The following is a 54,766-nucleotide window of genomic DNA, read 5'->3' on the forward strand; positions in this document are numbered from 1 at the left end:
TCAACGACATCTGGAAGTCGCTCCAGGCGTCCGGCGTTCCCGGCCTGCTCATCGTGAACGGCCATGGGGGCAACTACGTCCTCTCCAACGTCGTCCAGGAGGCCAACACCTCCGGCCCGCGCGTCGCCCTCTTCCCGGTCCGCGAGGACTGGCACCAGGCCCGCGAGGCGGCGGGCCTGGTGAGCAGCGGCGCGGAGGACATGCACGGCGGCGAGTTGGAGGTGTCGCTCCTCCTTCACGGCGCCCCGGAGCTCATCCGCGACGGCATCGAGCAGGACGACCACTCCGCCCCCGAGCGCCCGCACCTGCTCACGCTCGGCATGGCCGGGTACACGAAGAACGGCATCATCGGGCAGCCCTCCCTCGGAACGGCGGCGAAGGGCCGAGCCCTCCTCGACAGCCTGTCCCAATCTGCCGCCGCGCATCTCTCGATCCTCGTGGGCGGCTGAGAGGCACTTCGGGCCCTGCCCCGGCTGGGGAAGGGCCCGAAGGGAAAAGCGAACAACCGCGAAGTGAGGCGTCAGGCCTTGGGGCCGGCGGACTGGACGACCTCGAAGGACCAGAGGGTGGAGCCGGAGGCGGCGGGGCGCTTGGGGGCCTCGCCCTCCGGGGCGGCGGGGCGGTGGGCGGCCCGCATGGGGCCCTCCATCCACGCCTTGAAGTCCTCCTCGCTGTGCCAGCGGGTGTAGACGAGGTACTGGTCGGTGCCCTCGACGGGGCGGAGGAGCTCGAACCACTCGAAGCCGTCCGAGTTCTCCACCGCGCCGGCGCGGGAGGCGAAGCGCTGCTCCAGGACCTCCCGCTGCTCGGCGGGAACCGTCAGTACGTTGATCTTGACGACGGACATGCCGCACCTCTCCTCGTCCGCCGGGGCCCACGGGGAGCCTCCGGCCCGGTTGCTGTCAGCAGTCTCCTACACCTCACACGGGCCGGGTCACGCGATCCACGGCGGGAGGAGGCGCTCGGCGTCGCGGGGGGCGAGACCGCAAGCCCCTTCGGGGGTGACGGCGTCGGGGTTGTAGGCGTGGGCGGGGGACGGGCCGGCGACGATGGCGGTGAAGCCGTCGACGGTGGTGATCTGGCGCGCGAGGTCGGCGGGGAGGACGAGGGTGTCGCCGGCGGCGAGGGGCACGGCGCCGTCGGGCAGGGTGACGGTGGCGGTGCCGGTGAGGAGCGTCCAGATCTGTTCGACGTCCATGGCGTGGAGCGGACCGCTCTTTCCGGCCGTCATGTCGACCTGCCACAGGGCGAGGGCGGTTGAGCCCTGGGTGGGTGAGGCGTAGGTGGTCATGACGGCGTTCGGCGTCTCGGTGCGGCGGGCGTCGGCGTGGCGGATCACGGGCATGGCGAGGAAACCCCTTAAGATGGTCAATGGCGTTGTCTATATGGTCAATGAGGTTGTCTATCCGTGTCAAACGAACCCGTGAGCACACCCGCCCCACCCGCGAGCGAACCCGCCCCGCCCGCGAGCGAACCCGCCCCGCCCGGCTTCGAGTTGCCGCTGCGTCTGCTGCTCGCCTTCCGGACGATCATCGACGAGCTGCACGAGCGCATCGCCCGCGAGGGCCACCCCGACCTGCGCCCGATGCACGGCTTCGTCTTCCAGGCGATCGGGCCGCAGGGCACCACCGCCGTCGAACTCGGCCGCCGGCTCGGCGTCTCCAAGCAGGCCGCCGGCAAGACCATCGAGAACCTGGAGCAACTCGGTTACGTCGAGCGCGGCGGCGACCCGGCCGACGCCCGCCGCAAGGTGGTCCGGCTGACCGCCCGCGGGGTGGACTGCCTGGTCCGGTCGGCCCGGATCTTCGACGAGCTGCGCGCCGAGTGGTCCGCCACCCTGGGCGAGGAACGCCTGCGCGAGGTGGAGGCGGCCCTGCGCCTGCTCGCCCCCGGCGACCCGTTCCGCCTGGACACCCCTCGCTGGTTCGGGAGTCCGTGAGGGAGGATCGGCAACGACACGAACCACAGGGAGGGGAAGCGGATGAGGCTGGGGCGGGTGGTCGCGGCGGCGGCCGTACTGGTGCTCGCGGCGTGCTCCTCGCCGACTCCCTCAACTCCCGAAACTCCCTCAGCCCCCGAACGCATCTCCCCGGAGGCCCGCGGCTACCTCTCGGAGGCCCTGGACCTCATCCAGCAGAAGTCCCTCAACACCGCGAAGGTGGACTGGCCGAAGCTCCGCACCCAGGCCTTCGCCCAGGCGGCCACGGCCCGTACGCCGGCCGACACCCACGCCGCGATCAGGGCCGCCGTCACAGCCCTCGACGACCACCACAGCCGTTTCTACCCGCCCGACCAGGCGGCGAAGGTCGACGCCGACCCGGAGGCCGTGAACACCCCGACCGCCCGCCAACTCCCCCACCGCATGGCCCAGGTGACCCTCCCGGCGGTGAACGGATCGGAGCGCGCCTACGCCGAGTACGTCACCCGCGGCCGCGCCGCCGTCGCCGAAGTGAGCGCCTGCGGCTGGGTGGTGGACCTGCGCAACGAGACCGGGGGCGGAATGTGGGCCCCGCTGGCCGTCGCGGCGCCGATCCTCGGCGACGGCCCGCTGGGCGCGTTCGTCACCGCGGACGGCACCCGCAGCACCTGGTCGGTCCGCGACGGCGTGCCGTACCTGGACGGCGCCCCGCAGGCTTCCCCCGCCACCCAGCACGACAAGGCGCCCACCCACCACGACAAGACGCCCGAAACGCCCGTCGCCGTCCTCACCGGCCGCGCGACCGGCAGCGCGGGCGAGGCGGTCGCCATCGCCTTCATCGGCCGCCCGGCCACCCGCAGCTTCGGCCAGCCCACCTACGGGGTGCCCACCGGCAACGCCGCCCACCGACTGTCGGACGGCGCCGTCCTGCTGCTCACCGGCGCCGCCGAGGCCGACCGCACCGGCAAGGTCCACGAGGGCCCGATCGAGCCGGACGAGGCGGTCGAAACGGCCGACCCCCGCAAGGACGACGATCCCGCGCTCGCCGCCGCCGTCGCCTGGCTCTCCGGTCAAACCCCCTGCGAGGCGGGCTAGACACGCGCTAGAACGACCGCCCCTCCCCCCGGTACGGCGGCTCGTGGGCGGCCCGGTCGGGGCGGTCGCGCTGGTCGGCGCAGAGGGTGGAGCTGAGGCGGGTGAGCAGGTCGGCGAGGTCGGCGTACTGCTTCTCGTCCCAGTCGCCGAGCAGTTCGGCGAGTTGCGAGCGCCGGGCGGCGACGAGTTTGAGCGCCGCGTCCTGCCCGGGTTCGGTGAGCCGCAGCGGCAGGCCGCCGCTGCGGGCGGCGAGGCCGCTGCCCTCGACCTCCCGGACGGCACTCTCGATGACGGCGATCGGGACGATCCGCCGCTCGGCGAGTTCCGCCGGTTCCACCGAGCCGTGGTGGTGCATCTGCAACAGGAGCCAGCTGGAGGCGGGTTGGAGGTCCAGCCCGGCGCCCTCGGTGATCCGCCGGAAGAGGTCGCGCCGGGCCTCGCGGGTGCTCAGCACCGAGAGCGCGCGGGCGATCTCGTCCAGCGACGAGCGTTCGACGGGGTTGAGGCCGATGGAGGTCCCCAGATCGGGCGCGGTGACGGTGGAGCGCAGCTTCTGCTCGCGCAGGAACAGCGACAGCACGAAGCCGACCACCGCGACGGGCACCGCGTAGAGGAACACCCGGGTGATCGACTCGGCGTACGCGTGGTGGACGGCCTGCTGGACGGCGGCCGGCAGCCGGGTGATCACCCGCGGATCGGAGCCGATGGTCTCGGGATGGAAGCCGGGCGGCAGCGGCAGCCCGGTGAGGGCGTCGGCGAGCCGGTCGCGCAGTCCGCTGGCGAAGAGGGTGCCGAAGATGGAGACGCCGAAGGAGGCGCCGATGGAACGGAAGAAGGTGGCGCCGGCGGTGGCGACGCCGAGGTCCTGGTAGCCGACGGAGTTCTGCACGATCAGCACCAGCACCTGCATGACCAGGCCCAGCCCGAGGCCGAAGACCAGGAAGTAGAGGCTCATCTCCGTGGTGCTGCTGTGCTCGTCGAGCCGGGAGAGCAGCAGCAGGCCGACGGTGGTGACGGCCGTCCCGGCGATCGGGAAGATCCGGTAGTGGCCGGTGCGGGAGACGATCTGACCGGAGCCGATCGAGGTGAGCAGCATGCCGAGCACCATCGGCAGCATGTGGATGCCGGACATGGTGGGCGTGACCTGCATGACGACCTGGAGGAAGGTCGGCAGGTAGGTGAGGGCTCCGAACATCGCGAACCCGACCACGAAGGAGATCACCGCGACCAGGCTGAACGTCCGGGAGCGGAACAGCCGCAGGGGCAGCACCGGTTCGCTGGCCGTCCGCTCGACCAGGACGAAGGCGATCAGCAGCACCAGACCGAGCACTCCGAGCCCGACGATCTGCCAGGAGCTCCAGCCCCAAGTGGTGCCGCCGAGGGAGGTCATCAGCACCAGGCAGGTGGCGACGGCGGCGATCAGCGCGGTGCCGAGGTAGTCGATCCGGTGCTGGCGCCTGACCTCCCGCCCGTGCAGCACGGCGGCGATCACCACCAGGGCGACGACGCCGATCGGCAGGTTGATGTAGAAGACCCAGCGCCAGCTGAGGTTGTCGACGAACAGCCCGCCGAGCAGCGGCCCGAGGACGCTGGTCACGCCGAAGACGGCACCGAAGAGGCCCTGGTACTTGCCGCGGTCCCGGGGGGAGACGAGGTCGCCGACGATGGCCTGGGAGAGCACGATCAGGCCGCCGCCGCCCAGGCCCTGGAGAGCGCGGAAGGCGATGAGTTCGCCCATGTTCTGGGCGATGCCGCAGAGCACGGAACCGAGCAGGAAGATCACGATGGAGGCCTGGAAGAAGCGCTTCCGGCCGTACATGTCGCCGAGCTTGCCCCAGAGCGGGGTGGCGGCGGTGGAGGCCAGCAGGTAGGCGGTGACCACCCAGGAGAGGTGGTCCAGGCCGCCGAGGTCGCTGACGATGGTGGGCAGCGCGGTGGAGACGATGGTCTGGTCGAGGGCGGCGAGCAGCATCGCCAGCAGCAGGGCGCCGATCGGCACCCAGAGGTTGGGGACGGTGACCTCCGGCGGACCGGGTTCGTGCACCGGGCTGCGGTCGGACGCGGCGCGCGGGTCCGTCATGGCGGCTCCGTAGGGTCGCGGGCCCCGGCCGAGGCGGCGGGCCCGTGCGGATGATCACTCCCAGCTCACCATGCTGTCAGAAATGCCCCGGTTTGCTCCCTCGGGTTGAGCCGAACGTAGCCGCCGGGCCTGCTCGACCGCACCCACCGGGCCGACCCGCCCGCAGCCGCCCGGGTCGGCCCGACCACCGGCACCGGGGACATCCGCCGTTCCCCGGCCGTTCCTCAGGAAACAACCGCCACCAACCGGCACAACACCCCCGCCCGGCCCCGAACGCCCCTGTCCCCCCTCCGGGACGTCCTGCATAATCAGGCGCGATCGTGAGCCCGGGAACCGCCCAGGGGCACGGAGACCGCCCGAGAACCGAGGAGGACCGGCCGATGCCGGACCAGCACTGCCCGACGTGCGGCACCGCACGCTCCACCGGGTGCGGCTGCGTCCCGGACCCGAGCCTCACCGAGACGGCCGTCCTCCCGCACCTCGAAGGCCCGCCGCTGGTCCGCCCGTACGTGCCGCAGGCGGCCGGCCAGGTCGCCGAGGAGCCGGTGGCGGACGCCCCGGTCGTCGACCCCTTCGCGACCGCCGTCCTGCCGCCGGTCGCCCCGGGGCGGCCCGCCCCCGCCCCGTCCGTCGCTCCCCCGTCCGTCGCTCCCCCGCCCGTCGTTCCCCCGCTCGGGCCGGACGCCGACGCCTACGCCACCACCGTGCTGCCGCCGGTGCCCGCCTCCGGGCCTGGCGCGTACGCGGCGGCGACGACCCCGCAGGCCCCGCCCGGCGGCGACCTCGGGTTCTTCCCCTTCGACCACGCGACGCCCGCGCCCGCGCCCGAGCCGGAGCCCGTCGGCGGCCGGGCCGCACGCAGAGCCGCCGAGCAGGCCGCACAGAACCCGCTGGCCCGGCACAAGCTGCTACTGGCCGGGGTGGGCGCCGGCCTGGTCGCACTCACCATCGGCATCGCGTACGCGGTGACGCCCTCGCCCGGGCCGGCCACCCGGCAGGCGCAGCCGCTGCCCACCACGCTGGCGCCCGCGCCGGTGGAGCCGAGCACCCCGGCGCCGACGGACCCGGCCACGCCGCCGCCGACCAGTGAGGCGCCGAGCCCGGCGCCGTCCCCCACCCGCAAGCCGAGCCCGACGAGGACGGCCACCCCGGCGCCGGCGCCGACCACCCAGGCCCCGGTCGCCGCTCCCCCGGCCCCGGCTCCCGTCCCGACCCCGACGCCCACCCCCACCACCGCGACGCCCGCACCGACCCCGACCCCCACCCCGACGCCGACCCCGACGACCACCCGGGTGCTCCAGTTCGGGATGACCGGCGCCGACGTCAAGGACATGCAGCAGCGGCTGTGGTCGGCCGAGTGCGGATACGTCGACAAGTCGATGATCACCGGCACCTTCGACTACTGGACCGGGACGGTGCTCTACGACTACCAGACCAGCAACCGGATCAAGGGCGAGAACCGCGTCTACGGCCCGAAGACCCGGGCCGCCCTGGAGGCCGACCCGGGCTGCTGAGCCTCGGCGGAGCGGGGTCAGCCGGTGATCGCCCCGACGATGCTGATGCCCGCCAGCACCACCATGATCGCCGCCGCGACCCGGATGATCAGCTTCATCGGCACGTGCTTGAGCAGCTTCTGCCCGCCCACGATGGCGAGCCCGCCGACGGCGCACAGCGCCAGCCAGGCGCCGAGGCCGACGGCCAGCGGATCGGCGTACTTGGCGGCCAGGTTGGCGGTCATGATCTGGGTCAGGTCGCCGAACTCGGCGACCGCGACGACCACGAAGCTGGCCCCGGCCACCTTCCAGAAGCTGTTCGAGGACGGCTCCTTGGCGGCGTGCCCGTCCTCGTCGTCGCCCCCGCCGTGGAACAGCAGCATGGCCGCACCGGCCAGGAACAGCACGCCGGTGACGCCTTCGACCCAACGGTGCGGCAGCAGCGAGAGCAGGTGTCCGGCGGCGAGCGCGAGGACGACCTGGACGGCCATCGCGGCGGCGACGCCCGCGAAGACGTAGCTGGCACGGTACTTGGTGCCGAGTACGAGGCTGGCCAGCGCGGTCTTGTCCGGCAGTTCGGCCAGGAAGATGATGCCGAACGTCAACGCGGCCACGGTCAAACTCATCAGAAAGAGTCCCTCGGTCGGGCTGCCCGGCCTCCGCAGCTCCGTCAGGGGACGCTTCGGCCCGACAGCACTGGTCATGGTCACAGCACTGCGGCCGAAGGTCTCGCCGGCACCGACCCGGAGGATCGGGTGCCCCGGGCGCCGGGCCCCTGGGGGCCAGTATGTCGACGGTCCGGTGGAGGGCTACTCCCCTTCAACGTGCTCAAGGGTACCCGACGCGGTCCGGTGCCCCCGCGGTCACCAGCCCGCGGCCGACCAGCTCCAGCACCACCACGATCGCCACCGACTCCACCGCGAGCAGCCCGACCAGCACGAACAGCTGCACCGCCCCCGCCTGGACGGGCGAGGCGCCGCCGAGCAGCATGCCGACGAAGGCGCCGGGGAGGGTCACCAGGCCGACCGTCCGGGTCTGGTCGAGGGCGGGCACCAGCGAGGTCGCGGCGGCGGTGCGGCAGATCTCCAGCCGGGCGTCGCGGTCCTCGAAGCCGAGCGCCAGGGCCGCCTCCACCTCCCCGCGGCGCTGCCGCAGCTCGTCGAGGGCGCGCCGCCCGGCCAGCGAGGTCGCGGTGAGCGCGCCGCCGATCAGGATGCCGGCGACGGGGATGACGGACAGGCCCTCGGGCGGCAGCAGTCCGACGGCCAGCAGCAGGGCGAGCACCGGCAGCACGCCGGCGCCGATCGGGGCGGCCGCCCAGACCCAGCCGGGGCCGGGGGTCATCCGCCGCCCGGCGGTCCGCACCGCGACGGTGAACATCAGCAGCACGAACAGCGCCGACCACCAGAGCGAGCCGACCACCCAGCTGATCACCGCGGCGACGGCGGCCAGTTGCACCACCGCGCGCAGTCCGGCCCGCAGCACCGCGTGCCCGTGGCCGAGCAGGCCCCGGCCGGCGACCGCGACGGCGGCCAGCAGCAGGACGGCGGTGACCACCCCGAGCACCGGGGTGACGGGCAGCAGCTGACCGCCCGTGGCGGACAGGGGCACCGGCGTCAGATCCAGCTGGTGAACCACATCCGGTCCTGCCAGGACGTCATCGGGATCACCTCCGCCGTGTACAGCGGGTAGAAGAAGGCGAAGCAGGCGACGACGGCGAGCACGATCAACCCGGCGCCGGCCGCGCCGATCCGGCGGCGCTCGGGGCTGCATCCGGCCGGACCGAGGATCGCGCCGAGCATCTGGGCGACGGCCAGGCACAGGAACGGCACCAGGACGACCATGTAGAAGGAGAAGACGGTCCGCTCCTGGTACTGGAACCAGGGCAGGTAGATCCCGGCGACCGCGCACAGCACGGCGCCCGAGCGCCAGTCCCGGCGGAAGAACCAGCGCCACAGCAGGTAGACCAGGGCGAAGCAGCCCGTCCACCAGAGCAGCGGGGTGCCGAGGCCGAGGATCTGGGACGCGCAGCCGCCGGTGGCGGTGCAGCCGTGCTGCCCGTTCGGGACCTGCTCCCAGTACATGGAGACGGGGCGGCCGACGACCAGCCAGCTGAAGGGGTTGGACTGGTAGGTGTGCGGGGTGCTCAGTCCGGTGTTGAAGTCGTACATCTGCGCGTGGTAGTGCCACAGGCTGCGCAGCGACGCGGGCACCCAGCTCATCGGCACCTGCGGCAGCGGGATGCCGAGGAAGGTGTCCGGGGACAGCCCGGCGCGGCCGTCGGCCCAGTGCCGGTCGTACCCGCCCTCGCCGTTGCCGCCGCTGGCGAGCCAGCCGGCCCAGGCGCCGACGTACACCACCAGGGCGGAGCCGACCATGGCGAGGAAGGCGGGGACGGCGTCCCGGCGCAGCATCGAGCGCCAGGGGCGGCGGGCGCCGGCCCCGCGGCGGCCGGACTGGTCCCACAGGACGGTCAGCAGGCCGAAGGCGGCGAGGATCATCGCGCCGTTCCACTTGACCGCGCAGGCGGCGCCGACGAACACCCCGGCGGCGATCCGCCAGGGGCGCAGGCCGAGCCGGACGCGGTCGCCGTCGGTGACACCGGCCAGCCGGGTGCGGACGTGGTCGCGGTCGATCAGCAGGCTGCCGAAGGAGGCGAGCACGAAGAACATCTGGATGCCGTCGAGCAGCCCGACCCGGCTCATCACCAGTTGGAGGCCGTCGACGGCCATCAGCAGGGCCGCGGTGCAGCCGATCAGGGTGGAGCCGAAGAGCCGGCGGCCGATCCGGGCGAGCATCAGCACGGTGACGGTGCCGAGCAGGGCGGTCATGAACCGCCAGCCGAAGGGGTGCAGGCCGAACAGCTGTTCGCCGATCGCCATCACCCATTTGCCGAGCGGCGGGTGGGCGATGAACTCGGGCGCGGAGGTGAGCGGGATGTGCTGCGGGACGGCCAGGATGTCGGCGTTGGCGTGGTCCGGCCAGCTGCCCTCGTAGCCCTGCCGGAGCAGCGACCAGGCGTCCTTGGGGTAGTACGTCTCGTCGAAGACGAAGGCGTTGGGGTAGCCGAGGTTCCAGAACCTCAGCAGGCCGGCGAAGACCGCGACGCCGATCGGCCCGAGCCAGCCGGACCAGTCGGCCGCCAGGCGGAGCAGCCGGCCCCGGGCCGGTGCCGGGGCGGCGGGGGACGGGGCCGGGGCCGCCGGGGGGTGCGTGAGCGCCGCTTGCGTCATTGCCTCGCCGATTCGCCTGTCTCCTGTGCCGGCCGGGTCTCCTGTACCGACCGGGCCGGGCGGCCAACAGCCACTGACACTATGTGGCGGTGGTCGCGAAGCCAAGCGCGACGGGCGCCGACCAGGTGACCCGGTCGGCGCCCGTCGGCACGCCCGTTCGATCGGCGGTCACGCCGCCGTCTGCAGCTCCCGGACGACCGTGGCGCGGACCACGGCCGGGGCGGCGTTGTCCTGCTCCGGCGTGAGGTGCGGGCGCAGCCGCAGCGCCAGCGCGACGATCAGCAGCGTGGAGCCCGCCATGGCCGCGAGGTAGAGCGGCCAGGTGCCGGAGCCGACCAGCAGCACGCCGACGGCCGGGCCGACCGCGATGGCGATCTGCTTCACCAGGGAGTACCCGGCGTTGTAGGTGCCGAGCAGCCGGGCCGGGGCGAGGTCGGCGACGATCGGGCCCATGGTGGGCGCGAGCAGCGACTCGCCGACGCCGAACAGGGCGTAGATCGAGACGATCGCGACGGTGGCGGCCATGGCCTCGGTCCGGATCAGGCCGGCCACCAGGGCCATCGCCCAGGCGCCGAGCCAGACCACGCCGGCCGCGGCCATCGCGGTGGTGCGGCGGCGGCGCGCGGTGATCCGCACCATGAACATCTGCAGGACGACGATGGTCAGCGCGTTGGCGCCGATCGCGAAGCCCAGGGTGGAGGGCGCGGTGCCGACGGTGTCGGTGGCGAAGGCCGCGACGCCGGACTCGAACTGGCCGTAGCAGGTGAAGAAGATCAGCCCGGCGAGCAGGCAGAGCCGCAGCATCGCCTTGTCGGCGACCAGCGCGCGCAGGCCGGTGGGGCCGTCGCTCTTCTCCTGGAGGAGGGTCAGCGGGGTGGCCGGCATCCGGGCGGTGCCGGTGACCAGGGCCAGGCCGAGGAAGGTCGCCGCCTCGATGGTGAACAGCCGGGTGAGGCTGGCCGGGTCGGCGACGTTCACGATCTGGCCGCCGACCAGGGCGCCGATGCCCATGCCCAGGTTGACCAGGGTGAACTGGAGCGCGAAGGCGTGCGAGCGGGTCGCGGCCGTCGAGCAGCGGACGATCATCGTGGCGAGCGCCGGCTGGCAGGTGGTGACACCCGCACCGAACAGGAAGGAGGAGACCAGCAGGGCCGGGGTGCCGGTGGCGTGGCCGAAGGCGAACGCGCCGGTGGCGGCGAGCGCCGAGCCGGCCAGCAGGACCGGGCGGGGACCGTACTTGTCGATGCCGCGGCCGATGAACGGGAGGACGGCGAGCGCCGCGAGCGCGAAGACGGTGAACACCATCCCGGCCGCCAGCGAGCCCAGCCCGCGCACCTGGTCCACGTACACGAACATGTACGGCATCGTGAACCCGCTGCCGAACGCGCTGAGCGCGTTGCCGATCTGGACGCGGCGCAGCGGGCCGCCCGCCCCGCGTCGCTGCTGCCTCTGCTGCTTCACCGTGCCGGTCACCGTGCACATCCCTTCCTGGATTCAACTGGATACTCTTAAGTCCAGAAGATTTCAGAGCTAAAGTTTGACAAGATAAATTCTTAGCACTGGAAGAGTGTGGAGTCAAAGGCTTAAGAGATGCACGCCCCCCGTGCGACACTGGTCCGCATGACTACGGACAAGCCCCCGCCGGCCACTGCCAGGGAGCTCGGCATCACCGAGCAGGTGGCCGTCTACCAGCGGGAATTCCCCACCGTCGACCCCCAGGTGGAGACCATCGTGCAGACCCTGTCCCGGGTCGCCCGGCGGATGGGCGTGGCCTACGACCGGCAGCTGACTGTGCTGGGAATCACGGCCGCCGAGTGGGAGGTCCTCAAGGCGCTGGTGGTCTCCGGCAGCCCGTACCGGCTCGGGCCGGGCGAGCTGGCCAAGCGGCTCGGACTCACCCCGGCCGCGATGACGCACCGGATCGACCGGATGGTGACCGAGGACCTCGTCACCCGGGAGCGCGACGAGACCAACCGGGTGCGGGTGATCATCGAGCTGACCGAGAACGGCCGCGACAAGTGGCTGGAGTCGATGCGGATGGCGGCGGTGTTCGAGGAGGAACTGCTCCAGGACGTCACGGGCGAGGAGCGCGCCGTGCTGTCCGCGATGCTGGCGCGGATGCTGCGGCGGATCGAGGAGAGCCAGCCGGACGCGCTCGGGCGCACCGCCGACCTGGCCTGAGACGCGCCCTGCGGCACTGCCCCGCGGCGCGCCCTTGAGACGCGCCGTTGAGACACAACAGGTCCGGCCCGCCGGGGGTGCTCCCCCGGCGGGCCGGACCGTTTGGTTCAGGTGCTGCGAGGGTCCGTCAGGCCCTCAGCTCGTGCTGCCCGAGGGGTCAGCAGGGGCCGTTGTCGGTCCAGACGCCCCACTGGCCGCTCTGGCTCGGGTCATCGCCCTTGGTCCACCACTTGTTGGTGTAGTAGTGGCCCTTCCACGAGACCTTGGTGCCGCCGGCCGCGTAGGTGGTGTTGGTGTCCCAGCTCGGGGCGGCCGGGCAGCCGGCCGGCGAGGTCGGGGTCTGGGTCGGGGTGCCGGTCGGGGTGCCGGTCGGGGTGCCGGTCGGGGTGCCCGTGGGGGTGCCCGTCGGCGTGCCGGTCGGGGTCTGGGTCGGGGTCGCCGTGCTGCTCGGGGTGCCGGTCGGCGGGGCCGGGCAGCCGGCGGCGGAGCCGTTGGTGGCGTTCACCATCGTGTCGAACAGGCCGGTCTTGGTGCCCAGGTCGTACAGCGAGAAGGCGAAGGAGCCGCCGAGGCCGTTGCAGTGCGCGTAATCGAGCTTGGCCTGGATCGACCGGGCGTCCTCACCGCTCCAGAAGGTGTTGCCGTCGTAGAAGTACGTGGCCTTGGCGTCGTCGTCCCAGAAGGTCTTGGACGGGTTGTCGACGAAGCCCGCGAGCTCCTTGAACATCTGGATGCCGGGGACGTTGCCGGACATCGCCGCGCCGGCCGCCGGGCTGGCGGCGGGCTGGAACAGGCCGTTCTTGCCGTTGTTCTGGACGCCGGTCCAGCCGCGGTAGTAGAACGGCACACCCATGTTGATCTTGCTGGCGGGGAAGCCGCCGGGGATCCCGTAGTCCGCGTCGCCGACCGTCCACGCCTTGATGGCGTTGTCGATCGAGTACTTGCCGTTGCCCGGCTTGGCCGGGGTCGACGGGTCGTTCGGGGCGGAGTAGAGCGGGGCCTGGTGGTTGGTCGGACCCTGCGGGTCCCAACCGCCGTGCATGTCATAGGTCATGACGTCGAGGAAGGTGAGGTACTGACCGATCTTGTCGGTCTCGACGTTCATGATCTTGTCCTGGCCGGCGCCGACCGCCGCCGACAGGGCGTAGGTCTTGTTGTCGGCCTTGCCCTGCGCGTCCAGCTGGGTGCGGAACTCCTTCAGCAGCGCCGTGAAGTTCTGCTTGTCGGCCGGGCTGGAGATGTTGCCGGTGTGGCCGCCGCCGCCCGGGTACTCCCAGTCGATGTCGATGCCGTCGAAGATGCCCGCGCCGGTGCCCGGACCGCCGTAGCCGCCGTCGGCGGGCAGGTTGCCCTTGATGAACATGTCGATGCAGGACGAGACCAGGTGCTTGCGCGAGGCGTCCGTGGCGGAGGCCGGCGAGAAGTACTTGGAGTAGGTCCAACCACCGATCGAGAGCAGGATCTTGAGGTTGGGGTTCTTCGCCTTCAGCTTCTTCAGCTGGTTGAAGTTGCCGGTGATCGGCTGGTTCCAGGTGTCGCCGACGCCGTCGACCGAGATGTCCGCGCCGAAGCTCTTCTGGTAGTCGGCGAACGCGTCGGCCGCGCCGTCACCCGCGTTGGGGTTGTTGTCGTTCGTGTCGGCGGCCTTGGTGGCCTCGAAACAGCCCAGGTCGGTCGGGTGGATGTTCGCGAAGTCGTAGATCAGGTAGTCGAGCTTCCCGGCCACGCCGGTGTCCTGGATCGTCTTCGGGTAGTACGCGTTGGCGTAGACCGACCACTGGTCGTAGTAGGCGACCTTGATGCCGCCGCTGGTGGCGGGCGCGCCGGTGGTGTTGGTGGTCGCGGCGTTGGCCGCGCCGCCGCCGGTCAGCGCGAGACCCGCGCCGAGCAGGACGGAGGCGGCGGTGCCGGCCGCGACGGCGGCCAGGCTCTTCGGGCGGCGTCGACGGCCGCCCGTCGGAGCCGGGGTCCCGGCCCTTTCAATGCGTGAACGCAGCATGGGTGCGTGACTCCTGGTTGTGGGGGTTTTCCGTCGTCCCGGGGTGGGGTGCGCCCGAGGTGGGGTCGGGCGACCGGGACATGACAGCTCAGAGCAGGGAATCGAGCGGGGAATCGAGCAGGATCAGCGGGATCGGACCTGGACGGACACCGGGATGTGCCGAACCGGCGCCCGCGGCACGAGGCCGTTGACGCCGATTCAGGGGCTCCCTGCACCTGGGCAATAAAAATGGACTAGACCAACTCCCCCGTCAAGGGGTCCCGTTGGGCCTTGAGCCGCGCTTAAGGTTCGCCCCCCGGTCGGGCACCCGCGCTGACCTGGGAGTCAGTAGCGCACCGCGTTCGCCACCACGGCCTTCAAGCCGCCCGACAGATCCCGGTGGCTGCGCGCGATGGCCTGGGCGCTCCGGCCGGCCGCCACGTCCTGGACCGTCACCGCGGTCGCGTCCTGCACCGCGCCGGAGTCGTCGGTGAAGTCGACCTGGATCACGTACCGGTACGACTGCTGCCCGTGGTTGGTGACGGTCAGCTCCACCTGCGCCTTGCCGTCCGAACCGGCGCTCACCGCCCCGACGGCCACGTCCCCCTTGGCGTCCAGCCCGCCCTTGATCCCGGAGACCGCCGAGGAGGCCGCCGACACCGCCGCCGAGGCCCGCGCCTCCGCCGAGGCGATCACCGCCCCCGCCCCGCCCGCCGCCGAGGCCAGCGCCGAGGCGGCGGAGGCCGCGGCCGAGGCGCCCTTCTCGACCGCGGCGGCGGCCGAGGAGGCCACGCTGCCCGCGCTCGTGCCGGAGGAGCAGCCCGCCAGCGCCGCCGCGCCGACCGCGGCTGCGGCCAACACCCCTGCCACCGCCCGACGTTGGCGGCGCACCGGCGGCGCGTCCGGGTGCCGCGCGGTGATCCGCGGGCTCGAACCGGTCCGGGTGAGCGGCTGGCGGTCCATGCGGTCCCTCGTTTCTGCCCCGGCGCCGGGCTGCCCGGCACGCCTCCCCGCCCACCCTCCGGGGGCCGCCCGGGGGCCGCCAGCAGGACTGGTACCTCCGGGTGACCGGGCCCCACCGGCGCCCCACCGGCGCCCCACCGCCAGGAACGCGAGGACGTCAGGACAACCCCGAGCCCTCCTGCGCGTCCGCCTCCATCGCGGCCCGCTCCTCGCGCAGCCGCACCACGTGCCGGCGCCGCGCCACCACGCCGTACGCCCCGGCGACGGACGCCCCGAAGGCCGCCAGTCCCATCCACGGCCGGTCGAGGACGTGGCAGGTCAGGTGGTCCAGCGAGTACCGCCCCGGACCGGCCAGGCCGAGCGCCAGCCCGGCCGTGCCGAGGAAGGCCGGGTACTCGTAGCCGCCGGAGGTCGCGAAGAAGCCCGCCGGGGCGTGCACCGCCACCGCGCCCGCCATCGTCCCGGCCACCACCGCGCCGGCCGCCCCGGTGGCCAGCCCGGCGACCAGCAGCACGCCGCCGCCCGCCTCCCCGGCGCCCGCCGCGATGGCGCTCTGCCGGCCGGGGTGGAAGCCCATGTGCTCCATCGCCTGGGCGGTGCCCTCCAGACCGCCGCCGCCGAACCAGCCGAACAGCTTCTGGGCGCCGTGCACGATCAGCACCCCGCCGACCGCGCCGCGCAGGGCCAGCAGGCCCAGGTCCTTACGGTTCAGACACATGTCGCACCCTCGTTCCCGGGGAGGTGATCCGACTTCCATGGGAGCCGAGAGCGCGCACCCGTTCGAGTCGGGACGGCCATCCGGGCGAATTCGTCGGCGACCAGGAATGGACCGCCCGTCCGCGGGATTCACGCCATGCCGCGCCACGCCCGACCGCGTGGCGTGGCGTGGCGGAGCGGCCGCACCGGGCGCCGCGGTCATGCTTGGCGCATGTTCGTCTTCAACCTGAGCAGCGCCTTCATCACCTTCTTCGCCGTGGTCGGCCCGCCCAAGACCCTGCTGGCCTTCGCCCGGCTCGCCTCCACCCGGAGCACCCGGGAGCTGCGGCGGCTGGCGGCGTGGAGCACGATCATCTCGGCGGTGATCGGCCTGGTGCTCGGCTTCACCGCGGACGAGGTGACCACGCTCTTCCACATCAGCGACCAGTCGCTACAGCTCGCCGGCGGGACGATCTTCTTCATCTACGCGGTCGCCCTGGTCTTCGGCGTCCACCTCGGCGGCGAGAGCGAGGACGACGACCACCTGCCGAACCCGATGGTGGACGGCATCCGCGAGCTGCTGCTGCCCTACATCGCCAGCCCGCTCGCGATCACCGCCGTCCTGGTCGGCTCGCTCGCCAGGAACGACTGGGGCTGGAAGGCCACCGTCGCCGGCGCCTACCTCGCGGTCGTGGTGATCAACTACGTCTGCGTGGCCCTGCTCGCGCCGCTGATGCAGCGCACCCACCGCACCTCGCTGGAGGTGCTCTCCCGGCTGCTCGGGCTGCTGCTGGCGGCGGTCGGCGTGGAACTGTTCCTGACCGGCCTGGCCGGGCTCGGGGTGCACCTGCCCGAGGCGCACTGAGCCCGGCCGCCGCCCGTCAGGCCACGGCCGCCGCCAGCCGGGCCAGCACCCCGCCGATCCGCTCCCGCACCAGCGGGTCGGCGACCAGCCCGTCCGGGCCGACCGCCCCGCGCTCCAGCGGGATCCGGACGCAGGCCTCGTCCACCACGGCCGCGCCGGTGTAGCCGAGCACGGTGCGCAGGGTGGCCTCGGCGCCCCGGCCCCGGCCCGGCCCCGCCGCGTTGATCCAGCCGGCGGGCTTGTCCGAGATCTCCGTCCCGCCGACCGTCCAGTCCAGCAGGTTCTTGAAGGAGCCGGGCAGCGTCCCGGCGTACTCGGGGGTGCAGACCAGCAGCGCGTCGGCGGCCTCGACGGCGGCACGCAGGGCGGCCACCGGCCCGGGCAGCGGGTCGGTGTCGTGGTCCGGGTTGAAGTGCGGCAGATCGGCCAGCCCGGCGTAGTAGGTGGCCCGCAGGCCCGGGGTGGCGGCGGCCACGGCGGCGGCGGTGCGCAGCACGGTCTCGTCGGTGGAGCCGGCCCGCAGGCTCCCGGGCAGCAGCAGGATGTGACGCTCGTTCGGCATGCGGAGGAACCTACCGTTCCGGCCTCGGGCCGTTCGGTCGTGACGGCGGTAGGGCGTTATGACGTCATGGCACTACGGCACTACGGCACTACGGTGTTGCGGCGTTGCGGTGTTGCGGTGTTGCGGCGCTATGACGTCATGGCGTTGCGGCGCTACGCCCCTGCGGGCGCGACCACCGGCCGCCAGGGCACCGGGCTGGAGAGGATCATCGAGCTGGACGGCTGGCCGTAGCCGCCGAGCCGGTCGCACAGGGCCTCGAAATCGGCCATCGTGGGCACCGCGACCAGCAGCGCGCAGCAGGCCCCGCCGGTGACCCGGTGCAACTGGAGCACCTCCGGCCAGGCGGCCACCTGGGGGTCGCGCAGCACGCAGCGCGGGCCGTAGCACTGGATCTGGACCAGCGCGGTGATCGGCAGCCCGGCCCGGCTGAGGTCCACGTGGGCGTGGTAGCCGGTGATCACGCCGTCGGCCTCCAGACGGCGGACCCGTTCGGCCACCGCAGGTGCGGACAGGCTCACCCGGCGGGAGAGTTCGTTGTAGGAGAGCCTGGCGTCGGTCTGCAACTCGGCCAGCAGGCGGCGGTCGACGGCGTCCATGGCGGCTCCCGGAGTGACTGGAACGGGTGGTTTCGCGATCGTAAAGCGAATCGGCCGAACGCCTCGCGAACGACAGCCCGGAACGCGGTTGCGGTGTCCATCGACCATTCAACCGGGGGGTCGCACCGCCGCACAATGGGCACCCCGGTGGAACCAGGCCGTCCGTCTGGTCGCCGGTCCGGGCGACGGGCCCGGGTTGATCAGGAGGAATCGGGATGGGGCACGACACGGTGGAGACGCCCAACCTGTCGTTCGGCCGGCGCGGGCAGCCGGATCGAGGCACCCCGTACGCCCGCTACGTGTGCCTGGACGAGCTGCACAGCCTGCAGCACCCGCAGACCAAGGCGCCGGCCGAGCTGTCGTTCATCGTCACCACGCAGGTGATGGAGCTGCTGTTCGACCTGCTGCGGCACGAGTGGACGCTCGCCCAGCGGGCACTGCGCGAGGACGACCTGCCCGCCGCGCTGGCCGCACTGCGGCGCGGCACCCACGCGCAGGACGTACTGGTGGAGTCCTGGGACCTGCTGGCCACCATGACGCCGCAGGAGTTCAACGGCTTCCGCGCGGCGTTCGGCGAGGCCTCCGGCTTCCAGTCCGCGGCCTTCCTGCACCTGGAGTTCCTGCTCGGCAACAAGAACGCCGCGCTGCTGGCGATGTACGACGGGATGCCGCAGACCCAGGCCGAGCTGACCGGGGCGCTGCGCTCCCCCGGCCTGTACGACGACGCACTGGCCCTGCTGGCCCGGCGCGGCCTGCCGCTGCGCCCGGAGCCCTCCGAGCAGCGCTACCGCGCCGACGACACGGTCGCCGCGGCCTGGCGCCTGGTCTACACCGACCCGCAGTACGCCGCCCTGCGGCCGCTCGGTGAGGCGCTGCTGGACGTCGCCGAGCGGGTCACCCGCTGGCGCCAGCGCCACCTGTCCGCGGTCAAGCGGACCATGGGCGGCAAGCCCGGCTCGGGCGGCTCCAGCGGGCTGAGCTGGCTGCGCAGATCCGCCGAGCAGGACGTGTTCCCGGAACTGTGGACGATCCGGGACGAGCTGTGAACGAGGGGATGCGCATGGTCACGCGCGAGGAGTGCGCGGCGCTGGACGCCGTCGACCCGCTGGCGGCGTTCCGCAAGGAGTTCGCCCTGCCGGACGGGGTGGTCTACCTGGACGGGAACTCGCTCGGCGCGCTGCCGGTGCGCACCGCGGAGCGGGTGCGGCAGGTGGTCGAGGAGGAGTGGGGCCGGGAGCTGATCCGCAGCTGGAACGACGCCGGCTGGTTCGAGCAGCCGTACCGGCTGGGGCGGCGGATCGCCCCGCTGGTCGGGGCCGGGCCGGAGGAGGTGGTGGTCTGCGACACCACCTCGGTGAACCTGTTCAAGGTGCTGGTCGCCGCGCTGCGGCTGCGCCCCGGGCGGCGCACGGTGCTGGGCGACGGCGAGGCGTTCCCGACCGACCTGTACATCGCCGAGGGCGCCACCGGCCTGGTCGAGGGCGCGCGCAGCGTGCTGGTCCGGCCGGAGGAGCTGGACCGGCACCTGGACGGCGACGTCGCCGCGGTCGTCCTCTCGCACGTGGACTACCGCACCGGGGAACTGCTGGACCTGCCGGGGATCACCGCCCGGGTGCAGGCCGCGGGCGCGCTGATGATCTGGGACGTCTGCCACTCGGTGGGTGCGCTGCCGGTCGAACTCGGCGCGGCGGGCGCGGACTTCGCGGTCGGCTGCACCTACAAGTACCTGAACGGCGGCCCCGGTTCGCCGGCCTTCCTGTACGTCGCCGGGCGGCACCTGGCGGCCGGCCCGCGGCAACCGCTGAGCGGCTGGTTCGGGCACGCCCGCCCGTTCGCCTTCGAGCCCGGGTACGACCCCAAGCCGGGCATCGGGCGCTTCCTGACCAGTTCGCCGTCGCTGCTCGGGCAGGCCGCGCTGGGTGCCAGCCTGGACGTCTGGGAGCGCGCCGACCTGGCCGCCGTCCGGGCGAAGAGCCTGGCGCTGACCGACCTGTTCATCGGCCTGGTCGAGGGTCTGAACGGGATCGAGGTGGCGACCCCGCGCGAGCACGCCCGGCGGGGCAGCCAGGTCGCGCTGCGGCACGCCGACGGCTACCCGGTGGTGCAGGCGCTGATCGAGCGCGGCGTGATCGGGGACTTCCGCGCGCCGGACCTCATGCGGTTCGGCTTCACCCCGCTGTACCTGTCGTACACCGACGTCTGGGACGCGGCCCGGGAGCTGGCCGAGGTGCTGACGAGCGGGGAGTGGCGGGCGGAGCGGTTCTCCCGCCGGGGCGAGGTGACCTGAGGCGCGTCGTCGGCGAGGGGCCTCAGGTCACCTCACCCCGGCGGACCCGGCCGCTCCTTGCCGTTAATAATGCCCAGCATTAAACTCGGGCGCATGGCAAGGACGACGGCGGGCCACGAGACCCGCGAGAGGCTGCTGCGAGCGGCGGAGGAACTCTTCGCCACCCGGGGCGTGGAAGCCGCCCTGACCAGGGACATCACCCGGCTGGCCGGACAGAGCAACCCGTCCGCCGTGCAGTACCACTTCGGCTCCCGCGAGGGCCTGCTCGACGCGATCATGGCGGGACGCCAGGAACGCACCGAGCAGGCCCTCGCGCCGCGTCTGCCCGCGCTCGTGGGCGCGGACCTGCCCGGACTGCTCGGCGCCCTGGTCTCGGCCGAGGCCACCGAACTGCGCACCGACCGGGGCCGGCACTGCCTGCGGATCTCCGCCCAGGTCAGCCACAGCAGCGGGGTCCGCACCCGGACCCCGCACCCCACCCTGGCGGGCGGCGGCTACTGGCGGCTGATCGAGCTGGTCGAGGACCGGATCGCCGCGCTGCCGGAGCCGATCCGGCTGGAGCGGATCGACCTGGTCCTCACCCTGATCGGCGCGGCCCTGGCCGACCGGGCGCAGCAGTACCTCGCCGGGTCCACCCCGCTGACCGACGAGGAGACCTTCCTCGCCGACCTGGTGACGGTGTCCGCCGCCATGCTCTCCGCCCCCACCCCCCAGAGGAGCACGTCATGAACGACCTGACCGGCAAGACCGTCATCATCACCGGCGGCGCCCGCGGCCTGGGCGTCGAGGCCGCCCGGCTCGCCGTCGCGGCCGGCGGCAACGTGGTGATCACCGATGTCCTGGAGGACGACGGCACCACCACCGCCGCCGAACTCGGCGACCGCGCACGGTTCGTACGGCACGACGTGGCCTCGGAGGAGGACTGGCGGCGCGTGGTGGACTTCGCCGTGGCGGAGTTCGGCGCGGTGCACGGCCTGGTCAACAACGCCGGCATCTCCACCGGCTCGCTGCTGGCGGACGAGAGCGTCGAGCACTTCCGCAGGGTCGTGGAGGTCAACCTGACCGGTGTGTTCATCGGCATGAAGACCGTCGTCCCGGCGATGCGCGCGGCCGGCGGCGGGTCGATCGTCAACATCTCCTCGGCGGCCGGCCTGATGGGCCTGGCACTGACCGCCGGCTACGGCGCCTCCAAGTGGGGCGTGCGCGGCCTCAGCAAGATCGGCGCGGTCGAGCTGGGCACCGAGCGGATCCGGGTCAACTCGGTGCACCCGGGCATGACCTACACCCCGATGACCGCCTCGGTCGGCATCCAGCGCGGCGAGGGCAACTACCCCAACACCCCGATGGGCCGGGTCGGCGAGGCCCCCGAGATCGCCACCGCCGTGGTCTACCTGCTCTCCGACGACGCCTCCTACGTCACCGGCGCCGAACTCGCGGTGGACGGCGGCTGGACCACCGGCCCGACCGTCAAGTACGTCATGGGCCAGTGACGAAGGTCATGCCCGGGTAGAAGTTCGATCCTCATCATCCTTGGAAAACCTCCCCATTGACTCACCGTCAGCCACAAAGGGGGGTTTGCATGACCATCGAACTCGGACCGCTTGAGCCCGAACCCTTCATGCTGGCCCTCGGGTTGACCCTGCTCTTCCTGATCACGTGGACCCTGGGCTGCAGCCTCCTCCCCCGCATCGAGCGGGTGAAGGCCGAGCGGTGGGACGCGACCGAGGGCCGCACCGAACGCGCCGACGCCATCCGCGCCGAAGCCGAGGCCGCCCACGACGCCGGCCGGCAGGAACTGGCGCAGGCCCGGCACGAGGCGGCCCGGATCCGGCAGGAGTACGCCGAGCAGGGCGCGGCGGCCGTCGCCACGGCCCGCGCGGAGGGCGTCCACGACCGGGACCGGCTGGTCACCGCCACCCAGGTGCGGATCGCCGCCGACCAGGCCGAGGCGGCCGGACAACTCCGGCAGGACATAGGGGAGTTGGCCGTCGCGCTGGCCGGCCGGGTGGTCGGCGAACCGGTGCACACCGTCGCCACCGACCGTCGCACGGTGGACCGCTTCTTCGGCTCCCGCTGAGCCGTCGTCGGCCCCTCGCCCAGCACGGGCGAGGGGCCGACGCATGCCTGCGGCGGGCTGCCGACAACGGCCCAGGCCGCCCGGTCGGGGTCGACCCGGGCGGCCTGGGCCGTAGTTGGCATTGTTGGCATTGTTGGCGCTCTTGGCGCTCTTGGCGCTGTTCAGGCCTTCCTTGCGGCGCTAGCTGTGGCGGCCGCGACGGCGGGCGGCCAGGACGGCGAGGCCGCCCAGGCCGAGCAGGCCCACGCCGGCCAGGCCGAAGACCACCGGGGCGTTGCCCGCGCCCGTGGAGGGCAGCTCACCGCCGCCACCGGGGTGGTGGCTGGACGGGTGCTCGGACGGGTGGTGGCTGGTCGGGGCCGGCCCGGAGCTGGAGCTCGACGAACTGGCCGAGGGCGAGGTCGGGCTCGTGCTCGGGGACGACGAGGGGGAGGAGGACGGCGAAGAGGACGGGGACGACGACGGGGACGACGACGGCGAGGAAGAGGGCGAGGAGGACGGGGACGACGACGGCGACGAGGAGGGCGACGACGACGGCGAGGTCGACGGCGACGGGCTCGGCGTCACCTGGCAGTCCGGCAGGTCCCCGTCGAACGGGTAACTGTGGATCTCGTAGCCGCCGGTGCCGGTGTGGATCAGGTTGCCCGCGAGATACACCCGGCCGTTGATCCCGGGCTCGGAGATGGTCATGGTGCCGCCCGGGTTGCCGGCCAGGATCGAGCCCTGGAACTGGGCGCTGCCGAGGATCTGCGCCGAGGTCGCGGTCGGGAAGTTGTACATCAGCTTCGACCGCATGTCGGTGGTCTGGTCCCCCGCCAGACCGGTGCCCGTGTAGGTGTTGATGATCGGGCTGTCCCCGAGCATGTTCACCACGACGGTGGCCCCGGCCGGGATGTTGTCGAAGACCAGTCCGATCTGACCGCCGCTCGGCGAAGCGAGGTTCTGGGTGACGTTGAAGACCTGCTTCGCGCTGGTCCCGTCGCCGGTGAAGGTCGCCTGGCTGGAGGAGACGTCGACGGTGCCGGTCGCCGCGGCCTTCCCCACGCAGTCGGAGATCTCCTCGATCTGGGACAGCACCGTCTGGTACGGCGCGGCGGCGTTCGGGTCCTGGATCGCCTGGCCGGTGGGGTCGATGTTGACGGTGCCGGAGAGACTTCCGGCGTGCCGCAGGTTGCCGAAGGCCGGGCCCCCGGAGTCGCTGCCGCCGATCAGGATGCGGTCACCGGTCCTGACGTCGACGTTGCCGCCGGTGGTCACGAAGTCGCTGCCGTTGGGCGGCACGACGCGCGAACCGACGCCGACGACGCCCATGTTGTAGACGCCGCCGCCGTTCTTGTCGACGGTCAGGTTCCCCAGCACGACGATCTTGCCCTCGGCCTCGGCGGCGCGGCCGGTCACCGTGTAGTCGCCGCCGGTGAAGACGTTGATGGTGGAGTCCCGGCCGGTGAAGTCGCCGTTGTTCGGCGGCGGCCAGGTGGCGGGGCAGTCGGGGCCCGTACAGGCGCCCAGCGGCGGGGCGAGCGGCGCGGCCGAACCGACCGTCAGCACGGCCGCCATCGGCAGCGCCGCGACGGCGGTCGCCACGGCGACCCGGACGGTCCGGCGCCTGCGGGTGGCGGGTGCTCTTCTCACGGCGGTCGTTCTGTGATCCGGCGTACCGGTGCCCTGACCCATCGACACATTCCTCCGCGCATAGGACAAAGAGCAGGCGCACATGACCTGCCCTGTTCGTACTATCTGCTGGCGATCCCACAGATCCGGGACATCCAACCTCAAATCGGATGATTCATACCCTACAGATCCTCAGATCCGGTCCGAAGATCCACCGAACGGCGCAGTGGTCGCCACCCCCCGCCCCGACTCCGGACGACCTCCGCGCCGACCCCGTCCGGGGTCCGCGCCCGTTAGGTTGGAGGAATGACCTCCGAGGCCCAGGACCAGAGCACGCCGCTCGTCGCCGTCGCGTCCGCCGACGCCGTACTGCGGCACCCCGAAGCGGGCGAGCACCTGCTCACCCCCCTTGAGCACGAGCGCGCCGCGCGCTTCCGGCACGAGTCCGGGCGGATCGACTTCACCGCCGGCCACGTGCTGGTCCGGCTCTGCGCCGCCCGGCTGCTCGGCGTCCCGGCCGCCTCGCTCACGCTCGCCCAGCAGTGCCCGGACTGCGGCCTGGCCGACCACGGCAAGCCGTACCTGCCGGACCACCCCGGGGTGCACGTGAGCCTGTCGCACACCCGGGGCGTGGTCGCGGCCGGAGCCGGCCACCAGCCGGTCGGGGTGGACGTCGAGCTGGCCGCGCGCGGCGGATCGCTGGGCGCGGTCGCCCGCCGGGTGCTCGCCCCCGCCGAGCTGCGCCTGGTCGAGGCGGCGCCGGAGCCGGACCGGGCGTTCCTGCGGCTGTGGGTGCGCAAGGAGGCGCTGATCAAGATCGGCCGGGCCACCCTGGACACCCTGGCCTCCGTCGACCTGTCCGACCTGCCGCTGGACGTCCCGCCCGGCACCCCGCTGCGCAGCCGTCACCAGGACCTGCACCTGCTCGACTGGGCCGACCCGGAGCACGGCGCCGCCGTCGCGGCGGTCAGCACCGCCGCGCCGCGGATCGTCCAGCTGACGGTGGCGGACTGACCGGTGCGCACCGAGCAGGGCGGACCGAGCAGGGCGGACCGAGCAGGGCCGGCTGAGCGCGGCGGAACCGCGCCGCCCGGCGGAGCGGGCACGCCCACCCGAGCGACGGACCGCCGGATAAGCGGTGTTAGCGTGCCTGATCGCGGGCGCGTCGCCACCGGACGCCCGCCGCACCAGCTGCCCACCGCCGGATTAAGGGTGTCCCCGCCATGGCCAAGTTCCTGCTGAGCCTGCACGTCCTCGCGTCGGTCCTGTTCATAGGCCCCGTCGCGGTGGCCGTCAGCATGTTCCCGCGCCGGGCCAAGGCCGCGCTGGCCGGCGGGCCGGACCAGGCCTCGGACGCGGGCGTGCTGCGGATCCTGCACCGGATCACCCAGGTCTACGCGCTGCTGGGGGTCGCGGTGCCGGTGCTGGGCATCGGCCTGGCCCAGGTGATGGACGTGCTCGGGCAGTCCTGGATCATCGTCTCGATGGTGCTCACCGCGATCGCCGCGCTCTCGCTGCTGCTCTTCGTGCTGCCCGGGCAGCAGGCCGCGGTGGACGCGCTCGGCGCCGACACCGCCCAGGAGGAGCGCACCAAGGCCGTCCAGAGCCTGCGGCTGCTGCCGATGACGGCCGGGGTGTTCAACCTGCTGTGGGCGGTGGTCGTGGTGCTGATGGTCATCCGGCCGGGGTCGAGCACCGGCGTCTGAGCCGGATCCCCCGAAGCCGTACCGAGCGGGGCCGCACCGAACGAGAAGCCCTACCGGGCGAAGCCGTGCCAGGCGAAGCCGTGCCGACCGGAGCCGTGCCGGGCGAACCTGAAGGCCCTCTCCCGCCGGGCGGGCCCGGTCCAGTACCGTCCTGGCCATGACGATCATGGCGGGCATGGGCAGCCCGACGGGTACCGGAGTCGGTCCGCTGCTGCGCGGCTGGCGCGAACGGCGGCAGCTCAGCCAACTGCAACTGGCCCTGCGGGCGGACTCCTCGGCCCGGCACCTCAGCTTCGTCGAGAACGGCCGGTCCCGCCCGAGCCGGGAGCTGGTGCTGCGGCTCGCCGCGCACCTGGACGTCCCGGTGCGCGAGCGCAACACCCTGCTGCTCGCGGCCGGCTACGCCCCGCACTTCCCCGAGACGCCGCTGGACGACCCCTCGATGGACGCGCTGCGCGGCGGCCTGGAGCGGCTGCTCGCCGCCCACGACCCGTACCCGGCGCTGGTCGTCGACGGGTCCTTCCGGGTGCTGGCGGCCAACCGCTCGCTCGGGCTGCTCCTCGACGGCGTCGCCCCGCACCTGCTGGAACCGCCGCTCAACGCGATGCGGATCGCCCTGCACCCCGAGGGGCTGGCGCCGCGCATCGTGAACCTGCCGCAGTGGCGCCGGCACCTGCTGGAGCGGGTGGAGCACCGGATCGAGCTGGTCCGCGGCGAGCCGCTGCGGCGGTTGTACGAGGAGGTCACCGGCTACCCGGCACCGGCGGACGACCCGAGCCCGGGCGGGGAACAGGCGGACGGCACCGGGCGGTTCCCCTTCGCGCTGCCGATGCGGATCCGGCACGAGGGGCGCGTGCTGTCGTTCCTCTCCACCATCACGACCTTCAACACGCCGCTGGACGTGACCGTCTCCGAGCTGGCCATGGAGACCCTCCTCCCGGCCGACCCGGAGACGGTGCGGTTCCTGCAGTCCGCGGTCGGTCCGGAACGCTGACCCCGAATCAGGTGCGGCGGTCGACGCGGCCCTCGGCGCGGCCCTCGGCGCGGCCGTCGCGCCGGCGCAGCGCGGTGAACTGCAGGGCCGCGAACAGGGCCACCACCGCCGCCTGCACCGGGATCCAGACGGCGCCCGCGGTGGTCGGCTCCAACCAGGCCGCCATCGCCACCAGGCTGAGCACCACCCAGACGGCGTTGAGGTCGATCACCGCCTGCACCGCGAGCCGCGGCGGCCGCCGACGGGCGGCCAGGGCGCCGACCCCGAGGGCGTAGACGGTGAGGAAGACCCCGAGGTCGAGCAGGATGCTCCGGCCGACCCCCAGCAGGTCGCCGACCGGGCCGGCGAAGGCCAGGTAGACGAGGCCGTTGCCACCGGTGACCAGTGCGTCCAGGACGAGTACGCCGCGCACCGTCCACAGCGAGGAGGCGGAACCGGGGCGGGCGGGCGTGAGGGTGTTCGCGGACATGGCGGATCAGCCTCCTGACGGGGATGGGGACCACGGCGGCGGTGACACCGGCCGGGTTCCCCCACCCTGCCCGCCCGGCCGCCGGGCGTCGATTACCCCGCAGGTAAGGGCGCCCGGGGCCGAGGGCTCTCGGGGCTTCGGGCCCGGAGCTCACGGCGTGCCGGGGCGCACGGTGTGCCGGGGCGGCGGAGCAGGACGCCCGCCCGCTTCACCGCGCGGGCGGTGATCGTGGTCTCGGCCCGGGCCACCCCGAGCGGGCCGAGGGTGTCGGTGAGGAAACGGTAGAGCCCGCCGTGGTCCGCGCAGAACAGGGTGGCCAGCAGGTTGGCCGGGCCGCTGGTGGCGAACACCCCGTGCACCTGCGGGTGGCGGGCCAGCGCCGTACCGACCTCGGCGAGCCGGCCGGGCAGCACGTCCAGCCAGAGGTTGGCGTCCACGGCCATGCCGAGCAGTCTCGGGTCGACGGTGGCGTGGGTGCGCAGCAGCCCCGTCTCGTCGAACCGCTGCAACCGGCGGCGGACGGTCGACTCGGGGGCGCCGACCGCCACGGCCAGCGCGGCGTGGGACTGCCGGGCGTCCTCGCCCAGCCGGGCCAGCAGCGCCCGGTCGAGCCCGTCCAGCGGCAGGGGCACGGCGCGCGGGGCGGCGGGCCGGGCGAGCGCGGCGGCCTCCTCCTCGGTCAGGTGTCCGGCCCGCCACTGCCCGGCGTCCGCGAAGGCGTGCAGCACGGCGTGGGTGGTGGTCTCGGTGACGGCGGTGGTCGCGGGCAACTGCCCGTACAGCAGCCGGTCGCGGGCCCCGGCGTCGCTCAGCATCACGGCGCCGATCTCGTGCCCGCCGAGCATCACATCGACGAACGGCACGTCGGGGCGGTCGGCCAGCGCCTGCGCGATGGCGTCCACCGTGCCGCGCAGCACCCGGACCCGCAGCAGCAGCGCGCCCACCGCGGCGTCCTCGACGTCGGGCAGCCGGACCACGCGCAGCACGCCCGCCCGCCGCATCCGGGTCAGGCGGCGGGTGACCGTCCGGACGGAGACGCCCAGCACCTCGGCGATCCGGCCCGACTCGGCCCGCCCGTCCACCTGGAGGGCGCAGACCAGACGGCGGTCGAGGACGTCCAGCACGGTGTCCGGATCGGCAGTGGAGAGGTCCATGGTGTCCGATCTCCGCCGTTCGACGGGGATTGAGCGTCCTGATGCGGCGGCCCGACGGTACTCCTTGTCCCGAGCGGCCGGGGAGTCCGGCCCGGAGTGGAAGGGACTGCTGCGATGGAGGCTGTGGCCATGGACGCCGTGCCGATGCCCGCCGTGCCGATGGACGCCGCGGCGATGGAGCTGTGGACGCTGGCGGACGGGGTGGTGGCGGCGGCGCACGCGGTCGGCGCGGAGCTGGCGGCGCGACGGCCCGCCGAACCGACCCCGGCGCGGACCGCCGGGGAGGCGCTGGCCCGCTTCGCGGAGGTGGACGGCCCGGCCGCCGCCGAACTGCGGGAACGGCTGACCGCGCTGCGCCCGCAGGCCGGGTGGGCGGCGGAGGAACTCGACGGCACGGTGCCCGCCGAGGGCGAGTGGTGGCTGGGCGATGCCACCGACGGCGCGGTGCAGTACCTGCTCGGGCAGCCGCACTGGGCGGTCACCGCGACGCTGGTCCGGGACGGCGCGGCGGTGCTGGCCGTCGTGCACGCCCCCGAGTCGGGCGGCGGGGCAGCAGCTGGCGGGGCACCGGCTGGCGGGCGGACGTACCGGGCGGTGCTCGGCGGCGGGGCGCAGTTGGACGGGCGGGCCATCGCGCCGCTGCCGCGCGAGCTCACGGCCGCCGTCGCCGCCACCAGCCAGCCGCCGCACGTCGCCGCCGACCCGGTGGCGCTGCGCCGGGCGGGCGAGTCGCTGTCGGCGATGGCCGGCGCGGTACTGGCGGTGCGCAACCTCGGCCCGACCGCGCTCCAGGTGGCGCAGGTCGGCTCCGGGCACCTGGCGCTGTTCTGGGAGTACGGCTGGGACGCGGGCAACCTGCTGCCCGGCGCGCTGATCGCGAGCGAGGCGGGCGCGGCGGTGACGGGCGCCACCGGGGCGGCCTGGACGGCCGGCTCCGACGGCTTCCTCACCGCCGCGCCCGGACTGCACGCGGACGCGCTGGAGGTGCTGCGCGCGGTGCGGTGACCCCGATCCGGTGGGCCCCCGTGCCACGACCCCTGGTGCCACGCCCCCCGGTGCCGCAATCCCCGGTACCGCGGCCCTCGGTACCACGACCCTCGGCGCCGCGATCAGCCCGCCGGGGCGAGCCCGAAGAGCGCGGCGGCGTTGTCGTGGCAGACGGCCCGCAGCCACTCCTCCCCCAGGCCCAGCCCGGCCAGCGCCTCCAACTGGTGCACGTACCGGTACGGGATGTTGGGGAAGTCGCTGCCGAGCAGGACGCGGTCCTGGAGGCCGCGCAGGCGCGGCAGTTCGGCGCGCGGGAACGGGTCGTCGGCCTCGACGAAGTCGGTGAACGCCATGGTGGTGTCCAGCCGGACGGCCGGGTGGCGCTCGGCGAGGTCGAGGAAGTCGCGGTACTCGGACATGCCGAGGTGGGCGACCACCAGGACCAGCCCCGGGTGCCGGTCCAGCACCTCGCCGATCGGGCCGGGGCCGGTGAACTTGCCCGCCACCGGCCCGGATCCGCAGTGGCTGACCACCGGGGTGCCGGTCTCGGCGAGCAGCCCCCACACCTCGTCCAGCCGGCGGTCCGTCGGGTCGTAGCCGCCGACCTGTAGGTGCGCCTTGAACACCCGGGCGCCGTCCTCGATCGCCCGCGCCACGTAGCCGGGCGCCTCGGGCTCGGCGAAGAAGGTCGCGGTGTGCAGGCAGTCCGGGGTGCGGGCGGCGAAGTCGGCGGCCCAGGCGTTCAGCCAGGCGGCCATGCCGGGCTTGTGCGGGTAGAGCATCGACGTGAACGCCCGGACGCCGAACTCCCGCAGCCGCTCGACGCGTTCGGCCTCGGCCTGGCGGTAGGTGATCGGCCAGGGGCGGTTGACGAGCGGGCCGGCCGCGTCGAAGTACGCCCACACCTTGTCGAGGACGCTCTTCGGCATGAAGTGGGTGTGCACGTCGATGAGGCCGGGGAGGCCGAGGGCCCGCCAGAACGCGCGGACCTCCTGGGATTCGCTCATGCCGGCACCGGGCGGGCCCGGTCGATGATCCCGCCGGTGTCGACGCCCGACGGCAGGGTGCCGAAGGCGCCACCGTGGTCGCCGGCGAGGCGGGTGGCGCAGAACGCGTCGGCCACCGCCGGGCTGCCGTGGCGGACCAGCAACGAGCCCTGCAAGGCCAGCGCCATCGACTCGACCAGCCGGCGCGTCCGGTACTCCAGGTCGGCCTGGTCGGTGAGCTGCTTGCGCAGGTCGGCGACGGCGGCGTCCAGTCGGCGGTCCGCCCCGGAAGCGGCGTCGAGTTCACCGAGGAAGGCCTCGACCGTCTCCGGGTGCTTCGCCATGGCCCGCAGCGCGTCCAGGGCGGCGACGTTGCCGGAGCCCTCCCAGATCGACACCAGCGGCGCCTCCCGGTAGAGCCGGGGCATCCCGGACTCCTCGACGTAGCCGTTGCCGCCCAGGCACTCCAGCGCCTCGGCGGCGTGCGCCGGGCCGCGCTTGCAGACCCAGTACTTGGCCACCGCCAGGCCCAACCGCCGGACCAGCGCCTCGGTTTCGTCCCCGGCCAGGGCCAGGTCGGTGCTCCGGGCGAGCCGCATCGCGACGACGGTGGCCGCCTCGGACTCCACCACCAGGTCGGCGAGCACGTTGCGCATCAGCGGCTGGTCCACCAGCGGCCGCCCGAACACCCGCCGGTGCAGGGCGTGGTGAACGGCCCGGGTGGCGCCGTAGCGCATGCCGGAGGCGGCGCCGATGGTGCAGTCCAGGCGGGTCATGTTGACCATCTCGATGATGGTCGCCACCCCGCGCCCCTCCTCGCCGACCAGCCAGCCGACCGCGCCGTCGTACTCCAGCTCGGCGGAGGCGTTGGACTTGTTGCCGAGCTTGTCCTTGAGCCGCATCAACTGGAGGCGGTTGCGGCCGCCGTCCGGGAGGACGCGCGGCAGCATGAAGCAGCTGAGACCGCCCGGCGCCTGGGCGAGCGTCAGGAACAGGTCGGACATCGGCGCCGAGGTGAACCACTTGTGGCCGGTCAGCCGGTAGGTGCCGTCCGCGTGCGGGGTCGCGGTGGTGGTGTTGGTGCGGACGTCCGAGCCGCCCTGCTTCTCGGTCATCGACATGCCGGCGATCAGCCCGCGCTTGGTGCGCGGCTCGCGCAGCCCGAAGTCGTACGTGGTGGCGGCCAGCAGCGGCTCCAGCTCGCCCGCCAGCGAGGGGTTCGCGCGCAGGGCCGGGACGGCGGCGTAGGTCATCGAGATCGGGCAGGTGTGGCCGGCCTCGACCTGCCCCCAGACGAAGAACTTGGCGGCGCGGGCGGAGTGGGCGCCGGGCCGCTCGTCCCGCCAGGGCGCGGCGTGCAGGCCGTGGGAGACGGCGGTACGCATCAGCTCGTGCCAGGCCGGATGGAACTCGACCTCGTCGACGCGGTGGCCGAAGCGGTCGTGGGTGCGCAGGACGGGCGGGTTCTCATTGGCCAGCCGGCCCCACTCGGCGGCCTGCTCGGAGCCGGCCAGGCGGCCGAGTTCGTGCAGTTCGGACTCGGCCCAGCCGGCTCCGGCCCGGTGCAGGGCGGCGAGCAGGGTCGGATCGGCGGCGGTGTCGTGTCCGTACGGCAGGGGCACCTGGTTGGTGACCTCATGCGTCGCTGTCATCGCGTCCTCCCAGGGCACGCAGGGTGAAGGAGACCAGGGCGGGGACCACGTCGGTGGTGCCCGCCGTCTTCGTGGGTGCGGCCGTTTCCGTCGGCGCGGCCGTTTCGGTCAGCGCGGCCGTTTCCGTCGACGCGGCCGATCCCGTGGGTGCGGCCGATCCCGTGGGCGGCGCGGCCGCGAGCGGGCCTGCCAGTGCCTCGCCGACCGCGCCGACCAGCGCGGCGGCGGTCAGCACCGGGTCCTGCTCGGGGAGTTCGCCGCTCGCCACGGCGGCGGCGATCTCGGTGGCGATCACGTCCCGGAACGCCCGGCGGAACACCAGGCGCTCGCCGTCCACGACCGCGTCGGCCGGCTCGACCAGCAGCGCGTACGCCAGCCGGGGCGCGCGCAGGGCGCGGGCGGCGAAGGTCTCGACGACCGCGGCGATCCGCTGCCGCGGGGTCTCCCGGAGGGCGACGGCCGCGTGGACGGCGGTCATCTCGCGGGTGACCACCCGGCGGAACAGGTGCACGGACAGCTCGGCCTTGTTGGCGAAGTGCTGGTAGAGGCTTCCGGTGGCGATCCCGGCGCGGTCCGCCACGGCGGCCATCGTGCAGCCGCCGTAGCCGCGTTCGGCGAGCAGCAGGACGGCGGCCTGCAGCACGGCCTCGCGCTGGGCGTCCAGCCGGGCCTGGACGGCGGGCGTGCGTCGATAGGCCATACAAGCATTGAAGCACTGATTCAGTACTTCGGGGAGGGGGTCGGGCCGGCCCGCCACGGTCGGACCGGTGCCGCCGGATCGGACCGGTGCTGCCGGATCGGGCCTGTGCCGCCGGATGCACGAGGAGGCCGCCCCCGGCTGGGGACGGCCTCCTCCGAAGCGTCACACGGCGTTACGGCCTGCCGGTTACAGCGGGTGGCGCTGCGACTCCAGCTTCAGGCCCTCCTCGTCGAGCGGGCCGAACGGCGGGATCTGCTGCTTCTTGGCGAGCGAGCGGGCGGTGTCCTGGTCGCCCAGGCCGGCCCACTCCAGCACCTTGGCGGTCGCCTCCGTGGACTCCCCGGCCGGCAGCTGGCCGATGTTGGAGCCGTGGTTGCCGCCCGGCACGGTGTAGACGTAGCTGTCGTCACTGCCCCGGCCGAGCTTGAACGGCTTGGCGCCCCACGGGTCGTTGCCGCCGTAGACGTACATGATCCGCTCGGCGTCGCGCTTCACCCAGCGGTCGATGTCCCGCATCGTGTTCGGGTTGAAGGTGGTCGGGATCTCCTTCGGCACGTAGGAGCGGGCCGAGTACAGCTCCTTGTAGTCGTAGTGCAGCACGCCCTTGAGGTGCGAGACGTCGAAGAACGGCGCGCCCAGCTCGGTCGCGGCCTGGTAGTAGTACGCGGTGTACTTCGCCAGCGACTGGTCGCTGTTGCCGGTGATGCCGGACTGCGCGTCGAACCACGCGTACAGCTCGTCGTCGGTCGCGGTGGCCGCGGCCGGGACCTTGGCGCAGTCCGCCTCCAGGCTGTACTGCCAGAACGCCCAGACCACGTCGAGCACGCCCGCCTCGTACGCCCGGTCCGGCGTGCCGAGGGTGTTGAAGGTGGAGCCGGCGGCCTTGTTGTCGGCCGCGTAGCGGGTCTCCAGGCGGTCGCGGCGCACCAGCAGCTCGCGCTGGGCGGCGTTCAGCGCGGCCCGGCACTCGGGGGTGCCGACGGTGCGGAAGAAGTCGGTGTAGGCGGCGTAGTCGTTGACGTCGGTGTTGTTCGGCGCCACGTACGCGATCGTGCCCGCGACGTCGTCCGGGTAGAAGCGGCGGAAGTAGGTGGAGGACATGCCGCCCTTGCTGGCGCCGGTGGAGAGCCACTCCTGCTGGTAGATCCGCTTGAGCGCGGTCACCAGCCGGTGCGAGTCGGCGGCCTGCTGGCGGATGCCGGCCTTGGACCAGTCCGCCGGCTCGGGGCGCGACGGGGTGAAGTAGCGGTACTCGATGGACACCTGGTTGCCGTCCACCAGCCGGGTCGGCTCGGTGCGGGACGGGTTGGTGCCCAGCGTGTAGCCGTTGGTGTAGAAGACGGTCGGGCGGTCGTAGCCGCGGTGCAGCACGCTGAAGCGCTGCTGGAAGGTGCCCAGCCAGGGGCGGAAGTGGTCGATCGGCTGGGTGTAGGTGAGCAGGAAGTAACGGTGGCCGGTGGTGGTGGGCTTCTCCTCGGTGATCGTCACCCCGGGGATCGCCGCCAGGCGGTCCTTGATGTCGGCGTTGGGGTCGTCGGCGGGGCTCCGGCCGTGGGCGGCCCCGGCGGCCCCGGCGCCCTGGGCACCGGCGGCCAGCGCCGGGGTCGCCAGGCCGCCGAGCGCGAGCAGCGGTATCAGCAGGACGGAAACCAGCAGCCTTCGCAGCGTGGTGGTCATCAACTCTCCATTGGTCAAACGGATATGACTGCCGCCGTGTCGGGACAACTCTGCGGCGTGGGTGGTGCGGCGGCCGCCTGGTAGACGGCCGAATGGGCCACCCGCCGTTCGCGGGTGGCCCATCGGGGATCGGTGCTGGTCAGCGGGGTCGCCCCGGTTCCGTCACGGAGTGGCGGTCGGGGGCGGGGTGGCGGTCGGGAACGGTGTGACTGCCGGGAGTGGGGTGCCGGTCAGGGGTGAAACGGCGGTCAGGCGTGGGACTGCGGCCGGGGGTGGGGCGGCCGGTACGACCATGACGACGGTCAGGGCCGGACCAGGGTGCAGCCGGGCAGGGTGAGGTCGAACCGGTTGCCCGCGGCGAAACAGGCCGGGATGCCGTAGGTCTCCTGGGCGTAGCCGATGCCCTGGTGCACCGTCACCGAACCGTTCTCGTCGACCTCACACGGGTTGTCGAGGGTGCAGGACTCGCCGCTCTCGTTGATCGTGTTGTTGACGGCGACCACCTGCCCGGTGTTCGCGTCCACCACCGGCGAGCCGGAGGTACCGCCGATCACGTTGCAGCCGGAGGTGTAGCGGACCGAGTCCTTGAAGGTCCAGTCGGCCTCGTTCAGCTGGTAGGCGAAGCCGTCGATCGAGCAGGAGTAGATCTTCTTCCAGTAGCCCGAGACGACCTTGATCGAGGTGCCCTGTGTGGGGTGGGCGGCGGAGATGGTCAGCGGGGCGATCCCGTACCGGGACTGGATCGAGGCGTAGCTGGTGTTCAGCTGGTAGATCGACACGTCGGTGTCGGTCATGGCGCCGTATACCACCTTGGTGGCGCGCAGGGTGCCGAGCCCGCTGCCGCTGGAGCTGAGGAGGGTGAAGGTCCGGCTGGAGGGCTGGTTGAGGACCACCTCGCCGGGGCCGGGCATACCGGACTCCAGGCAGTGGCCGTTGGACAGGACGAGGGCCGGGTCGCTCGCGGCCGAGCCTGGCATCCGGACCAGCGAACCGGAACAGTTGTTGAGCGCCACCGTCCCGGCAAAGTTGACGGCGCGGGGGGCCGCCTTGGTGTCCGCGGCCTGGGCCTGGGCGCTCAGGGACTGGCCGTCCTGGGCCGCGGCGGACACGGCGGCGGGGGCCTCCGGTGCGGCGGCCTGGGCCGGGAGGGCACCGGCGAGGGCGGTTGCCCCGGCGACCAGGACGGTGGCGAGCATGCCTATGAGCGGCTTCTTCATGAGAGACCTCTCGGTGTGGGGGTTCACCAAAGCTGTCGCGGACATGACCCACTGTCAAGAGTCAAGACACCACCAAGAGAGCACTTCGGCCGCAATGGCTCGTTCCAGCCCTCACCCGGATCCGGCCCCGGTCAACCCCCGGTCAGCCCCCGGCCAACCCCCGCTCAACCCCCCTGCCAGTGGCGCCGACCGAGGCTGATCAGGCGCAGTTGCAGGCGTGCGGTGGCGGCGATCCGCCGCTCCCGGTCCGGGTCCGACTCCCGCGCCTCCAGCAGGGCCGAAGCCGTCGACACCATGTGGTCCACGTACAACTCGGCGAGCATCCGCAGGTCCTGCCCGCTCCACCCGCGCGAAACCGGCTGGAGCGCCAGCGCCTCCCCCACCTCGGCGGCGAACCGGCCGAGTTCGGCGTCGATCGCCTCGCGCACCTGCCGGACCCCGCCGTGCCGCTCGCGCGCCAGGAAGCGGACGTGCGCCCGGTGCTCGCGCACGTGCCGCTCGATGACGTCCACCGCGCGGTCGATCAACTCCTCGGCGCCGCCCGCCTCGGCGAGCACCGCCCGGATCATGACGTGCAGGCTCGCCAGCGACTCCTCGACCAGCGCCACGCCGAGCGCGGCGAGGTCGGGGAAGTGCCGGTAGAACGCGGCCGGGGACAGCCCGGCCTCCCTGGTCACCTCACGCACGCCCAGGCTCGCCAGGTTCTGATCGGCCAGCAGGTGCAGACCCGCGTCCAGCAACGCCCGCCGACTCTGCTGCTTCTGGGCCTGTCTGACCCCAACGGTGTGACTCACGCCATTCAGTAAACAAGTGTTTGCCGAGATTGGCCAGCCAGGCGTAGAGTGAGGCCAAGTCAGTGAACACTTGTCAACCGAAACTGGACACTGAGCCGGTACCGCTACGGCCGGAGGGGCCCGCCATGATCCTGTTCTCCGCCCTGGTCGCCATGGGCATCCTGATCGGCACCGCCGCACACACCTCGCTCCCCGTCTTCCTCGCCGCCTCCGCCGCCATCACCGCCTGGCTGCTCGCCTTCGGCGCCCGCGAGGGCCGCGCCCGCCTACGGCAGCGCTGACCCGGCCGCTCCCCCGGACCGGCTGCTCCCCCCGACCGTCTGTTCCCACCGGACCGGCCGCTCCCACCAGAGAGGACCCGCCACCGCCATGAGCACCGTCACGAACCGTCAGAGCGCCACGCCCGAAGTCGACGACGCCGAAAGCGCCGACAGCCTGGCCGTCGCCTCCTTCCTGCTCGGCCTCCCCGGCCTGCTGCTCTTCAACGTCATCCTGGGGCCGCTCGCCATCACCCTCGCCACGCTGGCCCTCGTCCGCGGCACCCGGCGGCGCGGGCGCGCCACCCTCGGCCTGGCCCTCGGCATCGCCTCGCTGGCGATCCTGGCCGTCACCACCGCCACCTCCCACGGTGTGCTCATGGACTTCAGCTCCTGAGGCCGGGCTCCCCGGTCCGGCCGCACGGGGGCCCGGCGACCCGTCAACCATCCACGCCGGCCCCTCCCTTCGAACGGCTGATCCCGTCAACCCGCCCCACTGCCCCCGTCCGCCACGTACTGTGGCGACATCGGACGGGTGACCACAGGGGGCAGGAGTGACTACCGAGTACCGCAGCGACGCGCCGTCGGAGCCCACGGGGGCGGGTGGGCGGCTGCTCGCCGTGAGCGACCTGCACATCTCCTACCAGGAGAACCGCGACCTGGTGGAGAAGCTTCGGCCCACCACCCCCGACGACTGGCTGCTCGTCGCCGGAGACGTCGCCGAGCTCACCACCAGCATCGAGTGGGCGCTCGGGCTGCTCGCCGAACGCTTCGCCCGCGTGGTGTGGGCCCCCGGCAACCACGAGCTGTGGACCCACCCCGAGGACCCGGTGCAGCTGCGCGGCGTCGCCCGCTACGACCACCTGGTCGACCTCTGCCGGAGCCTCGGCGTGCTGACCCCCGAGGACCCGTACCCGCTCTGGCAGGGCATCGGCGGACCGGTCCGCATCGCCCCGCTCTTCCTCCTGTACGACTACTCCTTCCGTGCGCCGGGCACGACCACCAAGGAGGAGTCCCTGGCGGCCGCCTACGAGAGCGGCATCGTCTGCGCGGACGAGCGGATGCTCCACCCGGACCCGTTCCCGGACCGCGACTCCTGGTGCCGCGAGCGCGTCCGGCTGACCGAGCAGCGACTGGCAGCCTGCGACCCGGACGTGCCGCTCGTCCTGGTCAACCACTACCCGCTGGTCCGCCACCCCACCGAGATCCTCTGGTACCCCGAGTTCGCCCAGTGGTGCGGCACGGAACTGACCGCGGACTGGCACCGCCGCTTCAACACCGCGGCGATGATCTACGGCCATCTGCACATCCCCCGCAAGACCAGCTACGACGGCGTCCCGTTCGAGGAGGTCTCGCTCGGTTACCCGCGCGAGTGGCGCAAGCGCGGGCTGCCGGACCCGCTGCTGCACGAGGTCTTCCCGCAGGCATAGGTACGCACTGCCCCGCCGCCCGACCGTCCGGCGGCGGGGCAGATCTCCGACGGATCAGGCCCCCCGCGCCTCCTCCCCTGCCTTCTCCTGTGCCTTCTCCTGCGCCTCCTCGAAGGTCGCCGACGCCTCCGGCCTGGCCAGTGTGACCACCAGGTCGCCGTCGCTCACCTCCGCGATCAGCGTGTCGCCCTCCTGCACCGTGCCGTCCAGCAGCAGGTTGGACACCCGGTTGTCCAGCTCCGACTGGATCGTCCGGCGCAGCGGCCGGGCCCCGAACTCCGGCTGGTACCCGCGGTTGACCAGCCACTCCTTGGCCGCCTCGGTGACCTCCAGCTGCACGTCCTGCGCCTTGAGCCGGCGCCGACTGCGCTCCAGCAGCAGGTCGACCACCGACGTCAGGTCCTGCCGGGTGAGCGCGTGGAAGACGATCACCTCGTCGATCCGGTTCAGGAACTCCGGCCGGAACTGCTGGCGCAGGTCGCGCATCAACTCGTCACGCAGTGCCTGATCAGGAGCTCCGCTCCGGGCATCCACGGTCCCGACGCGGTCGAGGATGCGCTGCGAGCCGATGTTGCTGGTCATGATCACCACGGTGTTGCGGAAGTCGACCGTACGCCCCTGGGAGTCGGTCAGCCGCCCGTCGTCCAGCACCTGGAGCAGCAGGTTGAAGACGTCCGGGTGCGCCTTCTCCACCTCGTCGAAGAGCAGCACGCTGTACGGCTTGCGGCGGACGGCCTCGGTCAGCTGCCCGGCCTCGTCGTAGCCGACGTACCCGGGCGGGGAGCCGACCAGCCGGGAGACGGTGTGCTTCTCCTGGAACTCGCTCATGTCGAAGCGGATCATCCGGTCCGCGTCGCCGAACAGCAGCGCCGCCAGCGCCTTCGCCAGCTCGGTCTTGCCCACGCCGGTCGGCCCGAGGAAGAGGAAGGAGCCGGTCGGCCGGTCCGGGTCGCCCATCCCGGCCCGGCCGCGGCGCACCGCCTGGGCGACCGCGGTGACCGCCTCGTCCTGGCCGATCACCTTCTCGTGCAGGTGCTCCTCCAGCTTGAGCAGCCGCTCCCGCTCGGTCGCGTTCAGCTCCGCGACCGGGATGCCGGTCCGGGACGACAGCACCTGCGCGATGTCGTCGGCGGTCACGTCGACGACCTCCTCGCGGGACTCGGCGACGGACGCCAGCTCGTCCTCGGTCTGCCGCAGTTCGGCCTTCAGGTTGGCCGCCCGGACGAACTCCTCGTCCACGACGGCCTCGTCCAACTCCCGCTTCAGCTTGGTGATCCGGTCCTGCACCCCGGTCGCCTCGGTCGACCCGCTCAGGCTGCGCAGCCGCACCCGGGCGCCGGCCTGGTCCAGCAGGTCGATCGCCTTGTCCGGCAGGAAGCGGTCGCTGACGTACCGGTCGGACAGCGTCGCCGCCGCGTCCAGCGCCTCGTCGGTGAACCGCACCTGGTGGTGCGCCTCGTACGCGTCCCGCAGCCCCCGCAGGATCTCGACCGTCTCCTCGACGCTCGGTTCGGGCACCAGCACCGGCTGGAAGCGGCGCTCCAGCGCGGCGTCCTTCTCCACGTGCTTGCGGTACTCGTCCAGCGTCGTCGCGCCGACCACGCTCAGTTCGCCGCGCGCCAGCGCCGGCTTGAGGATGTTGCCGGCGTCCATCGAGCCCTCGCCGCCGGAGCCCGCGCCGACCACGGTGTGCAACTCGTCCAGGAACAGGATCACGCTCTTCTCGGCCGCCGTGACCTCGTCGATCACCTTCTTCAGCCGCTCCTCGAACTCGCCCCGGTACTTGGAGCCGGCCACCAGGGCGGTCAGGTCGAGGGTGACGACCCGCTTGTCCCGCAGGCTCTGCGGCACGTCCCCGGAGACGATCCGCTGCGCCAGCCCCTCCACGATCGCGGTCTTGCCGACGCCCGGCTCGCCGATCAGCACCGGGTTGTTCTTGGTCCGCCGAGAGAGGATCTCGACGGTCTGCTCGATCTCCTCGGCCCGCCCGACCACCGGGTCCAGCCGGCCCGAGCGCGCCGCCTCGGTGAGGTCCAGCCCGTACTCGTCCAGCGTCGGCGTCTCGCTCGGGTGCGTGCCGGTGCTGCTGCGCTCCCCGCCGACGCCGCGCCCCTCCAGCACCGTCTTCAGCGCCTCCTGCGAGGGCGCCGCGTTGCGCAGCGCCGTCCCCGCCCCGGACCTCTCCTGGTCGAGCAGCGCGCCGAGGATGTGCTCCGGCCCGATGTACGAGGCCCCGGCCGCCTGCGAGTGGGCGTGCGCCGCCAGCAGCGCGCGCTTGGCCGACGGCGTCAGCGCGGGCTGCCCGTCCATCGCCGACGGGTTCCCGGACGGCAGCGACCGCTCCAGGTCACCGGCCAGCTGGTCCGGGTCGATCCCCGCCCGCTCCAGCATCCGGCGCGACGGCTCCACCCGGGTGGCCGCCCAGGCCAGGTGCCCGGTGTCGAGGTCGCTGGTCCCGTCCTCGGCGGCACGGTGCGCGGCCAGCCCCAGCAGTTCCTGCGAGGACTCGCTCAGCAACCGCCCGATCGGCACCCGCTGCACGGCGGGCGGGGAGGCCATCGGACTCATCCCGAAGAACCGGCTGAGCAGATCGGAGAACGGATCGTTCGATCCGAACGGGGGCATGGTCACGGAGGATCACCTCTCCCAAGCGGTTTGCAGCCACACAAACACAGCCCGCCCCACCCCGCCTCCCGAGCCTCCCGCCGCACCGACCGAGCGGCCCGGAGAACGGCGGAGGGCCGATCCCGGGAGGAACGTGCCTCCGGGATCGGCCCTCTGAGCGGTGGTGGGCGCGGACGGTTTCGAACCGCCGACATCTGCTTTGTAAGAGCAGCGCTCTACCACTGAGCTACGCGCCCCCCGTCGCGGCCCGCTGGGGGCGCGACGACTGCCTAGGGTACCTGGTCCCGGGGGGTGCTGTGGTGCGGGTGGTCGGGGAGCGGGACGGGTGGGTGCCGGTGGAGTGGGGTGATCGGGAAGAATGGGGGTGGATCAGCGGGTCGGAGCAGGGAGCGCGCAGTGACGGTGGCCGGCGGGAGCGGGCGGGGGTGGCGTCGGGCGGGGGGTGCGCTGGCCGACGCGCTGGTGGTGCCGGTGGTGCTGGCGGGCGCGCTGGGTGCGGTGGGGCTGGCCTCCGCCGGGACCGGCGGCTGGTGGGGCCGACGCGGCGGGGAGGGCGTGCGGGCGGACGCCAAGGCGGCCCGGGACGCCGCGCAGGAGGCGTTCTACGAGCTGGACTCGACGCAGCGCGAGGTGCAGCTGGCGGTGGAGACCGTCCGGGCGGCCGAGGACGAGGCGACGGCCCGCCGGGTGCTGGCGGACCTGGAGGGGATCACCGGCCGGGTGGACCAGGTCACCGTGAACTACCTGGGCGCGCTGGACGCGTACAACCTGGACGACGAGGCGCTGGACGCCGGCACCGCGGCGCGGGCCCGGCGGCAGCTGGAGGACGTGAAGGGGCAGCTCGGCTCGGCCCGGGCGGAGCTGAACGACTTCCTCCAGCGGCTGCAGCCGACCCTTCAGCGCGCCGAGCAGCAGCTGATGCGGGTCACCCCGGCGGTCGAGCAGGCCAAGCGCGCGCTGCTCCAGGCGAGCAACGCGCTGGACGCGGCGCGCGGCGCCGGGCTGCGGGCGGACGACCTGGCGGCCCGGCTGGCCGAACTGGCGCCGGAGCTCGGGCTGCTGAACGAGGGACCGGCCCGGCACGGGGTGGCGCCGACGCTGCGGCGCGCGGACGAGGTGCGGCAGCGCGCCGAGGCGATCGCGGCCGACGCCGGGCAACTACCGGAGCGGGCACGGGAGATCGACCGTCGGGTGGCGAGCCTGCGGACCCGGATCCAGGCGCTGGAGACCAAGGCGGAGACGGTCGAGCCGGCGCTGAGCGAACTGCGCCGCCGGTTCAGCGCGGCCTGCTGGCAGGACCTCCAGCGGGTGTCGGAGCAGGTCGCGGAGACCGGGCGCGCGGCGGAGCGGAAGCTCGCCGAGGCCGCCCGGGCCCGGGACGAGCAGCGCTGGGCGGACGCGACGGGCGCGATCGGTACGGTGCGCGCGCTGCTGGACACCGCGGACGGGTCGGTGGTGGCGGTGAACGAGCGGCTGCGGCAGCTGAACGAGGTGCAGCACGACCCGAACCGCGAGGTGGAGCGGGCCCGGTTCGCCCTGCGCGACGCGCAGCGGCTGGCGATGGCGGGCCGCAGCGCGCCGGATCCGCGGCACGCCGCCCCGCTGGACGAGGCGGTGGCGCGGCTGGACCGGGCCGTGGCCACCCTGGAGGCGGCCGGCCGGCACCCCGACTACTGGTACTTCCTGACCGAGCTGGCGGGCGTGCGGGACACGGCGGCGCGGGTGATCGGGCTGATCCGCGGCGACCTGGGCGGCCAGCGGTAACGGCCGGCGGCAGCGGCCGGCGGCCGGCGGCAGCGCCTGCCGAGCGGGCAGGGCCGGGCACGGCAGGGCACCGCAGGGCAGGGCACAGCACCGCAGGGCACGGCAGGGCACCAGTAGGCCACCAGCAGGGGACCAACAGGGCACCGCCTGGGTACCCTGCCGGTATGCCACGCTACGACTTCCGCTGCCGCTCCTGCGGCGCCACCTTCGAGCTCCGCCGCCCGATGGCGCAGGCCGGTGCTCCCGCCGTCTGCCCGCAGGGCCACGAGGACACCGTGAAGCTGCTGTCCGCCGTCGCCGTCACCGGCGCCGCCTCGGGCGGCGCCCCGCAGCAGGCCCCCTCCGGCAACGGTGGCGGCGGCTGCTGCGGAGGCGGCTGCTGCGGCTGACCACTCCCGTTCAGGACGCGACGGGGGCGGCGGCCACCCGGGCGAGGAAGCGTCGGACGATCTCCTCCCCCGCCGCCACCCCCACCTCGTCGAGGGCGGTGACGCCGGGGGCGGTCCAGCCGCCGTCGGCGAGTTCGCCGTGCCCGGGCCGCCAGGCGGCGTCGGCGGCGAGCAGCAGGTCGGCGTCGAGCAGTGAGTCGCCGGCCGCGAGCACGGTGGTCGCGCCGGTGCGCCGGACGGCTTCGGCGAGGGCGGCGCTCTTGCTGAGCGGCGCGGGGACGGCGTAGACCTTGCGGCCCTGGAGCGAGACCGTCCAGCCGCGTTCGGCGCACCAGCCGGTCAGCTCGTCGAGCCAGCCGCCGGGCAGTGCGGCGCGCTCGACGACGAGGTAGGCGAACAGCCCGTCGGCGACGCGGCGCTTGTGCGTCCACTCCGGGTCGGCGCTCAGGGCGAGTTGCCGGACGACCTCCTCCAGCGGGGCCGCACCGGAGGCGAGCCGCGCGGTGATCTCGGTGTGCCAGTCCTGGTCGGGTACGCCGTCGACGAGCAGGTGCCCGCCGTTGCCGCAGATCGCGTACGCGGGGACCCAGCCGGGCGTCGGGCCGGGCAGGTTGATCCGCTCGTACTGGGCGAGGGTGCGGGTGGTGGCGGGGACGAACCAGGCCTGGCGGACGAGTTCGACGAGCAGCGCGGCGGCCTGTTCGGTCATGAACGAGAGCGCCTTGCCGTCGTGCACCTCGACGGAGAGCAGCCGGGGCGCGAGCCGGTCGGGGACGTCCAGGGCGAGGGCCCGGTTGGAGTAGACGAGCGTCCGGTCGAGGTCGCTGGCGACGAGAACATCGGGGTGCATCAGGACTCCTTCACCACAACGGTCCTACCGGAGGCCCCGGTCGCTCCCCGACTGTAGCGGGGGTGGATGAGGCCGACGCAGGAGTACGGCAGGCCGTCCACCTCCTCGACCTCGACGCCGCGCTGGGCGGCGAGCAGCCGGACGTGGTCGAGGTCGGCCCCGGCGCCGCGCCGGGCGAGGACCCGCCAGGGGACGCGGCGCAGCAGCACCCGGGTGGTCTCGCCGACGCCGGGCTTCACCAGGTTGACGCTGTCGATGCCGTACTCGGCGCTGATCCGCTCGACGGCGGCCCAGCCGGCCCAGTCGGGCGTGCGGTCCGGGTCGGTGGACAGCCGGTGGGCGGCGGCGACGGCCTGCGGGCGGACGGCGGCGAAGTGGTCGGCCACGGTGTCGAGGAAGGCGGCGGAGGCGTCGCCGCCGGCCAGTTCGGTGTAGTGCTTGGCGCCGTGGAAGTCGTCCGGGCCGATCAGGCCGGGCCGCAGCACGGTGCGCGAGACCAGGCCGGAGACGGTGGAGTTGAGGCAGGCGGAGGGGATCAGGAAGTCGTCCCGGGTGCCGTAGGTGCGCGCGCAGCGGCCGGGGTCGGCGAGGACGGCGAGGTCCGGGTCGAAGCCGGTGCCGGCCAGGGCGTCGGCGAGTTCGCGGGTGATCGCGCCCTTGCCGGTCCAGCCGTCGACGAACACCACGTCGCTGGCGCGGTGGTGGGCGGCCAGGTAGCGCAGGGCGACCAGGTCGATGCCGCGGCCCCGGACGATGGACACGGCGTAGTGCGGGGCGTCGAGGCCGTGGGAGTGGGCGAGCCAGCGGCGGATCAGGATGCCGACGGGCGTGCCGGCCCGGGCCAGCGAGGCGAGCACCAGTCCGGGGCCGCGCTCGCGCAGCAGGGTCTCGGCGACGGTGCCGGCGGCGAGCGCGATGCGGCGGGCGGAGGCGCGCAGCGCCTGGTGGAACAGCTCCTGGTACTCGGGGCTGGGCTGGTACTCGACCGGCAGCGACTCGGCGTAGTGCGCGCCGCCGTTCTGGACGGCCTCCTCGCGCTCCTCGGTGGGGGCTTCGAGCGGGACGCCGGAGAGGTCCTTGAGCAGCCAGGCCACCTCGTCGGGCCGGTAGGAGGAGAACGCCGGGCCGTACAGCGGGGACGGCAAGCGGGACGGCAGGCCGGACGGCGGCCGGACCGGCCGGTGGGAGGGCAGCACCGCGAGCACCACCCGGTCGGTGACCTGCCGCAGCTGCCCGAGCAGCGCGCCCTCGCCCTCGCTCAGGGCGGGGGTGTCGGCGATGTCGTCGACCACCAGCACGACGGCGTCGAAGCGGCGGGCCGGGTCGCTGCCGGGGGCGACGTTGTAGGCGTAGCGCTCGCGCGACGCCTCGTCCTGCGGGTCGTCGTGGGCGGGGAAGGCGAGGCGGGTGCGGATGGCGTAGCCGGGGTCGTCCACGGCGAGGACGGGCGAGCGGGTGGTGGTGGAGTAGCGGACGCGGTCGCCGCCCAGCCGGTCGGCGAGTGCGCCGGCCAGCCTCAGCGGGGCGTACATCAGTTCCTCGAAGCCGAGGACCAGCACGCGCCGCGCCGTGGCGGGCAGTGCGTCGGCCAGCTGTGCGGCCAGGCGGGGCAGGGCGGCGTCCAGTCGGACGCGGTCGCGGGCGGTGAACCCGTGCCGGCCGCCGTCGGGGAGCCCGGCGGGCCAGTCCAGGTCGACCCGGGCGAGCGGTGCGGGCGTTCCGGGGGGCGCGGCGGGGGCGGGGGCGGCCTCGGCTATCAGCCGCTCGGCGCGGTCCAGGACGTCGGCGGGCAGCTGGACGGCGCCGCTGGCGGTGGCCACCAGGTCGAGCCGGACGCCGAGTTCGGCGGCGGTGTCGGCGAGTCGGCGGCGGTCGGCGGTGGAGCGCAGGTCGACCAGGGCGACGACGACGTAGTGGTCGCGGGGGTGGCGGGCGTGCAGTTCGCGGATGGTGTTGAGGACCGTGCGGCCGGTCGAGAACTCGTCGTCGACCAGCACCAACGGGCCGTCACCGGTGAGGAGTTCGGGATCGGCGGGGAGCAGCAGGTGCGAGGTGGCGTGCGAGTGCTCCTCCTCGAAGCCGCCGAGCGGGGGCACGCCGGCCACCGGGCGGCGGGTGGAGTGCAGGTACGGGGCGTCGAGGCCGTCGGCGACGCTGTGGCCGAGGCCGGTGGCCGTCTCCGCGTAGCCGAGGACGACGGCCCGCGCGGCGGCCTCGTCGCCGAGCAACTCGCGGACCTGCCAGCCGAGTTCGAGCCCGACGCCGTGGACGACCGCGGGCCGCTGCGGGACGTGCTTGCCGAGCACGGTGGAGACCAGCAGGTGGGCGCGCTTCGGGTTCTGGGAACGCAGGGCCAGGCCCACGAGTTCGGGGAGGCGGTCCGATCCGGTCAGGGCGATGCCGGCCCGGTCGGCGACCCAACGGCCGGTCCACGTCTGCTGTGCTGTCACTGCTGATCCTGCCTTCGCATGGTGCGGTGGTGCGGTCTTCGGATCGGTCGGATCGGTCGGATCGGTCGGATCGGTGTGGCGTTCGGGGCGGTCGTCAGCCGCGGGCAGCCCCCTCACCCCCCTCACCCCCCGCACAGGCAGGCCGCGAGCAGCTCCGCGAAGCTCACGTCCTCCCGGGCCACCCCGAACACCTCCGCCCGCAGCAGCACCCGCTCCGCCCAGGCGCGGTGCGGCCGGGCCTCGTTCATCTTGTTGGTGTACGCCGAGCGCAGGACTCCGCCGCCGTCCTGCTCCTGCCGGAGGATGTCCCGGGCGTCGCAGTACTCCTCGTGCGTGACCACGGAAAGGGCGTGCACGGCGGGGACGTGGCTGGGGTGGATGCAGGTCTTGCCGAGCAGGCCGTTGGCCCGGTCGAGTTCGACCTCCCGGATCAACCCGTCCAGGTCGTGCTCGATGATCCGCCGACGGACCTCCTCGCCGGAGGCCCGGGCCGTCCCGGAGGCCTCGGCGAACGGCGTGCGGCGCAGCTGCGGCTTGAACATCCGCTCCTGGACCGGGAAGTACTCCCAGACCGGGCCGGTGACGGTGTACCCGGTGCCGTCCGCCCGGCCAAGCACGTTGACCACGTCGCCGATCACCGCCGAGACCAGGGCGACGTCGTACGCGGTGAGGTCGGGAGAGCGGCGCAGGCCGTACGCGGAGCAGAGGTCGGTCACGCCGAGGCGGACGGCGAGCACCCGCTCCCGGTGCCCGGCGAGCAGGTCGGCGATGCCGAAGAGCTGCTGGCGCCTGGTCTCCAGGTGGGCGAGTTCGGGCGATTCCAGGACGGGCATGGCGAACAGCCGGCGCCCGGTGGCGGCCTCGGCGGCGGCCAGGGCGGCCAGGTACGCGCCGCCGGTCTCCGTGGTGAACTTCGGCAGGACGAACCCGCTGAGCAGGTCGACGGCCGGCCCGAGCCGCTCGGCCAGGTCGAGGATCTGGGAGGCGGCTCGGACTCTGATGAAGAGCAGGGGGTGGCCTTGTGTGCAGTCGGTGAAATCCCTGACCAGGTCATTCAACTGCTCGACCAGGTTCCGCTCCCCCGCGCCCACCTCGTGGTCGGCGATCGCGTCCTCCAGGCAGAGCACCATCGACACCACGCCCCGAGCAGCCTGTTTGCGGATGTCGGCGGCCAGCGCGGGCCGGGTGGCGGGGCTGTAGAGGGTGCCGCCGAGGGCGGTGGCGAGCACCGTCGCCTCGCTCCGCGCGGTGAACGGCCGGGGCTGTTCGAGGAAGAGGCGACCGCGTACGTCGTCGGCGAGGTGGCCGAAATGGCGCAAGGTTCTCTCCTCAGAGGTTTGACGGCCACCGACCCGTTGCCGGGGCGTGCGACGGCGCGGAACGACACCGCGATCCAGCGGTGCGGCACCTTGGTTAACCGGTCCACGGGGCTCCGTGGTTCCCGGACGGACGCCGGCGGGCCCCCTCCGCCCGACCCCGGCGGGCCCTTGGTCCGCCCATCGTACGGACGGATTCCGGCCGTCCGCAGTTCCTCGGCACTGAACTCCCGGAACATCGCCGTCCAGATCCCCGATCACGGGAGGAGCACCGGCAAACCACCGGAAAGCGCAAGTCTTGGCAAAGTCCGACCCGCTTCCGGCGGTCCCGGTCACGTTGTCCGAAGGGGTGGCGAACGGGCAGGATGGTCGGCTATGACGCACGTGATGGCCAAGGGCGCCAACATCGCACTGCCGGCTGCGGCGGTCCGCGCCGTGCTGCGCTGGAGCGCCACGCCCGGTGCGCCGGACGTGGACGCGTCCGCGCTGCTGCTCGGCGCCACCGGCAAGGTCCGTTCGGATGCCGACTTCGTCTTCTACAACCAGCCGCGGCACCCCTCCGGCCTGGTGCGCCACCTGCCCAAGCAGCAGACCTCCGGCGGCGCCGAGATCATCGACACGATCGAGGTCGAACTCGCCAAGCTGCCCGCCGACGTCGACCGGGTGGTGCTGGCCGGCTCCTCCGAGGGCGGCTCCTTCCGCACGGTGCCCGGGCTGCGCCTGCTGCTCTTCGACGCCACGGCCGGGGACGGCACGCCCGCGCTCGCCGAGTTCGCGATCTCCGACGGCGAGAACGTCACCGCCCTGGTCGCGGGCGAGCTGTACCGGCGCTCCGGGGTCTGGAAGTTCCGGGCGATCGGCCAGGGCTACACCTCCGGCCTGATCGGCCTGGCCACCGACTTCGGCATCACCGTCGACGACGAGGCGGAGGCCGACGTGGCCCCGGCGCCGGCCCCGGCGGCCACCCCCACCGCCGCCGTCGACCCGCGCAGCACCCCGCTGCCCGCCCCGCGCCCAACCGCCCCGCCCGAGCCCGGCACCTTCACCCTGGCCCCGGCCGTCCCGCAGCCGTCGAGCGCCGCCCAGGGCCAGTCCCAGCAGCAGCCCGCCGCGGCTGCCACGGGCACGGTGCCGCCCCCGCCGACCGCGCCGCCCACCGTGCCCCCGGCCGCGCCGCCGGCCCCGCCCGCACCCCCGACCCACCAGCCCGGGACCGGGTACGGCTACCCGCAGCCGCAGCAGCCGCCCGGCACCGGCTACGGCCATCCGCAGCAGCAGCCCGGTACCGGCTACGGGTACCCGCAGCCCACCCCCCAGCCGTACCCGCAGCAGCAGGGCACCGGCTACGGCTACCCGCACCAGCAGCCGCCCGCCCCGCAGCAGAACCCCGGCGGCTACGGCTACCCGCACGCCGGCACCGGCCAGCAGCCGCCCGCCCAGGCCCCCGCGCAACCGCCGGCCCAGGCGCCCGCCGGCGAGGAGTTCGCCCTGCCGCCGCAGGGCCCGCAGTTCCAGCCCCGCTGAGCGGCCCGCTCAAGGCCCCCAGGGCACCTCAAGGCACCTCAAAGCCCTCAAGACCCCCCGCCGCCGGACGCCGCCCGGCGCCCGCCGCCCGGCGGTGCTACTCGGAGCCGCCCTGGCTCTTGTACCCGCGCTGCCACTGCATCCCGAACCCGTACAGCCGGTCGATGTCCGCCTGGAACCCGTTGACGTACCGCACCTCGCGGCGCACCGTCAGCTGGTTGTCGCCCGCGTTCTCGATCAGCACCACGGCGCACGAGCGCGCCGCCCGGGCCCGTTCGTCCAGCTTGATCTCGATCCGCGGCCCGGTCTGCGGCACGATCGTCACCACCGCGTGGGACTGCTCGAAGGCCGGCGTGCCGTCGTAGATGTAGACGAAGATCAGCAGCCGTTTGAACTTGTCCTTCTTCTCCAGGTTGACGTACATCGTCTCGCCGGACGGCGCCCCGTACTGGTCGTCGCCGCTGAGCTTGATGTACGGCGGGTGCTGGAGGTCGCCGAAGTAGCCGCCGAGCGGCTGCACCACGCCGCTGCTCCCGTCGGACAGTTCGTACATGCACGCCAGGTCGAGGTCGACGTTGACCTGCGCGTTCTGCACCGAGTCCGGCTCCAGCGGGCGGAGGATGCGCGGGCTGAAGATGCGCTTGGCGCGTTCCCGGGCGCTCGGCCGCACGGCCCCGGAGCGGGTGGTCCAGTGCAGGTTGACGTAGAGGTAGCCGGTGGTGGCCGCGGCCCCGGTGATCGCGTGCTGCGGGGTCGACTTGGTGAGTATGACCTTGTGCTGACCGCCCGGGTTGTCGAAGGTGTAGTTCCGCTCCCCGCGCAGGTACTCCCAGATCGAGACCATCCCGCCCTCTCCCCCTGCTCCCGTCAGTCGATCTGACGGTCCGCCGCTCCATGATCGGGCATCAGCCCGGCCGTCGGATACCCAAACCTCCCCCTCCCCTACCCCGTCGGACCCCCGGGCGCTCACCGACGGGTCGACGAGTGGACCGGCCGGCGGGTCGATTGGCGGGAGGAAGCCCCCTCCCGTAGCATGCCGCCCCTTCGGACGCGATATCGTCTAGCCGCACAGGTGTCCCGTCCACCCCTGCGCGGGTGCGGCGGGTGCGCCGTGCGGCGACGAACGAATCGTCAAGCGGTCCCCGAACACCGGAAGCTGACCGCCTGTGTCGCCCTGTGAACCCGTCCCCTGCGGAAACCCGAGGCCCGACCCGCAATGAACCTGACCTCCATACAGCTGGTCTGGACCGTCATCGGCGGCGCAGCCCTGCTGTTCGTCGCCATCCTGCTGGCGACGCTGCGCTTCAAGAGCACGAAGAAGGAAGAGGCCGGCGACTCCTGGGAGCGCAGCGAGGAGCGTCGGCGGCGCAAGGAGATGATCTACGGCATCTCCTCCTACACGCTGCTGTTCTGCTGCGCCGGTGTCGCGGCCGCGCTGTCCTTCCACGGCCTGGTGGGCTTCGGCAAGGAGAACCTGGGGCTGTCCGGCGGCTGGGAGTACCTCGTCCCGTTCGGGCTGGACGGCGCCGCGATGTTCTGCTCGGTGCTCGCCGTGCGCGAGGCCAGCCACGGTGACGCCGCGCTCGGTTCCCGTCTGCTGGTCTGGGTGTTCGCGATCGCCTCGGCCTGGTTCAACTGGGTGCACGCCCCGCGCGGCGTGTCGCACGACGGCGCCCCGCAGTTCTTCTCCGGCATGTCGATCTCGGCGGCGATCCTGTTCGACCGCGCGCTGAAGCAGACCCGCAAGGCCGCGCTGCGCGAGCAGGGGCTCGTGCCGCGCCCGCTGCCGCAGATCCGGATCGTCCGCTGGCTGCGCGCCCCGCGCGAGACCTACGCGGCCTGGTCGCTGATGCTGCTGGAGAACGTCCGCAGCCTGGACGAGGCGGTCGAGGAGGTGCGCGAGGAGCGCCAGGCGAAGCTGGACGCCAAGGCGCGGGCCCGAACGGCCGACCGCCGCGAGCGGGCCGAGCTGAAGGCCATCTCCCGTCAGGGCGGCATGCTCGCCCGGGCCCGCGGCGGCCGCCAGGTGCCCGCGCTCACGGCTGCCGGCGACGGCCAGACCGCTACGGAGCCTGCCCTAGCCGCCGAGTCGGACACCTCCTCCTACCAGGCCGCCTCGGGCCCGCTGGAGCCGGCCGCGCTGGACGCCGGCCGCCGCCCGCGCGCCGCCGTCGGCTCGTCGTACGCGCCGTCCTCCTCGGCGTCATCCTCGGCGTCCTCCTCGTCCTCGTCCTACTCGTCGTCCTCGTCCGCCGGATCGGCCTCGGGCTCGTCCTACCGCGGCTCGACCATCGACCTCACGGCCGACGACGACACCCTGTCGATGCCCAAGCTGGACTCGCTGGAGCGCAAGCTGCGCGCGATCGAGCAGCAGCTCGGCTGAGCGGGCTCACCCCGACGCTCACCGCGACGCGGAACGGCCGCCCCCGGATCCCCGGAGGCGGCCGTTCCGCGTGCCCGGCGGCTGTTCACCGCTCCTCGGCTACTTGCCGCTGCCCACCAGTTCCGGTTCGTCCTCCGCGCCCTCGCGCCGGTTGCGCAGGATCGACGAACCGAGCGCCAGCCCGATGAAGGCGACGCCGATCAGGCCGGTGACGATCTCCGGGATGTGGTACTTGATCCCGACCAGCAGGATCACCGAGAGCGCGCCGATCGCGTAGTGCGCGCCGTGCTCCAGGTAGACGTAGTCGTCCAGGGTGCCCTTGCGGACCAGGAAGACGGTCAGCGAGCGGATGTACATCGCGCCGATGCCCAGGCCCAGGGTGATCTGGAAGATGTCGTTGGAGATGGCGAACGCGCCGACCACGCCGTCGAAGGAGAACGAGGCGTCCAGGACCTCCAGGTAGAGGAAGAGGAAGAACGCGGCCTTGCCGCCGACCTGGAGGATCGACTTGCCGGACTTCTCGGCCTCCTCCTCGCGCTCGGCGTCCTCCTCCAGGCCCGATTCGAAGATCGAGGAGAGGCCGCCGACCACGAGGTAGGTGATCAGGCCGAGGACACCGGCGAGCAGAACGGTTTCAGCGTGCTCCCCGGCGAAGAAGTTGGAGGCCAGCACCAGCACGACGAGCGCGACGACACTGGAGAAGGCGTCCAGCTTGCCGACCTTCTCCAGCGGGCGCTCGATCCAGGCCAGCCAGTTGTGCTCCTTCTCGTCGAACACGAAGTCGAGGAAGATCATGAGCAGGAAGACGCCGCCGAAGGCCGCGATGGCGGGGTTGGCCGCCTCCAGGTACTGGCCGTAGGTCAGGCCGTCGTACGTCTTGTCGGAGTGCAGCGCGAGGTCGATGACCGTCGTGGGGTTGAGCTTCGCGGTGAGGCCGACCACCAGCAGCGGGAAGACCAGCCGCATACCGAAGACGGCGATGAGCACGCCGACGGTCAGGAAGATCTTCTGCCAGTACGGGTTCATCCGCTTCAACACCGTGGCGTTGACCACCGCGTTGTCGAACGACAGGGAGATCTCCAGGATGGAGAGGATCAGCACGATGCCGAATCCTTGGGCCCCCCAGAGCAGTCCGGCCGCGATCAGGCCGAGGACGGTGATCGCGAACGACCAGCCGAAAGTGCGGAGGAACACGGGACTTGGTTACCTTTCGGGTTTCAGGCCGTGCCGGGGGCGGCCTCGTCCCGAGACGCCCTGACCGGGCCCGGCCCGGTCAGGTCACCCCCGCACTGCCCTCTGTTCTCATGATCGTAGATTGAGTGCGATTGTTCTGATTTTCGCCTCTTCGCCCTTACTGTACGTTTACGCCGAAATCGAGGGCGATGCCACGCAGGCCGGAGGCGTACCCCTGGCCCACCGCGCGGAACTTCCACTCGCCCGCGTAGCGGTACAGCTCGCCGAAGATCATCGCGGTCTCGCTGGACGCGTCCTCGGACAGGTCGTAGCGGGCGATCTCCTGGCCGTCGAGGGAGTTGACGACCCGGATGTAGGCGTTGCGGACCTGCCCGAAGTTCTGCAGCCGCGCCTCGGCGTCGTAGATCGACACCGCGAAGACCACCTTGTCCGCCTGCGCCGGCACCAGCTCCAGGTTGACCAGGACCACCTCGTCGTCGCCGTCCTCCTCGCCGCCGGTGAGGTTGTCACCGGTGTGCTCGACCGAGCCCTCGGGGCTCTTGAGGTTGTTGTAGAAGACGAAGTACTCGTCACCGAGCACCCGGCCGCCACCACAGATCAGGGCGCTCGCGTCGAGGTCGAACGGTGCGCCCGTGGTCGAACGGGCGGACCAGCCGAGGCCGATCTGGACCTGTGTCAGGTTCGGCGCGGCCTTGGTGAGCGAGACGTTCCCGCCCTTGGCGAGCGTGACCACCATGACTGTTCTTCCTCCCTTGCCTTCTCCCGGGGCGCGCCTACAAGGTGTAGTCCCCCGCGGCCCGGGCCGGCCCCGTTTGGCCGGCTGAACTTCCTGAACTCACATCCTCGCAGCGCACGGAGCCGGCACGAAGCCGGGGCGGCCCCGGACCTCTGCAGGTCCGGGGCCGCCCCGTACAAGGCTCCCGCGCCGGGCGACCGGCCGTCGTCCGGTCAGACGTTTACGCCGAAGTCCTGGGCAATGCCGCGCAGGCCGGAGGCGTAGCCCTGGCCGATGGCCCGGAACTTCCACTCGGGGCCGTTGCGGTACAGCTCGCCGAAGACCATCGCGGTCTCGGTGGAGGCGTCCTCGGAGAGGTCGTAGCGGGCCAGCTCCGTGTTGTCGGCCTGGTTCAGCACGCGGATGAACGCGTTGCGCACCTGGCCGAAGTTCTGCCCGCGGTTCTCGGCGTCGTAGATCGAGACCGGGAAGACGATCTTCTGCACGTCCGCCGGGACGCCGGCCAGGTTGACCTTGATCGCCTCGTCGTCGCCCTCGCCCTCGCCGGTGCGGTTGTCACCGGTGTGCTCGACGGAGCCGTCCGCGCTCTTCAGGTTGTTGAAGAAGACGAAGTTCCCGTCCGAGGCGACCTTGCCCTGCTCGTTGCAGAGCAGCGCGCTGGCGTCCAGGTCGAAGTCCGTCCCGGTGGTGGTCCGGACGTCCCAGCCCAGGCCGACGACCACGGCCGAAAGCCCGGGGGCCTCCTTGGTGAGCGAGACATTGCCGCCCTTGCTCAGGCTGACACCCACTTGTCCTCCAAGAATCGGGAGGCACGCCCTGGTGCCCCCGTGGTGCGGTTCGAGGCGCCGGCCGGCGAGCGGCTCACGTGCCCACCCGGCCAACGGACCGAGCGTAGTGCGCGGTTCCCGTCCAGACGTGCGAACGGGCCCGGCGCGGCTGTTCGGAGTTCGCCGGACCGGGCCCGCGGCACCGCTGCGGAGGGCCTCAGAGCGCGCCGAGGGCCTTCAGGTACTCCTGCTCGTCCCGGGCGTCCGGGAGGTCGTTGACGACGCTCCAGCGCACCGTGCCCGCCGTGTCGATCACGAAGGTGCCGCGCACGGGGCAGCCCTTCCGCTCGTCGAGGACGCCGTAGGCGCGGGCGACCTCGCCGTGCGGCCAGAAGTCGGCGAGCAGCGGGAACTCCAGGCCCTCCCGGTCGGCGAAGACGCGCTGGGAGAACTGCGAGTCGCAGGAGACGCCGAGCACCTGGACCCGGTCGTTCTGCAGCTGCGGCAGCTCCCGCTGGATGGCGCCGAGCTCGCCGGTGCAGACGCCGGTGAAGGCGAACGGGTAGAAGACCAGGACGACGTTCCGCTCGCCCCGGAAGTCGGAGAGGCGGACCGGTTCGCCGTGCTGGTTGTTGAGCTCGAAGTCCGGAGCCTCGGTGCCGACCTCGATGGCCATGGACGTGACCTTTCTGACGCGACCGCGCCGCGCGGGCGGCGCGGCCAGCGCCATCCTCGCATCCGTTCGGGCACGTTCCGCCGAACGGATGAGGGCGGCGCCCGCGCGCTCCACCTCTTTCGCCCTGGGCGAACGCGCTTCCGGGCCGCCTTCGGGACGAACGCGACCCTGGTGAACACGCTCCGTGACGACGCGGGCGGCCCGCACCACCCCGGCTCCGGACCCCGGAAACGGCCGGGCTCCGGAAACGACCGGGCCCCGCTGGAGGGATCCTCCAGCGGGGCCCGGTGCGGGGCCTCAGGGCCCGCTCAGCGCTTGCCGCCCGGCTTGGCCGTGGACTTGGTGGCGAGCCGGGTGGCCGCCCAGTCCTTGGCGATCGCGATCGAGCTGGTCTGGGAGAGACCGGCGGTGCGGGCCGCGTCCGCGATGTCGGA

Annotated in this window: 53 protein-coding genes and 1 tRNA gene (2 of these 54 running past the window's edge); 22 read left to right on the forward strand and 32 right to left on the reverse strand. The window is 73.1% G+C overall.

Translation table 11 applies throughout. The features are described 5' to 3' along the window. A protein-coding gene (locus ACIPLC_RS03925) for a creatininase family protein (protein ID WP_400470829.1) crosses the window boundary here: on the forward strand, positions 1-449 show its 3' portion. The gene continues 265 nt to the left of window position 1, outside the view; only the last 449 of its 714 coding nucleotides appear in the window; its start codon lies off the left edge, out of view; its stop codon occupies positions 447-449. Between the two features lie 71 nt (positions 450-520). Here ACIPLC_RS03925 and ACIPLC_RS03930 read toward each other — a convergent pair whose 3' ends face one another. Both ACIPLC_RS03930 and ACIPLC_RS03935 read right to left on the reverse strand, forming a co-directional pair. Further along, on the reverse strand, positions 521-847 hold the full coding sequence (locus tag ACIPLC_RS03930; RefSeq protein WP_400470830.1) for an antibiotic biosynthesis monooxygenase family protein: 327 nt from the start codon (positions 845-847) through the stop codon (positions 521-523). Between the two features lie 87 nt (positions 848-934). Next, a complete protein-coding gene (locus tag ACIPLC_RS03935; protein ID WP_400470831.1) occupies positions 935-1,345 on the reverse strand; it encodes a cupin domain-containing protein in 411 nt (136 codons plus the stop codon). A gap of 78 nt (positions 1,346-1,423) precedes the next feature. On the opposite strand from ACIPLC_RS03935, the gene ACIPLC_RS03940 reads away from it, so the two are divergent. Both ACIPLC_RS03940 and ACIPLC_RS03945 read left to right on the forward strand, forming a co-directional pair. Continuing rightward, positions 1,424-1,939: a MarR family winged helix-turn-helix transcriptional regulator gene (locus ACIPLC_RS03940; protein ID WP_400470833.1), complete on the forward strand. Its 516-nt coding sequence runs from the start codon at positions 1,424-1,426 to the stop codon at positions 1,937-1,939. A 42-nt stretch (positions 1,940-1,981) separates the two neighbouring features. After that, a complete protein-coding gene (locus ACIPLC_RS03945; protein WP_400470834.1) occupies positions 1,982-3,013 on the forward strand; it encodes a S41 family peptidase in 1,032 nt (343 codons plus the stop codon). Between the two features lie 7 nt (positions 3,014-3,020). Here ACIPLC_RS03945 and ACIPLC_RS03950 read toward each other — a convergent pair whose 3' ends face one another. Continuing rightward, entirely contained in the window at positions 3,021-5,093 is a 2,073-nt protein-coding gene (locus ACIPLC_RS03950) for an MFS transporter (protein WP_400470836.1), read from the reverse strand. A gap of 380 nt (positions 5,094-5,473) precedes the next feature. On the opposite strand from ACIPLC_RS03950, the gene ACIPLC_RS03955 reads away from it, so the two are divergent. Next, positions 5,474-6,607: a peptidoglycan-binding protein gene (locus tag ACIPLC_RS03955; RefSeq protein ID WP_400470838.1), complete on the forward strand. Its 1,134-nt coding sequence runs from the start codon at positions 5,474-5,476 to the stop codon at positions 6,605-6,607. 17 nt (positions 6,608-6,624) lie between these two features. Here the strand turns inward: ACIPLC_RS03955 and ACIPLC_RS03960 are convergent, their stop codons facing one another. From ACIPLC_RS03960 to ACIPLC_RS03975, 4 genes are all read right to left on the reverse strand, one after another. Then, entirely contained in the window at positions 6,625-7,215 is a 591-nt protein-coding gene (locus ACIPLC_RS03960; RefSeq protein ID WP_400471233.1) for a TMEM165/GDT1 family protein, read from the reverse strand. Between the two features lie 199 nt (positions 7,216-7,414). After that, on the reverse strand, positions 7,415-8,224 hold the full coding sequence (locus tag ACIPLC_RS03965) for an ABC transporter permease (RefSeq protein ID WP_400470840.1): 810 nt from the start codon (positions 8,222-8,224) through the stop codon (positions 7,415-7,417). Next, complete coding sequence (locus tag ACIPLC_RS03970) at positions 8,203-9,819, reverse strand: dolichyl-phosphate-mannose--protein mannosyltransferase (protein ID WP_400470841.1); 1,617 nt, start codon at positions 9,817-9,819, stop codon at positions 8,203-8,205. The genes ACIPLC_RS03965 and ACIPLC_RS03970 overlap by 22 nt, the downstream gene beginning before the upstream one ends. A 168-nt stretch (positions 9,820-9,987) precedes the next feature. Further along, complete coding sequence (locus ACIPLC_RS03975; RefSeq protein ID WP_400470843.1) at positions 9,988-11,292, reverse strand: MFS transporter; 1,305 nt, start codon at positions 11,290-11,292, stop codon at positions 9,988-9,990. A gap of 147 nt (positions 11,293-11,439) precedes the next feature. Between ACIPLC_RS03975 and ACIPLC_RS03980 the strand changes: the two genes are divergently transcribed. After that, entirely contained in the window at positions 11,440-12,000 is a 561-nt protein-coding gene (locus ACIPLC_RS03980) for a MarR family winged helix-turn-helix transcriptional regulator (protein ID WP_400470844.1), read from the forward strand. 157 nt (positions 12,001-12,157) lie between these two features. On the opposite strand, the gene ACIPLC_RS03985 is transcribed toward ACIPLC_RS03980, so the two are convergent. The 3 genes from ACIPLC_RS03985 to ACIPLC_RS03995 all read right to left on the reverse strand — a co-directional run bounded on the left by ACIPLC_RS03985 (position 12,158) and on the right by ACIPLC_RS03995 (position 15,659). Continuing rightward, complete coding sequence (locus ACIPLC_RS03985) at positions 12,158-13,999, reverse strand: glycosyl hydrolase family 18 protein (protein WP_400470846.1); 1,842 nt, start codon at positions 13,997-13,999, stop codon at positions 12,158-12,160. 324 nt (positions 14,000-14,323) lie between these two features. Further along, positions 14,324-14,941: a hypothetical protein gene (locus ACIPLC_RS03990; RefSeq protein WP_400470848.1), complete on the reverse strand. Its 618-nt coding sequence runs from the start codon at positions 14,939-14,941 to the stop codon at positions 14,324-14,326. 157 nt (positions 14,942-15,098) lie between these two features. Beyond that, on the reverse strand, positions 15,099-15,659 hold the full coding sequence (locus ACIPLC_RS03995) for a DoxX family protein (protein ID WP_400470850.1): 561 nt from the start codon (positions 15,657-15,659) through the stop codon (positions 15,099-15,101). Positions 15,660-15,869: 210 nt separating this feature from the next. Between ACIPLC_RS03995 and ACIPLC_RS04000 the strand changes: the two genes are divergently transcribed. Further along, a complete protein-coding gene (locus ACIPLC_RS04000; RefSeq protein ID WP_400470851.1) occupies positions 15,870-16,502 on the forward strand; it encodes a MarC family protein in 633 nt (210 codons plus the stop codon). Positions 16,503-16,518: 16 nt separating this feature from the next. On the opposite strand, the gene ACIPLC_RS04005 is transcribed toward ACIPLC_RS04000, so the two are convergent. Continuing rightward, positions 16,519-17,064 (reverse strand): NADPH-dependent FMN reductase, encoded by a 546-nt coding sequence (locus ACIPLC_RS04005; RefSeq protein ID WP_400470853.1) that lies wholly within the window; start codon positions 17,062-17,064, stop codon positions 16,519-16,521. A 152-nt stretch (positions 17,065-17,216) separates the two neighbouring features. Continuing rightward, on the reverse strand, positions 17,217-17,660 hold the full coding sequence (locus ACIPLC_RS04010; protein ID WP_400470855.1) for an Lrp/AsnC family transcriptional regulator: 444 nt from the start codon (positions 17,658-17,660) through the stop codon (positions 17,217-17,219). Positions 17,661-17,875: 215 nt separating this feature from the next. Here ACIPLC_RS04010 and ACIPLC_RS04015 point away from each other — a divergent pair, with 215 nt between their 5' ends. The 5 genes from ACIPLC_RS04015 (at position 17,876) to ACIPLC_RS04035 (ending at position 22,024) form a co-directional block, all read left to right on the forward strand. Continuing rightward, entirely contained in the window at positions 17,876-18,706 is an 831-nt protein-coding gene (locus ACIPLC_RS04015; protein ID WP_400470857.1) for a tryptophan 2,3-dioxygenase, read from the forward strand. A 14-nt stretch (positions 18,707-18,720) separates the two neighbouring features. Beyond that, entirely contained in the window at positions 18,721-19,947 is a 1,227-nt protein-coding gene (kynU, locus tag ACIPLC_RS04020; protein WP_400470858.1) for a kynureninase, read from the forward strand. Positions 19,948-20,040: 93 nt separating this feature from the next. Beyond that, on the forward strand, positions 20,041-20,676 hold the full coding sequence (locus ACIPLC_RS04025; RefSeq protein WP_400470860.1) for a TetR family transcriptional regulator: 636 nt from the start codon (positions 20,041-20,043) through the stop codon (positions 20,674-20,676). Then, a complete protein-coding gene (locus tag ACIPLC_RS04030; protein ID WP_400470862.1) occupies positions 20,673-21,437 on the forward strand; it encodes a glucose 1-dehydrogenase in 765 nt (254 codons plus the stop codon). The genes ACIPLC_RS04025 and ACIPLC_RS04030 overlap by 4 nt, the downstream gene beginning before the upstream one ends. 89 nt (positions 21,438-21,526) lie before the next feature. Continuing rightward, positions 21,527-22,024 (forward strand): hypothetical protein, encoded by a 498-nt coding sequence (locus ACIPLC_RS04035; RefSeq protein WP_400470863.1) that lies wholly within the window; start codon positions 21,527-21,529, stop codon positions 22,022-22,024. A 180-nt stretch (positions 22,025-22,204) separates the two neighbouring features. Here the strand turns inward: ACIPLC_RS04035 and ACIPLC_RS04040 are convergent, their stop codons facing one another. Beyond that, positions 22,205-23,656 carry a choice-of-anchor A family protein gene (locus ACIPLC_RS04040; RefSeq protein WP_400470865.1) on the reverse strand — a complete coding sequence of 484 codons (1,452 nt, stop codon included), beginning with the start codon at positions 23,654-23,656 and terminating at the stop codon, positions 22,205-22,207. Positions 23,657-23,941: 285 nt separating this feature from the next. On the opposite strand from ACIPLC_RS04040, the gene ACIPLC_RS04045 reads away from it, so the two are divergent. From ACIPLC_RS04045 to ACIPLC_RS04055, 3 genes are all read left to right on the forward strand, one after another. Next, positions 23,942-24,649, forward strand: a complete 708-nt coding sequence (locus tag ACIPLC_RS04045) for a 4'-phosphopantetheinyl transferase family protein (protein ID WP_400470866.1) — start codon at positions 23,942-23,944, stop codon at positions 24,647-24,649. Positions 24,650-24,858: 209 nt separating this feature from the next. After that, positions 24,859-25,341, forward strand: coding sequence for a DUF2269 family protein (locus ACIPLC_RS04050; RefSeq protein ID WP_400470868.1), 483 nt, complete (start codon positions 24,859-24,861; stop codon positions 25,339-25,341). Positions 25,342-25,498: 157 nt separating this feature from the next. After that, positions 25,499-26,335, forward strand: coding sequence for a helix-turn-helix domain-containing protein (locus ACIPLC_RS04055; RefSeq protein WP_400470870.1), 837 nt, complete (start codon positions 25,499-25,501; stop codon positions 26,333-26,335). A gap of 7 nt (positions 26,336-26,342) precedes the next feature. Here ACIPLC_RS04055 and ACIPLC_RS04060 read toward each other — a convergent pair whose 3' ends face one another. After that, positions 26,343-26,804 (reverse strand): hypothetical protein, encoded by a 462-nt coding sequence (locus ACIPLC_RS04060; RefSeq protein ID WP_400470872.1) that lies wholly within the window; start codon positions 26,802-26,804, stop codon positions 26,343-26,345. Positions 26,805-26,896: 92 nt separating this feature from the next. After that, the gene (locus ACIPLC_RS04065; protein WP_400470874.1) at positions 26,897-27,958 is read right to left on the reverse strand and encodes an Lrp/AsnC family transcriptional regulator; all 1,062 of its coding nucleotides are present in this window, start codon (positions 27,956-27,958) and stop codon (positions 26,897-26,899) included. Positions 27,959-28,072: 114 nt separating this feature from the next. Here ACIPLC_RS04065 and ACIPLC_RS04070 point away from each other — a divergent pair, with 114 nt between their 5' ends. Continuing rightward, entirely contained in the window at positions 28,073-28,963 is an 891-nt protein-coding gene (locus ACIPLC_RS04070) for an inositol monophosphatase family protein (protein WP_400470876.1), read from the forward strand. Between the two features lie 104 nt (positions 28,964-29,067). Here ACIPLC_RS04070 and ACIPLC_RS04075 read toward each other — a convergent pair whose 3' ends face one another. The 6 genes from ACIPLC_RS04075 to ACIPLC_RS04100 form a co-directional block, all read right to left on the reverse strand. Next, entirely contained in the window at positions 29,068-29,952 is an 885-nt protein-coding gene (locus tag ACIPLC_RS04075) for an amidohydrolase family protein (RefSeq protein WP_400470878.1), read from the reverse strand. After that, a complete protein-coding gene (locus ACIPLC_RS04080) occupies positions 29,949-31,583 on the reverse strand; it encodes an acyl-CoA dehydrogenase family protein (RefSeq protein WP_400470880.1) in 1,635 nt (544 codons plus the stop codon). The genes ACIPLC_RS04075 and ACIPLC_RS04080 overlap by 4 nt, the downstream gene beginning before the upstream one ends. Then, a complete protein-coding gene (locus ACIPLC_RS04085) occupies positions 31,567-32,283 on the reverse strand; it encodes a TetR/AcrR family transcriptional regulator (RefSeq protein ID WP_400470882.1) in 717 nt (238 codons plus the stop codon). The genes ACIPLC_RS04080 and ACIPLC_RS04085 overlap by 17 nt, the downstream gene beginning before the upstream one ends. Before the next feature lie 186 nt (positions 32,284-32,469). After that, positions 32,470-33,960, reverse strand: coding sequence for a S28 family serine protease (locus tag ACIPLC_RS04090; protein ID WP_400470884.1), 1,491 nt, complete (start codon positions 33,958-33,960; stop codon positions 32,470-32,472). 302 nt (positions 33,961-34,262) lie between these two features. Continuing rightward, positions 34,263-35,177: a serine protease gene (locus ACIPLC_RS04095; protein ID WP_400470886.1), complete on the reverse strand. Its 915-nt coding sequence runs from the start codon at positions 35,175-35,177 to the stop codon at positions 34,263-34,265. 164 nt (positions 35,178-35,341) lie between these two features. Beyond that, a complete protein-coding gene (locus ACIPLC_RS04100; protein WP_400470888.1) occupies positions 35,342-35,971 on the reverse strand; it encodes a TetR family transcriptional regulator in 630 nt (209 codons plus the stop codon). A 125-nt stretch (positions 35,972-36,096) separates the two neighbouring features. Here ACIPLC_RS04100 and ACIPLC_RS04105 point away from each other — a divergent pair, with 125 nt between their 5' ends. From ACIPLC_RS04105 to ACIPLC_RS04115, 3 genes are all read left to right on the forward strand, one after another. After that, entirely contained in the window at positions 36,097-36,252 is a 156-nt protein-coding gene (locus tag ACIPLC_RS04105; protein WP_400470890.1) for a hypothetical protein, read from the forward strand. Between the two features lie 88 nt (positions 36,253-36,340). Further along, positions 36,341-36,625: a DUF4190 domain-containing protein gene (locus ACIPLC_RS04110; protein WP_400470891.1), complete on the forward strand. Its 285-nt coding sequence runs from the start codon at positions 36,341-36,343 to the stop codon at positions 36,623-36,625. Between the two features lie 157 nt (positions 36,626-36,782). Further along, positions 36,783-37,658 (forward strand): metallophosphoesterase family protein, encoded by an 876-nt coding sequence (locus ACIPLC_RS04115; RefSeq protein ID WP_400470893.1) that lies wholly within the window; start codon positions 36,783-36,785, stop codon positions 37,656-37,658. A 54-nt stretch (positions 37,659-37,712) separates the two neighbouring features. Here the strand turns inward: ACIPLC_RS04115 and ACIPLC_RS04120 are convergent, their stop codons facing one another. Beyond that, positions 37,713-40,283, reverse strand: coding sequence for an ATP-dependent Clp protease ATP-binding subunit (locus tag ACIPLC_RS04120; protein WP_400471235.1), 2,571 nt, complete (start codon positions 40,281-40,283; stop codon positions 37,713-37,715). 161 nt (positions 40,284-40,444) lie between these two features. Further along, a tRNA-Val gene (locus tag ACIPLC_RS04125) sits at positions 40,445-40,519 on the reverse strand. 166 nt (positions 40,520-40,685) lie between these two features. On the opposite strand from ACIPLC_RS04125, the gene ACIPLC_RS04130 reads away from it, so the two are divergent. Both ACIPLC_RS04130 and ACIPLC_RS04135 read left to right on the forward strand, forming a co-directional pair. Then, the gene (locus tag ACIPLC_RS04130) at positions 40,686-42,047 is read left to right on the forward strand and encodes a hypothetical protein (protein ID WP_400471237.1); all 1,362 of its coding nucleotides are present in this window, start codon (positions 40,686-40,688) and stop codon (positions 42,045-42,047) included. Between the two features lie 164 nt (positions 42,048-42,211). Continuing rightward, positions 42,212-42,436, forward strand: a complete 225-nt coding sequence (locus ACIPLC_RS04135) for a zinc ribbon domain-containing protein (RefSeq protein ID WP_400470895.1) — start codon at positions 42,212-42,214, stop codon at positions 42,434-42,436. A gap of 10 nt (positions 42,437-42,446) precedes the next feature. On the opposite strand, the gene ACIPLC_RS04140 is transcribed toward ACIPLC_RS04135, so the two are convergent. From ACIPLC_RS04140 to ACIPLC_RS04150, 3 genes are all read right to left on the reverse strand, one after another. Beyond that, a complete protein-coding gene (locus tag ACIPLC_RS04140) occupies positions 42,447-43,286 on the reverse strand; it encodes an HAD family hydrolase (protein ID WP_400470897.1) in 840 nt (279 codons plus the stop codon). Then, positions 43,286-45,736: a phosphoribosyltransferase gene (locus ACIPLC_RS04145; protein ID WP_400470898.1), complete on the reverse strand. Its 2,451-nt coding sequence runs from the start codon at positions 45,734-45,736 to the stop codon at positions 43,286-43,288. Before ACIPLC_RS04145 ends, ACIPLC_RS04140 begins: the two co-directional genes overlap by 1 nt. A gap of 122 nt (positions 45,737-45,858) precedes the next feature. Continuing rightward, positions 45,859-47,055, reverse strand: a complete 1,197-nt coding sequence (locus ACIPLC_RS04150) for an HpcH/HpaI aldolase/citrate lyase family protein (protein WP_400470900.1) — start codon at positions 47,053-47,055, stop codon at positions 45,859-45,861. Positions 47,056-47,427: 372 nt separating this feature from the next. Between ACIPLC_RS04150 and ACIPLC_RS04155 the strand changes: the two genes are divergently transcribed. Continuing rightward, positions 47,428-48,576 (forward strand): TerD family protein, encoded by a 1,149-nt coding sequence (locus ACIPLC_RS04155; RefSeq protein WP_400470902.1) that lies wholly within the window; start codon positions 47,428-47,430, stop codon positions 48,574-48,576. Positions 48,577-48,673: 97 nt separating this feature from the next. Here ACIPLC_RS04155 and ACIPLC_RS04160 read toward each other — a convergent pair whose 3' ends face one another. Beyond that, positions 48,674-49,420, reverse strand: a complete 747-nt coding sequence (locus tag ACIPLC_RS04160; RefSeq protein WP_400470903.1) for a Tellurium resistance — start codon at positions 49,418-49,420, stop codon at positions 48,674-48,676. A 372-nt stretch (positions 49,421-49,792) separates the two neighbouring features. On the opposite strand from ACIPLC_RS04160, the gene ACIPLC_RS04165 reads away from it, so the two are divergent. Beyond that, the gene (locus ACIPLC_RS04165; protein ID WP_400470904.1) at positions 49,793-50,959 is read left to right on the forward strand and encodes a DUF2637 domain-containing protein; all 1,167 of its coding nucleotides are present in this window, start codon (positions 49,793-49,795) and stop codon (positions 50,957-50,959) included. Between the two features lie 99 nt (positions 50,960-51,058). On the opposite strand, the gene ACIPLC_RS04170 is transcribed toward ACIPLC_RS04165, so the two are convergent. The 5 genes from ACIPLC_RS04170 to ACIPLC_RS04190 all read right to left on the reverse strand — a co-directional run. Next, positions 51,059-52,153: a DUF475 domain-containing protein gene (locus tag ACIPLC_RS04170; RefSeq protein ID WP_400470906.1), complete on the reverse strand. Its 1,095-nt coding sequence runs from the start codon at positions 52,151-52,153 to the stop codon at positions 51,059-51,061. A gap of 157 nt (positions 52,154-52,310) precedes the next feature. Continuing rightward, complete coding sequence (locus tag ACIPLC_RS04175; protein WP_400470908.1) at positions 52,311-52,889, reverse strand: TerD family protein; 579 nt, start codon at positions 52,887-52,889, stop codon at positions 52,311-52,313. A 212-nt stretch (positions 52,890-53,101) separates the two neighbouring features. Beyond that, positions 53,102-53,677 carry a TerD family protein gene (locus tag ACIPLC_RS04180; RefSeq protein WP_400470910.1) on the reverse strand — a complete coding sequence of 192 codons (576 nt, stop codon included), beginning with the start codon at positions 53,675-53,677 and terminating at the stop codon, positions 53,102-53,104. A 196-nt stretch (positions 53,678-53,873) separates the two neighbouring features. Next, positions 53,874-54,332: a peroxiredoxin gene (locus ACIPLC_RS04185; protein WP_400470912.1), complete on the reverse strand. Its 459-nt coding sequence runs from the start codon at positions 54,330-54,332 to the stop codon at positions 53,874-53,876. A gap of 308 nt (positions 54,333-54,640) precedes the next feature. Next, a protein-coding gene (locus ACIPLC_RS04190; protein ID WP_400470914.1) for a DUF3052 domain-containing protein crosses the window boundary here: on the reverse strand, positions 54,641-54,766 show its 3' portion. The gene runs 315 nt beyond the window's last position; 126 of the gene's 441 nt are visible here — the last part of the coding sequence; its start codon lies beyond the right edge, outside the window; the stop codon is at positions 54,641-54,643.

It is taken from the genome of Kitasatospora sp. NPDC086801 (assembly GCF_044745805.1).
Classification (GTDB): Bacteria; Actinomycetota; Actinomycetes; order Streptomycetales; family Streptomycetaceae; genus Kitasatospora.

What these genes read in the sequence shown, in the direction of transcription:
- ACIPLC_RS03930 (WP_400470830.1), bottom strand. Translation starts at nt 847, where the DNA reads ATGTCCGTCGTCAAGATCAACGTACTGACGGTTCCCGCCGAGCAGCGG.
- ACIPLC_RS03935 (WP_400470831.1), bottom strand. Translation starts at nt 1,345, where the DNA reads ATGCCCGTGATCCGCCACGCCGACGCCCGCCGCACCGAGACGCCGAAC.
- ACIPLC_RS03945 (WP_400470834.1), top strand. Translation starts at nt 1,982, where the DNA reads ATGAGGCTGGGGCGGGTGGTCGCGGCGGCGGCCGTACTGGTGCTCGCG.
- ACIPLC_RS03950 (WP_400470836.1), bottom strand. Translation starts at nt 5,093, where the DNA reads ATGACGGACCCGCGCGCCGCGTCCGACCGCAGCCCGGTGCACGAACCC.
- ACIPLC_RS03955 (WP_400470838.1), top strand. Translation starts at nt 5,474, where the DNA reads ATGCCGGACCAGCACTGCCCGACGTGCGGCACCGCACGCTCCACCGGG.
- ACIPLC_RS03970 (WP_400470841.1), bottom strand. Translation starts at nt 9,819, where the DNA reads ATGACGCAAGCGGCGCTCACGCACCCCCCGGCGGCCCCGGCCCCGTCC.
- ACIPLC_RS03980 (WP_400470844.1), top strand. Translation starts at nt 11,440, where the DNA reads ATGACTACGGACAAGCCCCCGCCGGCCACTGCCAGGGAGCTCGGCATC.
- ACIPLC_RS03985 (WP_400470846.1), bottom strand. Translation starts at nt 13,999, where the DNA reads ATGCTGCGTTCACGCATTGAAAGGGCCGGGACCCCGGCTCCGACGGGC.
- ACIPLC_RS03990 (WP_400470848.1), bottom strand. Translation starts at nt 14,941, where the DNA reads ATGGACCGCCAGCCGCTCACCCGGACCGGTTCGAGCCCGCGGATCACC.
- ACIPLC_RS03995 (WP_400470850.1), bottom strand. Translation starts at nt 15,659, where the DNA reads ATGTGTCTGAACCGTAAGGACCTGGGCCTGCTGGCCCTGCGCGGCGCG.
- ACIPLC_RS04000 (WP_400470851.1), top strand. Translation starts at nt 15,870, where the DNA reads ATGTTCGTCTTCAACCTGAGCAGCGCCTTCATCACCTTCTTCGCCGTG.
- ACIPLC_RS04005 (WP_400470853.1), bottom strand. Translation starts at nt 17,064, where the DNA reads ATGCCGAACGAGCGTCACATCCTGCTGCTGCCCGGGAGCCTGCGGGCC.
- ACIPLC_RS04010 (WP_400470855.1), bottom strand. Translation starts at nt 17,660, where the DNA reads ATGGACGCCGTCGACCGCCGCCTGCTGGCCGAGTTGCAGACCGACGCC.
- ACIPLC_RS04015 (WP_400470857.1), top strand. Translation starts at nt 17,876, where the DNA reads ATGGGGCACGACACGGTGGAGACGCCCAACCTGTCGTTCGGCCGGCGC.
- kynU (WP_400470858.1), top strand. Translation starts at nt 18,721, where the DNA reads ATGGTCACGCGCGAGGAGTGCGCGGCGCTGGACGCCGTCGACCCGCTG.
- ACIPLC_RS04025 (WP_400470860.1), top strand. Translation starts at nt 20,041, where the DNA reads ATGGCAAGGACGACGGCGGGCCACGAGACCCGCGAGAGGCTGCTGCGA.
- ACIPLC_RS04030 (WP_400470862.1), top strand. Translation starts at nt 20,673, where the DNA reads ATGAACGACCTGACCGGCAAGACCGTCATCATCACCGGCGGCGCCCGC.
- ACIPLC_RS04035 (WP_400470863.1), top strand. Translation starts at nt 21,527, where the DNA reads ATGACCATCGAACTCGGACCGCTTGAGCCCGAACCCTTCATGCTGGCC.
- ACIPLC_RS04045 (WP_400470866.1), top strand. Translation starts at nt 23,942, where the DNA reads ATGACCTCCGAGGCCCAGGACCAGAGCACGCCGCTCGTCGCCGTCGCG.
- ACIPLC_RS04050 (WP_400470868.1), top strand. Translation starts at nt 24,859, where the DNA reads ATGGCCAAGTTCCTGCTGAGCCTGCACGTCCTCGCGTCGGTCCTGTTC.
- ACIPLC_RS04055 (WP_400470870.1), top strand. Translation starts at nt 25,499, where the DNA reads ATGACGATCATGGCGGGCATGGGCAGCCCGACGGGTACCGGAGTCGGT.
- ACIPLC_RS04060 (WP_400470872.1), bottom strand. Translation starts at nt 26,804, where the DNA reads ATGTCCGCGAACACCCTCACGCCCGCCCGCCCCGGTTCCGCCTCCTCG.
- ACIPLC_RS04065 (WP_400470874.1), bottom strand. Translation starts at nt 27,958, where the DNA reads ATGGACCTCTCCACTGCCGATCCGGACACCGTGCTGGACGTCCTCGAC.
- ACIPLC_RS04070 (WP_400470876.1), top strand. Translation starts at nt 28,073, where the DNA reads ATGGAGGCTGTGGCCATGGACGCCGTGCCGATGCCCGCCGTGCCGATG.
- ACIPLC_RS04075 (WP_400470878.1), bottom strand. Translation starts at nt 29,952, where the DNA reads ATGAGCGAATCCCAGGAGGTCCGCGCGTTCTGGCGGGCCCTCGGCCTC.
- ACIPLC_RS04080 (WP_400470880.1), bottom strand. Translation starts at nt 31,583, where the DNA reads ATGACAGCGACGCATGAGGTCACCAACCAGGTGCCCCTGCCGTACGGA.
- ACIPLC_RS04085 (WP_400470882.1), bottom strand. Translation starts at nt 32,283, where the DNA reads ATGGCCTATCGACGCACGCCCGCCGTCCAGGCCCGGCTGGACGCCCAG.
- ACIPLC_RS04090 (WP_400470884.1), bottom strand. Translation starts at nt 33,960, where the DNA reads ATGACCACCACGCTGCGAAGGCTGCTGGTTTCCGTCCTGCTGATACCG.
- ACIPLC_RS04095 (WP_400470886.1), bottom strand. Translation starts at nt 35,177, where the DNA reads ATGAAGAAGCCGCTCATAGGCATGCTCGCCACCGTCCTGGTCGCCGGG.
- ACIPLC_RS04105 (WP_400470890.1), top strand. Translation starts at nt 36,097, where the DNA reads ATGATCCTGTTCTCCGCCCTGGTCGCCATGGGCATCCTGATCGGCACC.
- ACIPLC_RS04110 (WP_400470891.1), top strand. Translation starts at nt 36,341, where the DNA reads ATGAGCACCGTCACGAACCGTCAGAGCGCCACGCCCGAAGTCGACGAC.
- ACIPLC_RS04120 (WP_400471235.1), bottom strand. Translation starts at nt 40,283, where the DNA reads ATGCCCCCGTTCGGATCGAACGATCCGTTCTCCGATCTGCTCAGCCGG.
- ACIPLC_RS04135 (WP_400470895.1), top strand. Translation starts at nt 42,212, where the DNA reads ATGCCACGCTACGACTTCCGCTGCCGCTCCTGCGGCGCCACCTTCGAG.
- ACIPLC_RS04140 (WP_400470897.1), bottom strand. Translation starts at nt 43,286, where the DNA reads ATGCACCCCGATGTTCTCGTCGCCAGCGACCTCGACCGGACGCTCGTC.
- ACIPLC_RS04155 (WP_400470902.1), top strand. Translation starts at nt 47,428, where the DNA reads ATGACGCACGTGATGGCCAAGGGCGCCAACATCGCACTGCCGGCTGCG.
- ACIPLC_RS04160 (WP_400470903.1), bottom strand. Translation starts at nt 49,420, where the DNA reads ATGGTCTCGATCTGGGAGTACCTGCGCGGGGAGCGGAACTACACCTTC.
- ACIPLC_RS04165 (WP_400470904.1), top strand. Translation starts at nt 49,793, where the DNA reads ATGAACCTGACCTCCATACAGCTGGTCTGGACCGTCATCGGCGGCGCA.
- ACIPLC_RS04175 (WP_400470908.1), bottom strand. Translation starts at nt 52,889, where the DNA reads ATGGTGGTCACGCTCGCCAAGGGCGGGAACGTCTCGCTCACCAAGGCC.
- ACIPLC_RS04185 (WP_400470912.1), bottom strand. Translation starts at nt 54,332, where the DNA reads ATGGCCATCGAGGTCGGCACCGAGGCTCCGGACTTCGAGCTCAACAAC.